69 protein-coding genes and 5 pseudogenes (1 of these 74 running past the window's edge) are annotated in these 55,493 nt (G+C 40.6%); 70 read left to right on the plus strand and 4 right to left on the minus strand.

The features are described 5' to 3' along the window. The 20 genes and pseudogenes from KHO06_RS07755 to KHO06_RS07910 all read left to right on the plus strand — a co-directional run. Window positions 1-1,160: the 3' portion of a P-loop NTPase fold protein gene (locus KHO06_RS07755; RefSeq protein WP_212582357.1), read on the plus strand. It extends 190 nt beyond the left edge of the window; the window shows 1,160 of its 1,350 coding nt (coding positions 191-1,350); the start codon falls outside the window, past its left edge; the stop codon is at window positions 1,158-1,160. Window positions 1,161-1,314: 154 nt separating this feature from the next. Next, window positions 1,315-1,839, plus strand: coding sequence for an AAA family ATPase (locus tag KHO06_RS07760; RefSeq protein WP_060531596.1), 525 nt, complete (start codon window positions 1,315-1,317; stop codon window positions 1,837-1,839). Window positions 1,840-2,721: 882 nt separating this feature from the next. Continuing rightward, entirely contained in the window at window positions 2,722-3,726 is a 1,005-nt protein-coding gene (locus tag KHO06_RS07770) for a hypothetical protein (protein WP_203535011.1), read from the plus strand. 210 nt (window positions 3,727-3,936) lie between these two features. After that, window positions 3,937-5,076 carry an IS91 family transposase gene (locus KHO06_RS07780; protein WP_212582358.1) on the plus strand — a complete coding sequence of 380 codons (1,140 nt, stop codon included), beginning with the start codon at window positions 3,937-3,939 and terminating at the stop codon, window positions 5,074-5,076. A gap of 338 nt (window positions 5,077-5,414) precedes the next feature. Beyond that, entirely contained in the window at window positions 5,415-5,885 is a 471-nt protein-coding gene (locus tag KHO06_RS07785) for a GNAT family N-acetyltransferase (protein ID WP_038888886.1), read from the plus strand. A gap of 153 nt (window positions 5,886-6,038) precedes the next feature. Beyond that, window positions 6,039-6,380, plus strand: a complete 342-nt coding sequence (locus KHO06_RS07795) for a hypothetical protein (RefSeq protein WP_009696098.1) — start codon at window positions 6,039-6,041, stop codon at window positions 6,378-6,380. Between the two features lie 166 nt (window positions 6,381-6,546). Beyond that, a complete protein-coding gene (locus KHO06_RS07805) occupies window positions 6,547-8,136 on the plus strand; it encodes a hypothetical protein (RefSeq protein WP_212582360.1) in 1,590 nt (529 codons plus the stop codon). Window positions 8,137-8,296: 160 nt separating this feature from the next. Continuing rightward, window positions 8,297-8,719 (plus strand): hypothetical protein, encoded by a 423-nt coding sequence (locus KHO06_RS07815; RefSeq protein WP_212582361.1) that lies wholly within the window; start codon window positions 8,297-8,299, stop codon window positions 8,717-8,719. A gap of 1,220 nt (window positions 8,720-9,939) precedes the next feature. Further along, window positions 9,940-10,326 carry a hypothetical protein gene (locus KHO06_RS07830; protein WP_212582362.1) on the plus strand — a complete coding sequence of 129 codons (387 nt, stop codon included), beginning with the start codon at window positions 9,940-9,942 and terminating at the stop codon, window positions 10,324-10,326. 103 nt (window positions 10,327-10,429) lie between these two features. Beyond that, complete coding sequence (locus tag KHO06_RS07840; protein ID WP_212582489.1) at window positions 10,430-10,924, plus strand: hypothetical protein; 495 nt, start codon at window positions 10,430-10,432, stop codon at window positions 10,922-10,924. Window positions 10,925-11,090: 166 nt separating this feature from the next. Further along, window positions 11,091-11,819, plus strand: a complete 729-nt coding sequence (locus KHO06_RS07845; protein ID WP_212582364.1) for a DUF5677 domain-containing protein — start codon at window positions 11,091-11,093, stop codon at window positions 11,817-11,819. Between the two features lie 135 nt (window positions 11,820-11,954). Then, complete coding sequence (locus KHO06_RS07855) at window positions 11,955-12,482, plus strand: CbrC family protein (RefSeq protein WP_045374755.1); 528 nt, start codon at window positions 11,955-11,957, stop codon at window positions 12,480-12,482. Between the two features lie 693 nt (window positions 12,483-13,175). Next, window positions 13,176-14,390 (plus strand): DUF3644 domain-containing protein, encoded by a 1,215-nt coding sequence (locus KHO06_RS07865; protein WP_212582366.1) that lies wholly within the window; start codon window positions 13,176-13,178, stop codon window positions 14,388-14,390. 219 nt (window positions 14,391-14,609) lie between these two features. Further along, complete coding sequence (locus KHO06_RS07870; protein WP_012600340.1) at window positions 14,610-14,942, plus strand: type II toxin-antitoxin system RelE/ParE family toxin; 333 nt, start codon at window positions 14,610-14,612, stop codon at window positions 14,940-14,942. After that, window positions 14,929-15,243 carry a DNA-binding transcriptional regulator gene (locus KHO06_RS07875; RefSeq protein WP_017049537.1) on the plus strand — a complete coding sequence of 105 codons (315 nt, stop codon included), beginning with the start codon at window positions 14,929-14,931 and terminating at the stop codon, window positions 15,241-15,243. Before KHO06_RS07870 ends, KHO06_RS07875 begins: the two co-directional genes overlap by 14 nt. Before the next feature lie 134 nt (window positions 15,244-15,377). Continuing rightward, complete coding sequence (locus tag KHO06_RS07885) at window positions 15,378-15,905, plus strand: hypothetical protein (protein ID WP_212582367.1); 528 nt, start codon at window positions 15,378-15,380, stop codon at window positions 15,903-15,905. 168 nt (window positions 15,906-16,073) lie between these two features. Then, window positions 16,074-16,475 (plus strand): hypothetical protein, encoded by a 402-nt coding sequence (locus KHO06_RS07890; protein ID WP_212582368.1) that lies wholly within the window; start codon window positions 16,074-16,076, stop codon window positions 16,473-16,475. A gap of 4 nt (window positions 16,476-16,479) precedes the next feature. Then, window positions 16,480-16,582, plus strand: a pseudogene (locus tag KHO06_RS07895) (DUF3265 domain-containing protein). 27 nt (window positions 16,583-16,609) lie between these two features. Then, window positions 16,610-17,422 carry a nucleotide-binding protein gene (locus KHO06_RS07900; protein ID WP_244858388.1) on the plus strand — a complete coding sequence of 271 codons (813 nt, stop codon included), beginning with the start codon at window positions 16,610-16,612 and terminating at the stop codon, window positions 17,420-17,422. 166 nt (window positions 17,423-17,588) lie between these two features. Next, a complete protein-coding gene (locus KHO06_RS07910) occupies window positions 17,589-18,008 on the plus strand; it encodes a hypothetical protein (protein ID WP_212582369.1) in 420 nt (139 codons plus the stop codon). A 1,283-nt stretch (window positions 18,009-19,291) separates the two neighbouring features. On the opposite strand, the gene KHO06_RS07920 is transcribed toward KHO06_RS07910, so the two are convergent. Beyond that, window positions 19,292-19,786 carry a hypothetical protein gene (locus KHO06_RS07920; protein WP_212582370.1) on the minus strand — a complete coding sequence of 165 codons (495 nt, stop codon included), beginning with the start codon at window positions 19,784-19,786 and terminating at the stop codon, window positions 19,292-19,294. Window positions 19,787-20,024: 238 nt separating this feature from the next. On the opposite strand from KHO06_RS07920, the gene KHO06_RS07930 reads away from it, so the two are divergent. The 12 genes and pseudogenes from KHO06_RS07930 (at window position 20,025) to KHO06_RS08005 (ending at window position 26,152) form a co-directional block, all read left to right on the plus strand. Further along, on the plus strand, window positions 20,025-20,441 hold the full coding sequence (locus KHO06_RS07930; RefSeq protein ID WP_212582371.1) for a hypothetical protein: 417 nt from the start codon (window positions 20,025-20,027) through the stop codon (window positions 20,439-20,441). Window positions 20,442-20,589: 148 nt separating this feature from the next. Then, window positions 20,590-21,021: an NUDIX domain-containing protein gene (locus KHO06_RS07940; protein WP_061058653.1), complete on the plus strand. Its 432-nt coding sequence runs from the start codon at window positions 20,590-20,592 to the stop codon at window positions 21,019-21,021. 190 nt (window positions 21,022-21,211) lie between these two features. Next, window positions 21,212-21,469 carry a type II toxin-antitoxin system Phd/YefM family antitoxin gene (locus KHO06_RS07945; protein WP_005448240.1) on the plus strand — a complete coding sequence of 86 codons (258 nt, stop codon included), beginning with the start codon at window positions 21,212-21,214 and terminating at the stop codon, window positions 21,467-21,469. Continuing rightward, entirely contained in the window at window positions 21,457-21,759 is a 303-nt protein-coding gene (locus KHO06_RS07950) for a type II toxin-antitoxin system RelE/ParE family toxin (protein ID WP_011080278.1), read from the plus strand. The genes KHO06_RS07945 and KHO06_RS07950 overlap by 13 nt, the downstream gene beginning before the upstream one ends. Before the next feature lie 161 nt (window positions 21,760-21,920). Then, window positions 21,921-22,349, plus strand: coding sequence for an ester cyclase (locus tag KHO06_RS07955; protein ID WP_212582373.1), 429 nt, complete (start codon window positions 21,921-21,923; stop codon window positions 22,347-22,349). A gap of 188 nt (window positions 22,350-22,537) precedes the next feature. Then, entirely contained in the window at window positions 22,538-22,795 is a 258-nt protein-coding gene (locus KHO06_RS07965) for a type II toxin-antitoxin system Phd/YefM family antitoxin (RefSeq protein WP_005448240.1), read from the plus strand. Next, window positions 22,783-23,085 (plus strand): type II toxin-antitoxin system RelE/ParE family toxin, encoded by a 303-nt coding sequence (locus KHO06_RS07970; RefSeq protein ID WP_212582374.1) that lies wholly within the window; start codon window positions 22,783-22,785, stop codon window positions 23,083-23,085. The genes KHO06_RS07965 and KHO06_RS07970 overlap by 13 nt, the downstream gene beginning before the upstream one ends. Window positions 23,086-23,247: 162 nt before the next feature. Next, entirely contained in the window at window positions 23,248-24,036 is a 789-nt protein-coding gene (locus KHO06_RS07980) for a trypsin-like peptidase domain-containing protein (RefSeq protein ID WP_212582375.1), read from the plus strand. A gap of 146 nt (window positions 24,037-24,182) precedes the next feature. Next, a complete protein-coding gene (locus KHO06_RS07990) occupies window positions 24,183-24,623 on the plus strand; it encodes a hypothetical protein (RefSeq protein WP_191686400.1) in 441 nt (146 codons plus the stop codon). Between the two features lie 4 nt (window positions 24,624-24,627). Then, window positions 24,628-24,730 (plus strand): annotated as a pseudogene (locus KHO06_RS07995) (DUF3265 domain-containing protein). Between the two features lie 35 nt (window positions 24,731-24,765). Beyond that, a complete protein-coding gene (locus KHO06_RS08000; RefSeq protein WP_212582376.1) occupies window positions 24,766-25,611 on the plus strand; it encodes a DUF2971 domain-containing protein in 846 nt (281 codons plus the stop codon). Between the two features lie 133 nt (window positions 25,612-25,744). After that, window positions 25,745-26,152: a GNAT family N-acetyltransferase gene (locus tag KHO06_RS08005; protein ID WP_212582377.1), complete on the plus strand. Its 408-nt coding sequence runs from the start codon at window positions 25,745-25,747 to the stop codon at window positions 26,150-26,152. A gap of 815 nt (window positions 26,153-26,967) precedes the next feature. Here KHO06_RS08005 and KHO06_RS26475 read toward each other — a convergent pair. Continuing rightward, complete coding sequence (locus tag KHO06_RS26475; protein WP_244858389.1) at window positions 26,968-27,270, minus strand: hypothetical protein; 303 nt, start codon at window positions 27,268-27,270, stop codon at window positions 26,968-26,970. A 952-nt stretch (window positions 27,271-28,222) separates the two neighbouring features. On the opposite strand from KHO06_RS26475, the gene KHO06_RS08030 reads away from it, so the two are divergent. The 9 genes from KHO06_RS08030 to KHO06_RS08085 all read left to right on the plus strand — a co-directional run bounded on the left by KHO06_RS08030 (window position 28,223) and on the right by KHO06_RS08085 (window position 34,728). Beyond that, complete coding sequence (locus KHO06_RS08030; RefSeq protein ID WP_212582379.1) at window positions 28,223-28,555, plus strand: hypothetical protein; 333 nt, start codon at window positions 28,223-28,225, stop codon at window positions 28,553-28,555. A 199-nt stretch (window positions 28,556-28,754) separates the two neighbouring features. Beyond that, a complete protein-coding gene (locus KHO06_RS08035) occupies window positions 28,755-29,390 on the plus strand; it encodes a hypothetical protein (RefSeq protein WP_212582380.1) in 636 nt (211 codons plus the stop codon). 1,128 nt (window positions 29,391-30,518) lie between these two features. Further along, entirely contained in the window at window positions 30,519-31,328 is an 810-nt protein-coding gene (locus KHO06_RS08045; protein WP_045325176.1) for a pentapeptide repeat-containing protein, read from the plus strand. Next, window positions 31,325-31,957, plus strand: coding sequence for a nucleotidyltransferase domain-containing protein (locus KHO06_RS08050; protein ID WP_244858390.1), 633 nt, complete (start codon window positions 31,325-31,327; stop codon window positions 31,955-31,957). The genes KHO06_RS08045 and KHO06_RS08050 overlap by 4 nt, the downstream gene beginning before the upstream one ends. After that, complete coding sequence (locus KHO06_RS08055; RefSeq protein ID WP_212582382.1) at window positions 31,954-32,265, plus strand: hypothetical protein; 312 nt, start codon at window positions 31,954-31,956, stop codon at window positions 32,263-32,265. The genes KHO06_RS08050 and KHO06_RS08055 overlap by 4 nt, the downstream gene beginning before the upstream one ends. Window positions 32,266-32,398: 133 nt before the next feature. Continuing rightward, window positions 32,399-32,944, plus strand: coding sequence for an HNH endonuclease (locus KHO06_RS08065; protein WP_244858391.1), 546 nt, complete (start codon window positions 32,399-32,401; stop codon window positions 32,942-32,944). Between the two features lie 204 nt (window positions 32,945-33,148). Continuing rightward, window positions 33,149-33,532 (plus strand): hypothetical protein, encoded by a 384-nt coding sequence (locus tag KHO06_RS08070; RefSeq protein WP_069492136.1) that lies wholly within the window; start codon window positions 33,149-33,151, stop codon window positions 33,530-33,532. An 8-nt stretch (window positions 33,533-33,540) separates the two neighbouring features. Next, entirely contained in the window at window positions 33,541-33,990 is a 450-nt protein-coding gene (locus KHO06_RS08075; protein WP_069492137.1) for a hypothetical protein, read from the plus strand. Window positions 33,991-34,203: 213 nt separating this feature from the next. Next, the gene (locus tag KHO06_RS08085; RefSeq protein WP_212582384.1) at window positions 34,204-34,728 is read left to right on the plus strand and encodes a hypothetical protein; all 525 of its coding nucleotides are present in this window, start codon (window positions 34,204-34,206) and stop codon (window positions 34,726-34,728) included. 221 nt (window positions 34,729-34,949) lie between these two features. Here KHO06_RS08085 and KHO06_RS08095 read toward each other — a convergent pair whose 3' ends face one another. Both KHO06_RS08095 and KHO06_RS08105 read right to left on the minus strand, forming a co-directional pair. Then, a complete protein-coding gene (locus KHO06_RS08095) occupies window positions 34,950-35,252 on the minus strand; it encodes a hypothetical protein (RefSeq protein WP_212582385.1) in 303 nt (100 codons plus the stop codon). Between the two features lie 323 nt (window positions 35,253-35,575). After that, the gene (locus tag KHO06_RS08105) at window positions 35,576-36,703 is read right to left on the minus strand and encodes a hypothetical protein (RefSeq protein WP_102387318.1); all 1,128 of its coding nucleotides are present in this window, start codon (window positions 36,701-36,703) and stop codon (window positions 35,576-35,578) included. 299 nt (window positions 36,704-37,002) lie between these two features. Between KHO06_RS08105 and def the strand changes: the two genes are divergently transcribed. The 29 genes and pseudogenes from def (at window position 37,003) to KHO06_RS08320 (ending at window position 55,399) form a co-directional block, all read left to right on the plus strand. Continuing rightward, a complete protein-coding gene (def, locus tag KHO06_RS08115; RefSeq protein ID WP_045480152.1) occupies window positions 37,003-37,506 on the plus strand; it encodes a peptide deformylase in 504 nt (167 codons plus the stop codon). Window positions 37,507-37,679: 173 nt separating this feature from the next. Then, window positions 37,680-38,000 (plus strand): hypothetical protein, encoded by a 321-nt coding sequence (locus KHO06_RS08125; protein WP_212582387.1) that lies wholly within the window; start codon window positions 37,680-37,682, stop codon window positions 37,998-38,000. A 161-nt stretch (window positions 38,001-38,161) separates the two neighbouring features. Next, the gene (locus tag KHO06_RS08130; protein ID WP_212582388.1) at window positions 38,162-38,743 is read left to right on the plus strand and encodes a hypothetical protein; all 582 of its coding nucleotides are present in this window, start codon (window positions 38,162-38,164) and stop codon (window positions 38,741-38,743) included. Then, a pseudogene (locus KHO06_RS08135) lies at window positions 38,731-38,860 on the plus strand (DUF3265 domain-containing protein). The gene KHO06_RS08130 and the pseudogene KHO06_RS08135 overlap by 13 nt, the downstream one beginning before the upstream one ends. A gap of 536 nt (window positions 38,861-39,396) precedes the next feature. Next, window positions 39,397-39,795: a GFA family protein gene (locus tag KHO06_RS08140; RefSeq protein WP_113643764.1), complete on the plus strand. Its 399-nt coding sequence runs from the start codon at window positions 39,397-39,399 to the stop codon at window positions 39,793-39,795. 636 nt (window positions 39,796-40,431) lie between these two features. Then, window positions 40,432-41,082: a hypothetical protein gene (locus KHO06_RS08155; protein ID WP_212582389.1), complete on the plus strand. Its 651-nt coding sequence runs from the start codon at window positions 40,432-40,434 to the stop codon at window positions 41,080-41,082. 149 nt (window positions 41,083-41,231) lie between these two features. Then, on the plus strand, window positions 41,232-41,954 hold the full coding sequence (locus tag KHO06_RS08165) for a hypothetical protein (RefSeq protein WP_244858392.1): 723 nt from the start codon (window positions 41,232-41,234) through the stop codon (window positions 41,952-41,954). Between the two features lie 199 nt (window positions 41,955-42,153). Beyond that, window positions 42,154-42,927, plus strand: a complete 774-nt coding sequence (locus KHO06_RS08175) for an NERD domain-containing protein (protein ID WP_212582392.1) — start codon at window positions 42,154-42,156, stop codon at window positions 42,925-42,927. A 193-nt stretch (window positions 42,928-43,120) separates the two neighbouring features. Next, window positions 43,121-43,681, plus strand: a complete 561-nt coding sequence (locus tag KHO06_RS08185; RefSeq protein WP_212582393.1) for a hypothetical protein — start codon at window positions 43,121-43,123, stop codon at window positions 43,679-43,681. 155 nt (window positions 43,682-43,836) lie between these two features. Further along, window positions 43,837-44,292, plus strand: a pseudogene (locus KHO06_RS08195) (GNAT family N-acetyltransferase). Between the two features lie 125 nt (window positions 44,293-44,417). Continuing rightward, window positions 44,418-44,915 carry a DNA topology modulation protein gene (locus KHO06_RS08200; protein ID WP_203346227.1) on the plus strand — a complete coding sequence of 166 codons (498 nt, stop codon included), beginning with the start codon at window positions 44,418-44,420 and terminating at the stop codon, window positions 44,913-44,915. Continuing rightward, a pseudogene (locus tag KHO06_RS08205) lies at window positions 44,878-45,022 on the plus strand (DUF3265 domain-containing protein). Before KHO06_RS08200 ends, KHO06_RS08205 begins: the two are co-directional and overlap by 38 nt. Window positions 45,023-45,234: 212 nt before the next feature. After that, complete coding sequence (locus KHO06_RS08210; RefSeq protein WP_045070025.1) at window positions 45,235-45,465, plus strand: DUF2188 domain-containing protein; 231 nt, start codon at window positions 45,235-45,237, stop codon at window positions 45,463-45,465. 165 nt (window positions 45,466-45,630) lie between these two features. Further along, window positions 45,631-45,858 carry a hypothetical protein gene (locus KHO06_RS08215; RefSeq protein WP_045494146.1) on the plus strand — a complete coding sequence of 76 codons (228 nt, stop codon included), beginning with the start codon at window positions 45,631-45,633 and terminating at the stop codon, window positions 45,856-45,858. Window positions 45,859-46,004: 146 nt separating this feature from the next. Continuing rightward, on the plus strand, window positions 46,005-46,727 hold the full coding sequence (locus KHO06_RS08220; RefSeq protein ID WP_212582394.1) for a DUF5677 domain-containing protein: 723 nt from the start codon (window positions 46,005-46,007) through the stop codon (window positions 46,725-46,727). A 151-nt stretch (window positions 46,728-46,878) separates the two neighbouring features. Further along, entirely contained in the window at window positions 46,879-47,307 is a 429-nt protein-coding gene (locus KHO06_RS08230) for a GNAT family N-acetyltransferase (protein ID WP_212582395.1), read from the plus strand. Window positions 47,308-47,435: 128 nt separating this feature from the next. After that, window positions 47,436-47,912 (plus strand): GNAT family N-acetyltransferase, encoded by a 477-nt coding sequence (locus KHO06_RS08235; protein WP_054757529.1) that lies wholly within the window; start codon window positions 47,436-47,438, stop codon window positions 47,910-47,912. Window positions 47,913-48,100: 188 nt separating this feature from the next. After that, on the plus strand, window positions 48,101-48,409 hold the full coding sequence (locus KHO06_RS08245; protein WP_004413754.1) for a transposase: 309 nt from the start codon (window positions 48,101-48,103) through the stop codon (window positions 48,407-48,409). Continuing rightward, a complete protein-coding gene (locus KHO06_RS08250; protein WP_053307556.1) occupies window positions 48,406-49,257 on the plus strand; it encodes an IS3 family transposase in 852 nt (283 codons plus the stop codon). The genes KHO06_RS08245 and KHO06_RS08250 overlap by 4 nt, the downstream gene beginning before the upstream one ends. 80 nt (window positions 49,258-49,337) lie before the next feature. Then, complete coding sequence (locus KHO06_RS08255) at window positions 49,338-49,538, plus strand: hypothetical protein (RefSeq protein ID WP_054757562.1); 201 nt, start codon at window positions 49,338-49,340, stop codon at window positions 49,536-49,538. After that, window positions 49,531-49,731, plus strand: coding sequence for a hypothetical protein (locus tag KHO06_RS08260; protein ID WP_025543657.1), 201 nt, complete (start codon window positions 49,531-49,533; stop codon window positions 49,729-49,731). The genes KHO06_RS08255 and KHO06_RS08260 overlap by 8 nt, the downstream gene beginning before the upstream one ends. A 191-nt stretch (window positions 49,732-49,922) precedes the next feature. Next, window positions 49,923-50,423, plus strand: a complete 501-nt coding sequence (locus KHO06_RS08265) for an opioid growth factor receptor-related protein (RefSeq protein ID WP_212582397.1) — start codon at window positions 49,923-49,925, stop codon at window positions 50,421-50,423. A 300-nt stretch (window positions 50,424-50,723) separates the two neighbouring features. Beyond that, complete coding sequence (locus KHO06_RS08275) at window positions 50,724-51,359, plus strand: hypothetical protein (RefSeq protein WP_212582398.1); 636 nt, start codon at window positions 50,724-50,726, stop codon at window positions 51,357-51,359. 453 nt (window positions 51,360-51,812) lie between these two features. Beyond that, window positions 51,813-52,301, plus strand: coding sequence for a hypothetical protein (locus tag KHO06_RS08285; protein WP_244858394.1), 489 nt, complete (start codon window positions 51,813-51,815; stop codon window positions 52,299-52,301). 253 nt (window positions 52,302-52,554) lie between these two features. Next, on the plus strand, window positions 52,555-53,295 hold the full coding sequence (locus KHO06_RS08295) for an HNH endonuclease (RefSeq protein WP_212582400.1): 741 nt from the start codon (window positions 52,555-52,557) through the stop codon (window positions 53,293-53,295). A 234-nt stretch (window positions 53,296-53,529) separates the two neighbouring features. Further along, window positions 53,530-53,967: a DUF5675 family protein gene (locus KHO06_RS08300; RefSeq protein WP_045374767.1), complete on the plus strand. Its 438-nt coding sequence runs from the start codon at window positions 53,530-53,532 to the stop codon at window positions 53,965-53,967. 3 nt (window positions 53,968-53,970) lie between these two features. After that, the gene (locus KHO06_RS08305; protein ID WP_052437393.1) at window positions 53,971-54,465 is read left to right on the plus strand and encodes a hypothetical protein; all 495 of its coding nucleotides are present in this window, start codon (window positions 53,971-53,973) and stop codon (window positions 54,463-54,465) included. Between the two features lie 173 nt (window positions 54,466-54,638). Then, complete coding sequence (locus KHO06_RS08315) at window positions 54,639-54,902, plus strand: hypothetical protein (RefSeq protein WP_043883647.1); 264 nt, start codon at window positions 54,639-54,641, stop codon at window positions 54,900-54,902. A 143-nt stretch (window positions 54,903-55,045) separates the two neighbouring features. Continuing rightward, the gene (locus KHO06_RS08320) at window positions 55,046-55,399 is read left to right on the plus strand and encodes a VOC family protein (RefSeq protein ID WP_077262479.1); all 354 of its coding nucleotides are present in this window, start codon (window positions 55,046-55,048) and stop codon (window positions 55,397-55,399) included. Window positions 55,400-55,493: the final 94 nt, after the last annotated feature.

Below are 55,493 nucleotides of genomic sequence, written 5' to 3' on the forward strand. Positions count from 1 at the left end.
GTCTTTCAGACAACTTAATCCCAATCTACTTTGATGCATTTGCAAATGATTATATGGATGATGCATTCTTGTCCATCGGTGCAACTATTCACGATGAGCTAAAAAGAAAATATAGTGGCTCTGGTCCTGCAGCTTACCGTCAATCGGAACAGATTAAACATCTTAAGTCTGCTACCAAAGAACTCGCAACTGAATTGGCAAAACTAAGTGTTGATATAGCTGTAAAAACAGCCACTTCAGGCGTGGTGAGCCAAAATTCGCTCGTAAAGTTTATTCAAAAGGTAATTAAACGTACTACTTTTGATACTCTTGAAGTTGATGTCGACAAAAAGTTCAAAGCATATTCAGACGCTAAGAGCACGGTAGAGGCTTATAAGCAGGCATTAGAGGGTATTAGCAACAATGATGAGAAAATTGTATTTTTCATCGATGAACTCGACCGTTGTCGTCCTGATTTTGCAGTTAAAGTATTAGAAAAAATAAAGCATCTATTCGACGCAAAGAACATAATATTTGTATTGTCTTATAATAAATCTCAATTATCTAGAATAATTTCAAGTGTTTATGGCGTCGATATGGACGGTTCTGTTAAATACTTGGAGAAATTTATTCATATAGAAACAGTACTACCAGTTTTAGCTGAAGATAATCAGGGAGAGTCATTGGGTATCCTTTTCGACTCTTTCATTTCAGAGTTTTCAATCAGCTTAATTGAACGTAATATCGACGAAAAATCATTGAAAGATATGTTCGTTAATCTATGTGGTGTTTCCAAGCTCAATCTAAATGCTAGAGAAATTGAGAGAGCTTTCAGTTATGTGAGTTTTTGCATGGCATCGCTCCCTAAAAATGTTGGTGATAACTTAGTAGACTATTTTATCCCTGCATCTCTAATGAGAGTAAAGTCTCAATCTCTGTATGATCAAGTTAAGTTTGGTCGCTTTGTGCAGTCTTCTGGTGAGTATTCATGGGTATTTGAGTTTTTCCTTTCATACTATGAAACTACGCTAGAGAAAACAGCCAGTAATGTTTTTGTTGTGGAACAATTTAAACAAGCTTGTTCTGTGATTGAAATGTTTAGGTTTCCTAGTGAATCTGAAGTATTGGATTTTCCACACGACTCATCGACTGCAGATCGTATACTTCGGAACAAAATATAACAAAGCGTTTAAGACAGATTCGCAACGCTCGGCATTTTTGGTTTGCTTTGATTTTAGTGTTTACGGCACAATAGTTTAGGTTCGGTGGTTAGCGTTGCTCACTACTTAACGCAGCGTTATGTTTCCGAGTTCATCAAATAGAAAGGATTCTTAAATGTCATATCAATTAATCGTGCTTGACGGTCCATCATGTGTGGGCAAAACACAGTTAGCGAAAGAACTACAAAAGCAACTATCTCACGAGGTTTGGTTGAATTTCTCAATCGATACAGTAGTTTATACGTTACCTCAGACAATCCTAGATGGTTGTAATTATGATAATAAGTGGGATACATTTGACCGTAATGCACTATTGGCGGGTACATTTTCGTGCGTACAAAGTTTAGTGAACTGCGGCAATAAGGTGATTTTTGATAATGTCGTCTCGACAGAACGTCGAGCAAATGAATTGTTAGGCTACCTAAATGAGTTTCGTGTTTTCTATGTAGGTTTAACTGCAGAGTGGAAGTGTTTAGAGCAGCGTGTGAATGCGCGCGAAGATCGAACATTGGCTGAAGTAAAGCATGGATATGAAACTACACCTAAACATCTTCCTTACGACATTCTAGTAGATACCACGCAATGTGATCCTGAATCACTTGCTAGAGAAGTTATCAAGGCAATGACACTCAAAGTTTAAAGTATGATCACATGTGGAAAATGAAACATAACAAATTGTTCAAGAGTGATTCGGCACGCGTGGCATTTTTACCATGCGTCAGGTTTAGCGGTTAAGGTGGTATGCGGAGGCCTTGGTATTGCGTGCCTCACACCTTAACAAGGCGTTAGTCGCCAGAAAAAGCTAGTAATCAAAATCATGTTTCTAAGCTCAGAATTTGGCGGATGATCGTTTGATACGCAGACGCGTCGTCGATGGTCAAAACTCTGTTTCAACTGTTTCAAGTCCCAAGTTTTGTAAATGTCCTAGCGGTTGTTTTGTTCTTTGGTGCTGGCAGTGCAGGGCAGTCGAGAGTCTGTTTTTGGTTGCAACTCTGCTCGGTGAGTTTGCTGGTTTAAAAGCTTATTTACTTGCTGAAAGGACGTTTTCTCTGGTGTTGTAAATTCCACGTGGTTTCAGTGGCTTTGTTGAAAGTCCGCACTGTGAGATTCGTTTTCCAAAAGCGCTTCTGGGCGTTGTCAGTCCGCTTTCTGCGGCGTTGTTTGTTCCAAGTGGTTTCATTGAATAGCCGCTTTGAGACTACGCCTGACTTAAATGCATCAAAGCACATAAAGTTTGTTGTTCGCAAAGTTTAGTTTGGCTTAAAATTGTCGCTCGGTGCCTCGCGACTAACAAACTGCTCAAGAGGGATTCGCAACGCGTGGCATTTTTACTATGCGTTGGTTTAAGTGATTAAGGTGGTATGCGGCGGCTTGGGTATTGCGTTGCTCACCCCTTAGCAGGGCGTTATGTGCCTTTCATATCGATCATAAATTCTCGAATCTTTGTCCATTATCATTGTTATATAAAATAAAATGTATATAAATGTCGTGCATATAAATTACATGGTGCTAGGAAAAATGCATGAGTGAACAATCTGTAATCACGATTCAAAGTGAAGAACAATTATTTGAGGTCCTTAAGGGTATCGACGAAGATATTCTTAATATAGAAGGAGCCAAACTACACTTTGATGGTTGGCCAACATTTAGATTGCGAGTTGTCGGTGAGGGTTACGATGCTACCATTACACCAGCTCTAATGAAGGGTTTCCTGGAATTACAAAGTGCCATTTATCGAAGCTATGCTATGGCTCGGTACAATACCCCTAAAGCAACAAAGCTTAATCAGTATGAGCGAGACCTTCTAACAATTAGAATCAAAGTTGAACAAGGCAGTTCATTATTTGGTATTGATTTCCAAGAAATTTTGGAGAACTTAGCTGGGGAATTAGTTGGAAAAATGGACGCAAAAACAATAGCTATTACAGTACTTGGATTCGCTGCCTTGTACTTCGCTGATTCAAGTTATAAAAGTTATCTTGACAGTCGTGTACAAACACGAATTCAAGAAGTACAAAGTGAAGAAAAGCGAGCGATGCTTGAGCAAATGAAGTTTGCTCAAGAGCAAGAGACAGAACGAGCGAAAATTATGGCTTCGATCGTTTCTCAGCAACCAAGGTTGCAGACTATTTCTCACTTTAGCAATGATGCTAAAGCTGAGCTTATAAAGCGCAGTGGCGATGCAACGTCTGTTGAGGTTCAGGGTGTTGTTATTGACGGAGAAAGTGCTACTGAATTAATGAAAAATGCGCGTAAAAAGTCTAACGCTATCCTGCTAGACGGCCAATATCGCATTCTATTTGTGGATTCTTCAAATCCAGAGTCATTCAAAGTTAAATTGAGAAGTCTCGACTCAAAAGATGAGTTTGTAGCTGTTGTTGAAGATACTACATTGGACCGCAAATTCTTAGTTGCGCTTCAGCAAGGCGAATGGTCTCGTGCACCAGTTAAGCTTCATATTGATGCAAGGGAAGCAAATGGTGAAATACGCCAAGCAAAAGTGACTTATGCAGAGATGCCAAAGTAAACGGCACATAACAATCTGTTTAAGAGTGATTCGCAACGCTTGGCATTTTTGCTATGCGTTGCGTTTTGTGTTTAGGGTGGTATGCGGCAGCATCGGTATTGCGTTGCTCACACCTTAACAGGGCGTTAAATTTGCCGAGCGAGCTCGGAGACACAGAATGCCTTACTTTTTTCACCCTTCCTTTCGGTCATTTTCTTGTATTGTTGGTGTATGCCAACACTACAAAGAGTGATGCATCAGCATTTCTCGGAATATCAGCAGACCCATAAACTCCCACTCTATCAACTTAAGGGTGTGAGTAGCCTATTGAAGTGCCGTACAGAAGCGATGGGTGGTCATGCGCTTTATTGTGAAGAAGGACATTTAAACGGCTACTGGTACAACAGTTGTGGTCATCGAAGTTGCCCGCAATGTGGAGCACTCAAGAAGGAACGTTGGCAGCGTAAAGTTGAGGGAATGTTGTTAGACATTCCCCATCATCACTGGGTTTTCACGCTTCCCCATGCTTTACATGACATCTGGTTTTACAACAGAGAAGCGTGTCAGAAGTTGCTGTTCGCAAGTGTACGCAAGACATTGCAAGTTTTGAGTGCTGATAAGCAGTATTTAGGGGCAACGCTTGGAGCGATATTGTCGCTTCACACTTGGGCGAGGAATTTAACGTTTCACCCTCACATTCATTGCTTGGTGACACACGGAGGTTTATCGAAAGATGGTTGGGTTGAACCGAAGCGGAAGATACAGTTTCCGGCGAAAGTGATGATGGAGTTGTTCCGAGGTAAGTATTTAGCGGGGATTAAGAAGTTACTTAATCTTGGGGAATTGGTTCGACCGGAGGGAATGAGTAAAGCCCAGTTATTGAGTTTGCTCAATCGCTGGGGCAGGCAGGCCTGGGTGGTCCATTGCACAAAGCGATATGAGCATGGGTCAGGGGTAGCGAAATACTTAGCGCGTTACCTACGGGGCGGCGCAATAAAGAACAGTCAGATATTAAAGTGCAACAACCGAGTAGTTAAGTACCGATATTGGTCTCATGAGCGTCAAAAGCAGGAGAGTCTCACTTTGTCATCGGAACAGTTCGTTGGTCGGTTGTTGCAACACATTGCGTTACCGTATAAATCTCAGTATCAGTTTATGGGGCTTTATCACAACCGGAGTCGAGAATCGCTGACACGAGCGAGAGTTTGCCATGGTCAGGGTGAGGTGGATTTGAAAAGTGAGTTCACTTGGCGTGATTTTTTATCGCAACAAGAGAAAGTGTCTTGTTGTAGTGAGTGTGGTGGCGCGTTGAGTAGGCTGAGGAAATTGAGTCGATGGGAGCTTGATTTTAAAAAATCTGAAATCAGATAGCGCAATCTTTGCAGGCGGTGGAGTAAGTTGTCGTGGGTGATGGTTGTTATTGGTAGTTTTGGTTTTAATGTTGAGTGATGAAATAGTCGATATAGCGCATGCGTAAGTGGATGAAATGGAGTGGATTAATGAATAGAATGGCCAAAGTATGGAGTGTCGCTCGGCCAATTTAACAGCGTTTGTTGGCTTCGGAGAGTCGGCAATTTAACAAGGCGTTTAAGAGTGATTCGTAACGCTTGGGCTTTTAGGCTTGAGGCGGGTTTTAGTGCCAGCGTTACTCACACCTTAACTTAGCGTTATGTAGCCGCGAGAGGGCGGTAAGTTAAAAGGATTTATATATGTTAAATATTCGCCAAGCTTGCATTGAAGATATCAGTGTTATCAAGAAACTACAGTTTCAGCTTAATGAGTATCATCAAGCAAATTTACCTGACGACTTTTTATCACCGGAAGAAATTGAACAAAAAATAGACCTACACAAGATAATCGAAAGTGAAAGCTCAATTTTTCTAGTAGCCGAAATCAATGGGCAGTTAGTAGGTTTGGTTTTTGGTGAGCTATGGGTCCGTAAGTCTTGGACACTCAAACAGCGAAAAATCGCAAGCATTGAACAAATAGTAGTGGATTCATGTTTTAGAGACCAAGGCATTGGACTGGCGCTAATAGAGGCATTTGAGGAAAGGGCTATTTCTAACGGCGGGGAAGAGCTGTGGTTAGAAGTATACTCTTTCAATGAATCAGCTCTAGCTTTGTATCGCAAAGTTGGTATTGCGCCCAAAATCCAACTTGGACAGAAAGCGCTAGCCTGAAAGTCGGCTACATAACAAATTGTTCAAGAGTGATTCAGCACGCGTGGCATTTTTACTATGCGTTAGTTTTAGTGGTTAAGGTGCTATGCGGAGGCTTCGGTATTGCGTGCCTCACACCTTAACAAGGCGTTAGCAATCAGGGAGAAATTGGAGTTGAGTGGTTATCAATCGAATTTAGAAAGTCAGCTGAACATGCTCAATGAGACTTGGGATTCATTAATAAGTAACGGAGTCACCAACGAAACAGAGTTAGTTCTAGAATTTAGCTACTTATGTCCAAATAAAGCATCAGCCATTCAACTAAACGATGCTCTCGAAAACTATGAGTCACTGATCAGAAGTGAAGGGTTTATTAACCGCTCATGGTTTGTTGAAGGATATTCTCACCCGACAACGGTAACCAAAGACATCCTTGCTCAATGGTTAGACTTTATGGTTACAAAAGGTTGGGAGTTTCAATGTACCTTTGATGGTTTTGGGGCTTCGTTTAGTTAAATTGCTAACAAACTGTTTAAGAGTGATTCGCAACGCGTGGCATTTTTACTATACGTTAGTTTTAGTGTTTATGGTGGTATGCGGTAGCATCGTTATTGCGTTGCTCACACCTTAACAGGGCGTTAGGTTTCAATTCAAATTCAGTAACTTACATAGAACTAGAAATATGACTTACAGTGTAGCTTGGACAACAGAAACAGCAGCTTTTATCGTTACTGATAGTGCTGTGACAAATCCAATCGATCATCATGATGGAATGTCAAATGGAACGACTTCATTTTGTGAAAGACAAGGGAGGTTAGATAGCGGAAATTATGTATACGAGAGGGCATATAAGATTTTTTCAAAATCTAATGTTGCTTACTCGTTAGCTGGTGATGCAAATTTTGGAACTGAATTTATAAATGATGTTGCGTTTCGTATTGAACTGGGATTTGACGTAGTGTCTTCGATTAGAGGAGCTATAGATAATTACCCTGATTTTAAACTCAAACCCTCAATCGAAGTTACTATTGCATTTTATGATGAACATCCGCAATTAATAACAGTTAAAAATACAAGATCAACTTATATCGAATTTGAAAATGGCTTGGTCCTTACCGGCTCACCAACAGAAGAGTTAATCGATTATACAAATACTTTCTATAATGTCTTTATGGAAGACTACCTTAAGATCCCTTTGGGTTCCGTAAGTGATGAAGAGTTATTGGTAAAAATGATTGCATTGCTGCAAAGCTATGGTATCCATAATTACACAATCGAAAATGGTATTGGTGGTGCATATACAGGGTTAAGTGTCACAGATTCTGGTGTAGAGTACCAGCCCGATATCTGCTACTTAATTTCTGGAGAAAATCCAGCTTTTGATAGCCAAAAGATAGCTGCTGTTAATGCCAATGAACACTCGGTTTGCATAATAAATACAGATATTTCCGATATCGTTATATCAAATAAAAATTCTGATGTGACTGAATCGACTCAGACCTCATTTTTAGATAGCTGTCGGAATAAGTTCGATTTTGGAGAGTATAAATATTTCATATTTATGAATATATACTGTCACGTTGTTTGCATCGTAGATATGAATTTTAGTAGACATCATTTACTACTGAGTCTAGACGTTCGAGAAGATAAACCGGGTACTTTAGGTTTAATTGTAAGCAATGATCTACAAATGATGCTAAATGATGGCTATCAGGTTCCTACTAATATTCAAGATACGACGTTCCATTGTATTCCGTTTATTCCTGCCCCTGAGGGAAAAGTTAACTTGGTTGAAAAAGAGCTTACCAAGTTAAGAGTGGGAAAAATAAGTGCACCAGCTGTACCGAAGTATAAATTCATCTTAATGGAGTCTGGAAGTCAGGTTGATTGGTATTATGGAAATGAAGATTCAATCTTTCCATTCTTAAAATACAATAAAGATCGAGAGTTTATTAGAATCGTAAATGTCTCGACCGATATGGTCGCATTGGAGTTTGAGAATGGGGATGTTATATTTCCAGACCTTGCTTTCCATGTTGATGAAGTATTTGTCAATATCGTAGATAAAGAAAGAAAGGAAGATATCTACATTTTTGACTTCTATCCAAACAATGGTGATGATGAGTTTCTGTTTGTTCACGTACTTGCCACAAACATCGATGATGCTTTGAACAAGGCGAAACAATCAGTTCATAGTGAATATGGTTACGAACCCACTTTGATTTTTTCGGGTAAACAATTTTATCATCCGAAGTATTTTTTCAGTGAATAGGTATCTGAAACCTAACAATCTGTTTAAGAGTGATTCGCAACGCTTGGCATTTTTGCTATGCGTTGCGTTTAGTGTTTAAGGTGGTATGCGGAAGCTTAGGTATTGCGTTGCTCACACCTTAACAGGGCGTTAGAAGCCACTCAAACTTAGGTAACTTAAAATGGCAATGGAATTATTTGTAGTTTTGGCATTAGAGACCTTGCCAAACACTTCTCAAATGAATGAACTGGCAGAGAAAGTATCGATTCCGATAGTTTATGAAGCTGGTATCGATCTTCAAGATATTAAGGGGTATCTGCCAGCCAAAGTAGCGGGTAGAAAGTCAGGTTTGGAAATTCATACATCTGCATATGACAAAGCCTCAATCAAATTGTCTTCTTTTGACGCACAGCAATACCAACAACCGGTGGTAGTTACTCTGAGGTGGGGAGGTGATTTCTCTGAAATGACATCAGCTCTTTCAACAGCGTATCTATTATCTGAGGGCTATAGTGCTACGACTTTTGAGCCCCAAACAAATACGTATTTGAGCACTACGGAACTGAAAACAAGTGTTTTTTCAATGCTAGATACTCTGAAGTGATGGCTTCTAACAAATTGTTCAAGAGTGATTCGGCACGCGTGGCATTTTTACCATGCGTTAGGTTTAGTGTTTAAGGTGGTATGCGGAGGCTTAGGTATTGCGTGCCTCACACCTTAACAAGGCGTTATTTCCGCAACGGATCTCTCAGGCTGGATGTACGTGGTTGTAGCCTAAGAGTGAAAGTGGCGGGGTAATAGGGTGGAAAAGCGGCGAAAAGGGCGAATATTGGTCATTTCCATGCTAACCTTAAAGCGCTTTAAGCGCACCTTAATATGGCGCAGCAATTAAAGAGTGACGCTAAAGCGATTTAAGGTAGTGAGCTGCCAAATACTTCGGCTTCGATTTTTGCCTGCATACCGAAAATTTCTCGTCATATCAAAAGATTAGGCGTAAACATAGCCGACTTTAGTTGCGGAATAACAAGACGTTCAAGCCGATTCGAAACGCATTGGGGTTTTAGTGCCCAAATAGGCACGGATTTATCAGAGTTTATTTTAGGTTAGGGTGGATCTGCGTCTCTCACACCTTAACTGCGCGTTAGTCGCCAGAAAAAGCCAGCAGTCAAAATCATGTTTCTGAGCTAAAAATTTGGCAGCGGTTTGTTTGGTACACAGATTCATCTTCGACGGTCAAAGCTCTGTTTCATCGGTTCTAAATCAATGCATTGCTATTTTCCAAGCGGTTGTTTCGTTCTTTGGTGGTGATAGAGCGGGGCAATCGAAAATCTGTTTTTGGTTGCAACTCCGCTCGGTGAGTTTGTTGGTACAAAAGCCAATTTACTCGCTGAAATGACGTTTTCTCTGGTGTGGTAAGTTCCACGTGGTTTCATTGAGTAGCCGCTTTGAGACTGAGCCTGACTTAAATGCATCAAAGCACATAAAGTTTGTTGTTCGCAAAGTTTAGTTCGGCTTAAAATTGTCGCTCGGTGCCTCGCGACTAACAAACTGCTCAAGAGGGATTCGCAACGCGTGGCATTTTTACTGTGCGTTGAATTTAGTGATTAAGGTGGTTTGCGGCGGCTTCGGTATTGCGTTGCTCACCCCTTAGCAGGGCGTTAGCAATAGTAGAATACGCTCTTGTGAATGCAAGGAAGAGGAGTGCTCGGAAAGATTGCTGCTAGACTTATCCTATTGAATAAAATTTATTGGCCTCAGTGCCATGTTGTTAGTTATTCAAATTGGTTAAAGCGGCGATGAATTATTCTCTATAGGATTTTACTAATGCAAACGAATACAAACGTGTTTTTACCCAAATGGCTGTGGATTGTCGTGATCGTTCAAATATCTTTGGTGACTTTCTTTTCATTAGGCACAGCATTTGAACCATCAAGTTTTTTGCCGAATGTGGAAAAGTTGAACTATGTAACACAATTATACATAACACGTAACTTAACAGCTGTTGTTGGATTGGTCGTTGCTGTTTTATTGCGCTCGCGCATTGCGTTGTTAACAATGCTAATTGTACGTTTGACGACAGATTTGTCGGATATTACATCCGTATTTCTGTTTGATGTCGAAGTTATCAAATCGAGCGTACCCATGGTGGTTATTTTGTTAGTTTTACCCGCGTTGGCTTCTGTATATTGGTTAGCGGTTCACAAGAAATAGAGTTGATTTGGAATGCCTCAAAAATATTGCTAACAAAATGTTTAAGAGGGATTCGCAACGCGTGGCATTTTTTCTATGCGTTGATTTTGGTGATTAAGGTGGTTTGCAGCAACATCAGTATTGCGTTGCTCACCCCTTAACATGGCGTTATGTCACTAATCCAATTAAGAGTAAGGAGTTTCGTATCAAAACATCTATCATTTTTGCGCTGATATTGGGTCTAGTCCCCTACGTACATGCATCTGATAACGCAACAAAACTTGCATGTATGGCTGGTGCTTCAGCTGATGTAGATGGGGCTAACAGTTATCGGAGTGACGCTTCAGGGATTAGATTTTTATTAACTCTCTATAAAAATAATGGTGCTATCACTTCAATCGACCTCAAACATACAGGGGGTATGGAGGCTATGCCCAAGGTAGCATTTGATTGCATTGGTGATAGCGATATCTACTCTTGTTCAAATCTTAGTAGCACCATTTGGTATTACCCTGAAAAGAGTCATGGTGTCTATGCATCTCTTGGAATTCGCCCGATTTTCGAGGAGAAACGAGCAAACACAGGCGGTATATATAATTATTCCTGCTCAACATTCTAAAAATAGAGTTTCTTACCCATCGTGACATAACAAGGCGTTTAAGGCGGATTCACAACGCTTGGCGATTTCAGTTTCAGTCAGGGTTAAGTGTTTAAGGCACAATGGTTTAGGCTGGGTGGTTGGCGTTGTTCACCACTTAACGCAGCGTTATGTGATTAGGAGAATTATGAGCTCTGAAGTATTAAAAAAAGCAATAGAGTTTGCCAATGAACATGTAGTTCAATTGGAGATGCAAAATAACTATAAGTATCATGCATATTCGGTTGGGTTGTATTGTTCTTTGATCGAGTTATCTCAATCATTTGAAGTGCTTACAAGAGACTATGTTCATACAGGTGCTCTTGTGTTGTTTAGATCGTTTATGGAGCATTACGTAGACCTTAAAAACTTGCGGAACAGTGAAAGCTATGTTGATGTTCTTGACTTGGATAATGGAAGCTCTCATCTAAAGCAATTGAAGCAAGCGAAAGATGGAAACCCATACTTTTCGTCGCTGGTCTATCTTGCTGATAAGGAGATACCTCGAATCCAAGAGGAAAATAAAAAACTGGCTGAAAAGCTCGGTAAAAAGAAATATTCGGTTTTAGATAAGTTTCAACTGGCTGGCATGGAAAATGAGTACAAAGGTTTATATGCATACTTGTGTTCTGAAGCTCATAGTTCGTTAAGTAGCATCGTTAAACGACACTTTCGCAAAGACGACGCAAAGGATCATGTTGAGTTAGTAGTGCATGCATCTGAACCTTGTGAAAGCGACATATTCTATGTGGCAAATATGGCTTTATATCTTAGTCATGCGGGCAGTTTAGTGTGTGAAATCTTAGATAGCGATATTAAGTCTAAGTTTGACGAGCATACTCAGAGTATCCAAGACTCCGCAAGTAAAATCACATAACAAACTGTTCAAGAGTGATTCGCAACGCGTGGCATTTTTACTATGCGTTGAATTTAGTGATTAAGGTGGTATACGACGGCATCGGCATTGCGTTGCTCACACCTTAACAGGGCGTTAGCTTTACTCGGAGGTACAATGGAATTACCAACATTTAAGTATCATCCAGATCCAATAAAAACGGGAGCTATAGAAGTTACAGATGCAAATTGTGAATGTTGTGGTGTCAGTCGTGGCTACAGGGCAACTTCTACTATTTACTCTGAACATGACGTAGAAACTATTTGTCCTTGGTGCATTTCTGATGGCTCGGCGGCGGAGAAATTTGACGGAGAGTTTGCTGATCCACATCCATTGATGAAAGCTGGACTTGATAAGTCTGTGGTAAAGGAAGTTTGCGAGAGAACTCCAAGCTATATTTCATGGCAGCAAGAAGTGTGGCTATCGCACTGTGGCGATGCTTGTGAGTTTCATGGAGATGCAGAAAAGTCTGATCTATTACAGGTAAAAGGCGCTGAATTAGAGGTTTTACTAAACGATCAGCTAATAGGTAGTAATGAGTGGCATCAAATAGTCACTTACTATGAAAAAGGTGGAAATCCAGCAATCTACAAATTCAAGTGTAGATCATGTGGCATATTTACTTATTCGCTGGACTTTGCGTAAAGCTAACAAACTGTTTAAGAGTGATTCGCAACGCGTGGCATTTTTACTATGCGTTGCGTTTGGTGTTTAAGGTGGTATGCGGCGGCATTGGTATTGCGTTGCTCACACCTTAACAGGGCGTTAGTACGGGTTTGGCATTAAAGGTCATAAGCTTTGGTGTTTATCTGTTTTGGCGCTCGTGTTTACACCTTTCAGTTAGTGCCTTTCACGTTCTTTCCGGTGGCACTATATGCGAAGTGTTCGCTTTGATTTCACCGTTTACGGTTTCTAACCCTTAGCCTATTTCTTTGGCGCTTCTTCATTTTCGTGGTGGCTTTTGAGAGAACCTTGATTACTTTTGGTGTGGCTGTTGAAGTACGAGGAAAGAATCCTTTTCTAATTTGAAGTCAGTAAAAGCAGGGCAGTTCAGTGCGTTTTTCTTCTAGCCAACTCTCGTCTCTCAATGGCGGTAAAGTTTTGTAGCTGCCCGTCTCACTTCAGTGTTCAAAGCCTTTCATATCATGCCAGTTTTCAATATCTTGGAGCGCACAAATAGAAGTAGCGCATGTACTAACAAATTGCTTAAGAGTGATTCGTAACGCGTGGCATTTTTACTTTGCGGTGGCTTAGGGTGATTAAGGCGCTGTGCGGTAGCTTTTGTATTGCGTTACTCACACCTTAGCAAGGCGTTATATGCAGTCAGTAGGTAGGTTTATGTCAGAGAAAAAATGGTCACAAGTAGACAAGGCGTATACATTCTTCCTTGAGTGTTTTAAGTCTGGGCACGAGTTCACGTTAGATGAATTAGCTGAAAAGACAGGTTGGAGTGTATCTACAGTAAAAACGTATTTACGTAAAAAATGGGTCTCATTGCTGGAGCGAACGAACAATGGTTATAAGGTCACAGAAGTTATCACAACTTTTAACTCAACTACTTTTCGTCAACACCAAAGCCAAAAAGACGAGGTAGATAAGTACCTTCACCAGATCATGTTAGAAAAGGCTATCTCGGCGTGTATCTCAGCGATAGAAATATATAACAAACCTAATTTTCAGCATCGAGAAGAGACTTTCTCAATTCTAATGACAAATGCATGGGAACTTCTTCTAAAGTCTAAATTGGTAAAGGATGGTGCTGACAATCCTGAGTCCATTCATATTTTTAATAAGGGGCAAGCTGTAATATCCCCAAGCGGTAACCCAAAAACGATTTCATTGGGCGCAGCCCTGAATCGTTTACTAGCCAATGGTGCTATCCCAAAGGTGGTCGGAGATAACATTCGATTGTTAATGAATATCCGAGATGACTCGGTACATTTCGTCTGTGGTGACCTTGAGTTGAGCACTAGTATCCAAGAAATTGGCACAGCATCACTGAAAAACTTCATGACTCTTGCGATGAACTGGTTCCACCATGACTTTAGTCGGTACAACTTCTACCTCATGCCCGTATCATTTTTCCATCTTTCAGATGTTGCTAGCTTTAGCGTGGATAGTGAGGTTAAGTCAAATCTCTTGAAGTATCTGAAAGACATTGAGAAAGACCATGAGCACGACAAAGATGCGAACTATGCAATATCGTTGAAACTTCATACTAAGTTGGTAAAAACGACAAATGATGAAGCCTTACAAGTGCGCCTAACTAATGACCCTGATGCTCCGGAAATTGTTCTTTCCGAAGAAGATGCTCTGAAAAACTATCCACACGATTACTACGAGCTGCTGGAAATACTCAAGGCACGCTATACGAACTTTAAGCAAAATAAAGTCTTTCATGACCAAATGAGAACGTTAAAAACTGAAGGTGAGAGATACTGTAAACTGCGTCGATTAGATCCTGACAATCCTAAAAGTATTAGTAAAACTTTCTATCACAACAGGGTCATCGACCAGTTTGACCAGTGGTACGAAAGGGTTCGGGTGAAATAAGCATATAACAAGCAATTTAAGAGGGATTCACAACGCTTGGCATTTTTGCTTCTACTTCAAGTTTAGTGTTTATGGCACAATGTTTTAGGTTGGGTGGAGGCGTTGTTCACCCCTTAATTGGGCGTTATAGCTCAGGTCAGATTTACTGCTCCAAAAATTATAGCTACGTTAATCACGTATAGTTTTGCTATCTGTACGTTACTTGCGTATACTTTGCGTATGAAAAGTGTATTTGTCGAATCAACCATATTTGAAAAGTACCGTAATGAATATCTCAGCGATGATGAGTTTAGGCTTTTTCAAGCAGAGTTAATGTCTAACCCGAAGCAGGGTGACGTGATTCAAGGTACAGGTGGTTTGCGAAAGATTCGAGTTGCAAGTAAAGGTAAGGGCAAACGTGGTGGTTCTCGTGTTATCTATTACTTCCTCGATGAAAAGCGTCGTTTCTACTTGCTGACGATTTACGGCAAGAATGAAATGTCCGACTTAACCGCAGACCAAAAGAAACAACTAAAGGCTTTTATGGAGGCGTGGCGTAATGAGCAATCGTGATTTATTTGCAGAGTTAAGTTCAGCACTTGTTGAGGCTAAAGAGCATTCAGAGGGCAAGCTTACCCTTAAAACTCATCAAGTTAACGACATCAGTGAGTTAAATATCTCACCTGATGAAATCGTGAGTATTCGAGAGCAATTTAATATGTCTCGTGGTGTGTTTGCTCGTTTGTTGCACACATCATCTCGTACGTTAGAAAACTGGGAACAAGGGCGTAGCGCACCAAATGGGCAAGCAGTAACCCTTCTAAAGTTGGTTCAGCGTCACCCAGAAACTCTGTCGCACATCGCTGAGCTATAACAATCTGTTTAAGAGTGATTCGCAACGCGTGGCATTTTCACTATGCGTTGCGTTTAGTGTTTAAGGTGGTATGCGGCGGCTTCGGTATTGCGTTGCTCACACCTTAACAGGGCGTTATAGCGCAGGAGGAAATAATGCGTAAGACTATCAGTGTTACAGATAAAGAAGAGGTCGCAGCTCTAAAACGGCTGGTCATGGATTCAATCGATAAATCTGTGGAACAAATCCGCACTGAACGAGATGCATACGGGTTGTTTTCAAAAATGAAGTTTGGTGGTGTAGGGTTTGATCCGCTGGATTCTGATCGTGAGTTAAATGTAATTGAACAAATTAATCAATCATTTACTTACTTAGCGTCATTTAACGCAATGGAGGTCTTGTTTAAGTATCACTCTGAACTAGCTCCATATACTCTAAATTTAGGTACAGCGCCTGGCTCAGATATTGAGTCAAATTGTGGAACTTTAGCGGCTGAAGTTTTTGCGTCAGTTACACCAAGCAATAATCAAAAACTCAAAAAAGATATCGACAAGGTTGCAGCTACAGATGCCCAGCTAAAGTATGCATTTTTTATGTGTCCAAATTTTGAATATGGACGTCAGGCTAAGTTTGAGCGTGATGGTGTAATGGTATGGGCGCTTGAAGGTGCCAATGCGCTATAACAAGGCGTTTAAGACGGATTCCCAACGCTCGGCATTTTCGGTTTGATTCAGCTTTAGTGTTTACGGCACAATGGTTTAGGGTTGGTGGTCTGCGTTGCTCACCACTTAACGCGGCGTTAGCTGAACTAGCGGTAGTATTTGATTTATAAAGTAATTTTGGAGTGTAGTTTGAAAAGCATTGATGTATTTAACATCATCTCGTTTGAGATGTTTTATCGTTGTCTCGATAATTTTCCAGCACCAACGTTTATTTCTAGATCTGATGTGGCGAGTGAAGTCCATAACTATATCTCAGGTCTTTCGAATGCACCGAGCTTACAAGTATTAGATGAAAAAGTTTTTCACACAGGACTTTGGTTGCGGGATGAAGGTTACGTAACTGATAAAGGCAGTGCAGGGGAAGGATTCAGTTTCGTCCTGTCTGAAAGAGGGCTGGCTGCTCTAAATACAAAGCCTAGTTCCTTGAGTGGTGGTGAGTCCTTTGGGGATGAGATATCTAAAGGCTTGAGAGATATTTCGGTTGGTGTTGCTTCTGGGCTTATGATCGAATTTTTCAAACCGTTCAGCTAACAAACTGTTCAAGAGGGATTCGCAACGCGTGGCATTTTCACTATGCGTTGGTTTTAGTGTTTAAGGTGGTATGCGGCGGCATCGGTATTGCGTTGCTCACCCCTTAACAGGGCGTTAAATTTCAGGAGAGTATTGTGGATAAAGAGTTAATTATTGATAGATTGAATACATTCAAAGAACGATTAATTGGTGAAGTCTTAAGTGCTTATCAGACTAGAGGTCGCTCTTACGGAAATGATAGGTTTAGCACGTGGAGGCGGAAGTTTTCACAGTTTCTTGATGAGGTATTACCTGGAGAAAGTTCAACACTAAATGTAAAGTTGACTCACTATGCTTATGTGTCACGCCATGGCGAAAATGATGCTCAAAGATTTTGGCGTGAAGATGGTGAAAATATGGAGTCATACATTGATTCTCTTATTCTTGACATACAAAATGATGAATACGACCTTCAAGAATATGACACAGAACCTTCTATAGCAGTCGCCCCTGATGATAAACCTAAAAATAAAGTATTTATCGTCCATGGTCATAATGGTGAAGCAAAAGAAAGAACGGCAAGGTTTATCGAAAAACTAGGTTTTGAAGCAATAATACTCCATGAACAAGCTAGTAAAGGCATGACTATTATTGAAAAAATAGACAAATACTCCAATGAGGTGGGATTTGGAATAGTCCTGTATACACCAGATGATATGGGTAATGTTAAGTCAGAAGCTGAATCTGGTGAGTTGAAGTATAGAACGCGGCAAAACGTAGTTTTTGAACATGGCTTTTTAATTGGTAAGCTTGGACGTAAAAATGTAGCACCGTTAGTTGAGGGCGCTATTGAGCTACCGAACGATATTAGTGGTGTTGTCTATATCAGTGATAGTGACTGGCAGGCTGATATTGCAAAGGAAATGAAGTCTGCTGGCTACGATATAGATTTCAACAAACTCTTCTAAAATTGAAATTTAACAAACTGTTTAAGAGTGATTCGCAACGCGTGGCATTTTTACTATGCGTTGGCTTTAGTGTTTAAGGTGGTATGCGGCGGCATCGGTATTGCGTTGCTCACACCTTAACAGGGCGTTATGTATTATCCAAAAATTAGAGTATGGAGTTGGTTAAATGAATGAGCAGTTGGCATCTTTTGTTGGTGACGCGGTTTTAAATAATTGGTTGTCATTGATTTCATTGGCTGTCACCTTTTGTGCTGGTTTAGTCGCTCTAACTTGGTTTGTATCAAACCTCGTCCACAAGCATGAAATTCGTCTTCTAGAGCTTCAATTGGCTCATCAGAAAGACCAGTTTTCTCAGTTCGAGACGATCGTAAACCAGCGTGTTGATGCTTTGAAAGAGCAGGCGAGTCTTGTTGAAGATGCTATTGAGAATGATAATGGAAAGCATGACTTACCTAATGTAAATAAAGAAATCATGTTCTCAAAAGAACTGATAGTGTCCGAAGAAAAAGAATCAAGCATGTCAGCTTTCTTGAAAAATACCGAAGCATTGAGTGGGTTGCTTTCATCGATCATGCGCGTCATGTAATACATAACAATCTGTTTAAGAGTGATTCGCAACGCTTGGCATTTTTGCTATGCGTTGCGTTTAGTGTATAAGGTGGTATGCGGGAGCTTCGGTATTGCGTTGCTCACACCTTAACAGGGCGTTAGGCAAAGGACGGAAAAATTCTTTGTTCTAATCTTCTTACTCCCTTTGGCCTTCATTTTCCTTAGTCGGCAATTCAGCATTGTCGGCTTAAATTCTTGAACCTCTCCAACCGTAAAACATGCCAAATTTCGTGGGCTGCCTCATTGGGTTTCAGTGTCAGTCGGTGGTGAGCTTCACTGGCTCAAAGTGTGGAAAGGGCAAGTTAATGGAGGCTTTCGTTATTGCTGTCACTTCGCAGCTTTGAATTTCTCAGGTTCAAAAGCTACTTTTTCGCTGAAAGGCTGTGTTTCGTGAACGTTGAAAGTTAGGCTGTAACATAGTGGCTTTAGTAATTCTTGAATCACAAAAAGTCAGTGGGTGATTGGTTGCTTATCGCGTTTAAGGTATTCTGTTTTTAAACCAAGTTAGTGAGTACACAGAAAATTTGCCTAACAAACAATTCAAGCTGATTCGCAACGCTCGGCGCTTTCGGTTTCAAATTGTTTGGTGATTACGGTGAAGTGCTCAGGCCATGTGGCAGCGTTGCTCACAACTTAATTGGGCGTTATGTTTACTTGTATTTCAAAGGCTTAAAGGTCTTAGGCTCTAGTTCTTTGTCCCTCAGGCAATTCGTCCCTAGTAGACTCAGCAAATCAGTATTGTCGGCCTAAGTTCTTGAATCTTTCAGCCCGTAAAATATGCTAATGTTCGTGGGTTGCTTCATTGTCAGGTGCTGGCGGTCGGCTTTTGGTTTAACTGGCTCAAAGTCGCTTTTAGGTTCTTAGCCAATCAGCATTTCAGTTTGGCAGTTGCCTCGGCAATTCAATACTGTTTTGCGCTTTGGTTGGAAAGACAAGGCGCTTGTTGTTACTTGGCAGGGTTGCCTCATTGGGCAGGGAAGTGGACTTACTCGTTTTAGGTTGGTCGCTTTTGGTGGCCAAGTTGGTTCTTGCCTTGTGGTTTGCTTCAGAAAACTAGTTAGAAATAGCAGTTCTTTCTCAAGTAAATCATATGTTTGTGGTAAAACATAACAAGCAATTTAAGAGGGATTCACAACGCTTGGCACTTTTGCTTCTACTTCAAGTTTAGTGTCGATGGCACAATGCTTTAGGTTTGGGTGGAGGCGTTGTTCACCCCTTAATTGGGCGTTAGCTGACAAGCGTCCATGCTAGAGTAATCCGTTATTCGATTCCGTACTCAGCTTTTAACGACTTCACAATGAATTTTGCGTTATATGTAAATACATTCGCAGGTCGTTCCTTAAACATCACAATTGTGTTTGTATTGCTAGGTTTGGAAATTGCGTATGTTTGACCACCACTAAACGTAGTCGTAGCTGTACCAGTTGCAAAGTTACCAAAACTTGAAACGTTTGCGGTTGTATGACTTGTTTTTGGAGTTGTATAGGTACTATTTGTTGTGTAGCTATCACTATCAATAATGGTAAAAAACTCATAACCATTACTTACAGTAAGCTCTGCTGAACGTAGCATAGTGAAAGCTGCTGCTCTCTTTTTGCTTGTGTAGCCATTTCCTTCAAAACTTACTACAAAAACGTTTTCGTCGAGTTGTGTTTCTGAGTAGCCGCCAGTGAAACCTTGGTTTTGATATGCTGTAGCACAGCCGCCAAGAGAAAGTAGAATTGTTGCGCCAACAAGGAAGTTTTTTATGCTCATAATTTAGTATGGTTTGTTTTAAAGGGCGCGTAAGATACTGCTTTTGAGTGGGATTATATATTGAAAAAGTTTTATCCTCACGACAGGTGTGGCTTATCAGCTAACAAACTGTTCAAGAGGGATTCGCAACGCGTGGCATTTTCACTATGCGTTGGTTTTAGTGTTTAGGGTGGTATGCGGCGGCTTTGGTATTGCGTTGCTCACCCCTTAACAGGGCGTTATGCTCTTTGGAGGAAAAATGGATATCAAACTTGGCATTGCGATAGTTTCTTCTATTACTGCGATTATTCTGGCTATCTTGAATTATCGGTTAGGTCGACGAAGCAACAAAAGCTCAAAGAAAACTGAAGTCAGAGCTCAATCATACATCGATTTTTTGCGTGCTGTTGCTGAACTTGCTCAAATTCGAGATGAAAGCCAACGTAGTGAAAAGTTAGCGCAACTCGCAGATGCTAAGGCAAGGATTGCAGTATACGGTGACAAACTAGTAGTTAAAGCTCTTGCACAACATGATCGCTCTCATAAGGTGCTAAATAGTGAGGAATCTTTTAATTCCTTTATGTTGGTTGTTGCTGAGATGCGCAAAGATGCGTTGGCAAAGTCGCTTGATGCTGACCTAGATGATCTGAAACAAATCTTGTTTGGTACTAGTTGAGGCACAAGCATAACAAACTGTTTAAGAGTGATTCGCAACGCGTGGCATTTTCACTATGCGTTGGTTTTAGTGTTTAAGGTGGTATACGGCGGCTTCGGTATTGCGTTGCTCACCCCTTAACAGGGCGTTATATGCACGGGAGAGTTCAGTGGAAGAAAGAATCCGAAAAAGGGAAGTCAAAGTCTGCCCTGTAGTGCTCAGAAAATCAGGAAACTATCGTGAGTTACTGTTGTTTGAACACCCATTAGCTGAGGTTCAACTTGTTAAAGGAACACTAGAACCGTCCGATATTTCTATTGAAAGTGCTGCTTTGAGAGAGCTAGAAGAAGAATCTGGGTTATCTAGTGTATCAAGTGCTCACTATCTCGACTGCTGGGAAAGCGGTTTTCAAAATCAACTGTGGCATTTTGTGCTTTGCGAAATAGACCAAGAACTACCGAATAGCTGGAGTTTCTTTACTCAAGATGACGGTGGGCATGAGTTTAATTTCTTCTGGCATAAAGTAGGAAGTAAGCCCGATTTTAAGTGTCATAAAGTATTCTTTGATGCCATTAAGCAAGTCGAAATTCTGTGCATATAACAAACAATTTAAGAGGGATTCCCAACGCTTGGCATTTTTGGTTCTACTTCAAGTTTAGTGTTTATGGCACAATGCGTTAGGTTGGGTGGTAGCGTTGCTCACCCCTTAATTGGGCGTTAGCCGTCATGGAGCTTGCTATACTCAAAGTGATAGAATAGTATCACTTTAGTATTCCTCTGGAGCAGCTCTCATGAAAGTAGAACTAGTTACATCACTCAAACGCCAAGCAACAAAGATCCTTGCCGATCTCCACGACACTAAAGAACCTGTGTTAATTACCGAACATGGTAAGCCATCGGCATATCTGGTTGATGTTGATGATTACGAGTTTATGCAAAATCGCTTAGCTATTCTTGAGGGGATTGCACGAGGTGAACGTGCATTAGCTGACGGTAAAGTGGTGAGTCACGATGAAGCCAAGGACAAAATGTCAAAATGGCTGAAATAATCTGGACTGAGCCAGCGCTATCCGACCTCAATGATATCGCTGAATACATCGCACTTGAAAATATCGTAGCTGCAAAACAATTGGTTCAAGCGATCTTTTCTAAAGTCGAGCGCTTAGAGGCTTTCCCTGAATCGGGTCGCATTCCGCCTGAACTAGAACATCTAAGTTATCGTGAAGTTGTAGTTAATCCGTGCCGTATTTTCTATAAACAAGACGGCGACAAAGTATTTATTTTGTTTGTTATGCGTGCTGAGAGAGACTTGCGTAAGTTCCTATTGAGCAAGCAATAACCTTTGGGAATGAGCGGCTAACAAGCAATTTAAGAGGGATTCACAACGCTTGGCACTTTTGCTTCTACTTCAGATTTAGTGTTTATGGCACAATGCTTTAGGTTTGGGGGAGGCGTTGTTCACCCCTTAATTGGGCGTTAGCAGAATAGAAGGAATATTTGATGTCAGTGGAAGAAGTGGTTAGAGGTTTTATTGAACAAGTAAGGTCTGGCAAAAATCCAGACTTAGTTAACAAGTATCTAGCCCCAGTAGTTGTAGCGCATCAGATTGTTTCTGGAGTCTCAGAGGCAATTGAAAGAACACCTGAAAACTATCGTGAACATGTTGAAGAGTTTCTAGAGGCTTACGGTACTTTTGACCTCACAATAGAAGAATTTTTAGTTCAAGGTGAAAAGGTCTACGTCCGTTGGCGTCAAGACGGTCGCCATGAGGGCGTCATTTATGGTTATAAACCGACAGGTCTAGAACTTTCTACGGTAGGAAGCGCAGTGTACCGAGTCAGTGAAAACCAAATAGTGGAATATTGGATTCAACAAGAGAATCAAGGTCTACTAGGGCAGTTGGAAGCTAACCTTAAGAAATTCAGCTAACAATCTGTTTAAGAGTGATTCGCAACGCGTGGCATTTTTACTATGCGTTGCGTTTAGTGTCTAAGGTGGTATGCGGCGGCATCGGTATTGCGTTGCTCACACCTTAACAGGGCGTTAGCCGTCATGGAGCTTGCTATACTCAAAGTGATAGAATAGTATCACTTTAATATTCCTTTGGAGCAGCTCTCATGAAAGTAGAACTAGTTACATCACTCAAACGCCAAGCAACAAAGATCCTTGCCGATCTCCACGACACTAAAGAACCAGTGTTAATTACCGAACATGGTAAGCCATCGGCATATCTGGTTGATGTTGATGATTACGAGTTTATGCAAAATCGTTTGGCGATTCTCGAGGGGATTGCACGAGGTGAACGTGCATTAGCTGACGGTAAAGTGGTGAGTCACGATGAAGCCAAGGACAAAATGTCAAAATGGCTGAAATAATCTGGACTGAGCCAGCGCTATCTGACCTCAACGATATCGCTGAATACATCGCACTTGAAAATATCGTAGCTGCAAAACAATTGGTTCAAACGATCTTTTCTAAAGTCGAGCGCTTAGAGGCTTTCCCTGAATCGGGTCGCATTCCGCCTGAACTAGAACATCTAAGTTATCGTGAAGTTATAGTTAATCCGTGCCGCGTTTTCTATAAACAAGACGGCGACAAAGTATTTATTCTGTTTGTTATGCGTGCCGAGAGAGACTTGCGTAAGTTCCTGTTGAGCAGGCAATAACCGTTGGGAATGAGCGGCTAACAAACTGTTTAAGAGTGATTCGCAACGCGTGGCATTTTTACTATGCGTTGCGTTTAGTGTTTAAGGTGGTATGCGGCGGCATCGGTATTGCGTTGCTCACACCTTAACAGGGCGTTAGGCATTCAATAGTTTGGAGTACAAATGGAAGAGTCAACAATGATAAGCCCTTTGAGTATTTCGTCAGTATATATAGAGATGATGTATAACGAAGAAATAATAGGTAAGGGCACTGCGTTTTATTATAGAGAAGATGGGAAGCTATATTTAATTTCAAACTGGCATAATTTTTCAGGAAGAAATCCTGATACCGGCAAACCTATTCATAGTGCGTTGGCTATACCAAACCGAATTAAAGTTTATAGCCACAAAGTTGTTGATAATTCGGTTGAACAGCAAATTGATTTTCATAAATTAGAGAATGACGAAGGAGAAGCTCTATGGTTTGAGCATGGAAGTCTAGGCAGGAAAGTTGATGTAGGTGCTTTGCCTATTGAACTTAACTATGAAGTTATTGATATCAATGAGGCTATTGCGGAGATAGACCCTTACTCAAACTATCAAACTAAAATTGGTGAAAAGCTATTTGTATTAGGCTTTCCTTTTGGAATTTCAGTCAGCAATAATCTTCCTATATGGAAATCTGCAAGCGTAGCTAGCGAACCTGAAATAGACTGTGATTCATTACCATTATTCTACATAGACACAGCAACACGAGAAGGAATGTCAGGTTCACCTGTTGTTATGTATAAAGATCGTGCTGTAAGTCTGATCACTAAAGACAAAGGAAAGATCGACTCACATACTCAATTGGTGGGCGTCTACTCAGGTAGAATTGTTCCGAAAGATCTCATAGAAGTTCAACTAGGAAAAGTATGGAAAGTAAAGTGTATTCAAGATGTGATTCACGGGAATACGTATATTGATGCCTAACAAACTGTTTAAGAGTGATTCGCAACGCGTGGCATTTTTACTATGCGTTGTTTTTAGTGTTTAAGGTGGTATGCGGAAGCATCGGTATTGCGTTGCTCACACCTTAACAGGGCGTTATATGCTTTCGTCGTTCAAAGTAGAGGAAAATGATGGCAAGTGAAATTATTGAACTAGCGAAGAAAGTTCGGTCTATCTATGAAAAAGGCTCACAAGACCGTTTTTCACTATTTATGGGGTCGTTTCAGTTTCCTAAAAATAGCTGTGAGGGAGCCTCAAGAGTTTTTGCTCATATAGTGAAGAGCACTTATCCAAAGTGCGAAGTACAAGTTGTAGAAGGCTACGATTACCCAAACGATGAAAGGCATTATTGGACAGTAGTCGATGGATTGATTTACGATTTAACAAGTGATCAGTTTGATGGTTTTTCTGCTCCTCTTTTGGGAGTTAGCTATACGCCTCTTTCTGAGAAATTTAGTGATTTAGAGTTCTTTGGCAATGAGCAAATTTTTCAGAACTGGTTCCCTGGTGGTAGGTATGACAAGCTTCAAACTTTAGGTTACGTAGAGCACCATTTAGCACGCATATAACAAACTGTTCAAGAGGGATTCGCAACGCGTGGCATTTTTACTATGCGTTAGTTTTAGTGTTTAAGGCGGTATGCGGCAACTTCGGTATTGCGTTGCTCACCCCTTAACAGGGCGTTATATGCTCTTACGATTTGAGGTAAAAATGTTCAAATATCAAAGTTTTTCGCAATACAGTCTGGCGAACTTACTAAACGATCAGATTTTTATGAATCACTATGATGCGTTCAATGACCCGTTTGAGTGTTGGTGTGAAGTGATGACAGATTTTCCTCCTCTTTCAGACAAGAGCACTAGGCTCAGTAATATTTTAAGTGCCTGGGGTTTTAGCGAAATTGATGAGACAGTGGAAAAATACTATGATGACTATGTATCTTCTCTCAGCGATACTGGGTTTGACCCACAGAAACTAGCTGATGCGGCAAAAATAACTTGTTTTAGCAAACGTGCTGATAACTTGCTGATGTGGTCCCACTACGCTGATGGTTTGCGGGGGTTTTGTATCGAGTTTGACCCAAAATCCATTCTTGGTACAAATGAAAAGTTCGCTTCAATTTATGACGTAACCTACCAGAGTAAACCAGCAGTGATTGATACTGCACTCGAGTCGGTGTATTCAGATCAAGCGGATTACTATGCAAGTGTTGCAGACGTTACTTCTGACGATAAAGACGTACAATTCTACGATGATCTTCTTCATGAAAATATCGAGAAGTGTCAAGAGATCTATATGAAGATGCTAGCAACTAAGCCTCTGGAGTGGTCATACGAAGAAGAGCAAAGAGTTATCTACGTTTCCTCTGGAGGTGATGACTCGTTATTAAGCTATCCTTCATCTAGTATTAAACGGATCATCTTTGGTGAAAAAATGCCTAAGAGCCATATACAAACAATCGAGAATCTATTATCAGCTAAAGGGTTAAATCCGGAAATAGCGTTTGCAAAACGTTCCTCTAGAGATTTTAAAGTGCAAATTACACCACGCATATAACAAACAATTTAAGAGTGATTCCCCACGCTTGGCATTTTTAGCTTGGGTTTAGTTTAGTGTTTAAGGTGCTTAATTTAAGTATCGTGGTAGCGTGGCTCACACCTTAATTGGGCGTTAGGCATTAAGGAGAAATATGAAGCTAATTTACACGTTTACGGAAGAGCAAATAGCTGACGTGCATAATCTGTATCAACAAGCTTGGTGGGCAAAAGAGCGGACATTAGAGCAAACAGCCCGTTGTCTAAAAGGTTCTCAACTATGCATAGGCATTGTTGGTGGTGACAATAACCTTATTGGTTTTGCTCGTGTTATAACTGATTTCACCTTCAAAGCCTTGATCTTCGATGTTATTGTTTGTTCGTCGCAACGAAATAGTGGTTTGGGTGCAAAGCTCATATCAGCAATTCAATCGCACGAAAGCCTAAATCAAGTTCAGCATTTTGAGTTGTATTGTCTCCCAGAAATGAGAGCGTACTATAAAAAGTTTGGTTTCAGTGCCGAGGTTGGTGGAGTGCATCTCATGCGTCAGGCCAATGCCTAACAAACGCTTTAAGACGGATTCGCAACGCGTGGCATTTCTACTATGCGTTGATTTTAGTGATTTAGGTGGTGTGCGGAAGCATCGTATTGCGTTGCTCACCACTTAAGCGGGCGTTAGTTTGCAAGAGGAAAAACGCAGCTATATCGTAAGATCTAGCGGTAAAAGCTCAAAGTTGAAATTGTCGTATCGGCGTTCAATTTCAGTGTTAACTAGCGTGGTGAAAATTCAAAATTGGCATCGTTTCAACGGTTGATTTGTTCTTTGGTGCGGCGACTTTTGGTTTACCTGAGTCGAACTTTTTTGCTGAAACTCTGCTCGTTGAGTTTGTTGGTACAAAAGCCGATTTACTCGCTGAAATGGCGTTTTCTCTGGTGTGGTAAGTTCATGTGGTTTCAGTAGCTTTGTTGAAAGTCCGCATTGTGAGATTGGTTTTCCAAAAGCGCTTTTTGGTGTTGTGAGTTCGTTTTCTGCGGCGTTGTTTGTTTCACGTGGTTTCATTGAGTAGCCGCTTTGAGACTACGCCTGACTTAAGTGCATCAAAACATATAGGGTTTATTGTTTGCAAAGTTTAAAATAAAGTAAAATCAACGCTTTGGGTTTGCAAACTAACAAACTGCTCAAGAGGGATTCGCAACGCGTGGCATTTTTACTATGCGTTGGTTTAAGTGATTAAGGTGGTATGCGGCGGCTTTTGTATTGCGTTGCTCACCCCTTAGCAGGGCGTTAGTCGCCAGAAAAAGCTAGCAATCAAAATCATGTTTCTGAGCTCAAAATTTGGCAGCTGTTTGTTTGGTATACAGATTCATCGTCGATGGTTAAAACTCAGTTTTTGCTGTTCTAAGTCCAAAGTTTTGTAAGTGTCCTAGCGGTAGTTTTGTTCTTTGGTGCTGACAGAGCAGGGCTATCGAGAGTTTGTTTTTGGTTGCAACTCCGCACGGTGAGTTTGTTGGTTCAAAAGCAGATCTACTCGCTGAAAAGTCGTCTTCTCTGGTGTGGTAAGTTCTACGTGGTTTCAGTGACTTTGTTGAAAGTCCGCACTGTGAGATTAGCTTTCCAAAGGCGCTTTTTGGTGTTGTCAGTCCGTTTTCTGCGGCGCTGTTTTTTCTAAGTGGTTTCATTGAGTAGCCGCTTTGAAACTACGCCTGACTTAAATGCATCAAAGCACATAAAATTTGTTGTTTGCAAAATTTAGTTCGGCTTAAAATTGTCGCTCGGTGCCTCGCGACTAACAAACTGCTCAAGAGGGATTCGCAACGCGTGGCATTTTTGCTGTGCGTTGAATTTAGTGATTAAGGTGGTTTGCGGCGGCTTTTGTATTGCGTTGCTCACCCCTTAGCAGGGCGTTAGTTTGCAAGAGGAAAAACGCGCCTATATCGCAAGATCTAGTGGTAAAAGCTTAAAGTCGAAATTGTCATATTGGCACTTAATTTCAGTGTTAACTTGCGTGGTGTAAACTTAAAATTGGTATTGTTTCAACGGTTGATTTGTTCTTTGGTGCGGCGACTTTTGGGTTAACTGAGTTGAACTTTTTTGCTGTAACTCTGCTTGTTGAGTTTGTTGGTATAAAAGCCAATCTACTCGCTTAAGTGACGCTTTCTTTGGTGTGGCAAGTTCCACGTGGTTTCAGTGACTTTGTTGAAAGTCCGCATTGTGAGATTCGTTTTCTAAAAGCGCCTTTTGGTGTTGTAAGTTCGTTTTCTGCGACGTTGTTTGTTCCACGTGGTTTCATTGAGTAGCCGCTTTGAGACTACGCATGGCTTAAGTACATCACAATACTTAAATCTTATTGTTTGCAAAGTTTAAAATAACGTAAAATCAACGCTTTGGGTTTGCAAACTAACAAACTGCTCAAGAGGGATTCGCAACGCGTGGCATTTTCACTATGCGTTGATTTTAATGATTAAGGTGGTTTGCGGCGGCTTTTGTATTGCGTTGCTCACCCCTTAGCAGGGCGTTAGGCGATAAAGTTTACCGTAAAGCATCAATATTTTGTGCTAATAGCGTCAGTCTCCTATTCTAAATTGAGGCTCAAATTTTTGAGCTTTGAGTACACTGCAAGAGGAGAGAGCAATGACAGTTTCCCAAAAGGAACTCAATACTTTAAAAAGTATGAGCAACGTGATGACATTACATGAAAGGGGGCACTCACCTTCATATATACTCGAAACAATCCAAGTCGCATGTAAACGTCAAAAGAGGGAGTGCACTCTGAGTGAGATGGACGTGCTTAGTCTCACTAAGTTTGGAGATTTGAATCAAACTCATCCATGCCTTCCAAACGGAGATATGGAAATAATTAATGACGCTCATAATAATATTGCAGCTAATCAACCTAAACTGCCTACTAATCCGTCTTCAGAACCTGATGCAGGCATTGGAGATGACATGCTTCCTGATTCTTAGTATCTCAAGGGAGAACTAGTTCTCCCTTCCACATCATCCTTTGTAATTTCTCGCCTAACAAAGCGTTTAAGAGTGATTCTCAACGCTTGGCATTTTCGGTTTGTATTGGCTTTAGTGTTTGCGGCACAATGGTTTAGGTTAGGTGGTAGCGTTGCTCACACCTTAACGCGGCGTTATGCCTCAGAAAAATAGGGATATCATGAAACTTATAGATTTTGAAAATCAGCTAAAAGCTTATTTAGCTGATATAGAGAATCCTCGCCCATTCGTTTGCTCGGGTAGTCCTCTTGATAGTGAGTTGTTTATCGTAGGATTTAATGCCGCAACAGAAATGAAGGCTCAGTTTTGGGATTTTTGGAATCAGGACTCAGGTTTTGATAGAAAGGTGTGGTTTGATACCTATGTAAAAGAGCGGGCAGATAAACCGTTGAACGAAGGTAAGACTAGGCGTTTAAGAGTGAGTCGTACAAGGCGTTGTATTGACTTGATAACAGATGGTTTGTTTCCGATAAAGGCTCTTGAAACAAATTTATATATGTCGGCAACAACTCAAGCGAATGAGCTAGGTAAAGAGTTAATGGATCCATCAACATTCAACTTTCTACTGTCGACAATCAAACCTAAGTTCTTGCTTGTTCACGGAAAGGATGCAAAAGAGCATCTAGAAAGTTTAACGTTAACAAAGCTTGAGCAAAACCATGCCAACAAAGTAATTATTCAAGGCAATGATATTACAGTTTTTCCAGTTAGCCACTTATCCAGAGGTTGGTCTAACGAAAGTTGTAAAGCGTTGGGAGTAGAAGTAAAAAGGTTAATCGGTGTGTCAAAGGCATAACAAAGCATTTAAGAGTGATTCGCAACGCTTGGCAGTTTCGCTTCGCTCAAGTATAGCCAAGCGCCGCTCACACCTTAATGCGGCGTTATTTCCGCAACGGATCTCTCAGGCTGAATGTGTATGCTTGTAGCCTAGGTGTGAAAATGGCGGGGTAATAGGGTGTAAAAGCGGCGAAAATGGCGAATATTAGTCATTTCCATGCTAGCCTTAAAACGCTTTAAGCGCACCTTAATATGGCGCAGCAATTAAAGAGTGACGCTAAAGCGATTTAAGGTAGAGAGCTGACAAATACTTCGGCTTCGATTTTTTGCCTGCATACCGAAAATTCAACGTCATATCATATAATTAGGCGTCAACATTGACGACTTTAGTTGCGGAATAACAAACAGTTTAAGAGTGATTCGGTACGTGTAGCATTAGCGATTTCATTGACTCCGGAGTTGCGTACCTCACACCTTAACTGCGCGTTAGTCGCCAGAAAAAGCTAGCAATCAAAATCATGTTTCTGAGCTTAAAATTTAGCAGTTGTTTGCTTGGTACATCGATTAATCGTCGATCATCAGAGCTTAGTTCTAACTGTTTTAAGTCCAAAGTTTTATACCTGTCCTAGCGGTTGTTTTGTTCTTTGGTGCTTACAGAGTAAGGCAATCGAGAGTCTATTTTTGGTTGCAACTCCGCTCGGTGAGTTTGTTGGTTTAAAAGCTTATTTACTTGCTGAAATGACGTTTTCTCTGGTGTTGTAAGTTCCACGTGGTTTCAGTGACTTTGTTGAAAGTCCGCACTGTGAGATTGGCTTTCCAAAAGCGCTTTTTGGTGTTGTCAGTCCGTTTTCTTCGGCGTTGTTTGTTCCAAGTGGTTTCATTGACTAGCCGCTTTGAGACTACGCCTGACTTAAATGCATCAAAGCACATAAAGTTTGTTGTTCGCAAAGTTTAGTTCGGCTTAAAATTGTCGCTCGGTGCCTCGCGACTAACAAACTGCTCAAGAGGGATTCGCAACGCGTGGCATTTTTACTATGCGTTGAATTTAGTGATTAAGGTGGTATGCGGCGGCTTCGGTATTGCGTTGCTCACCCCTTAGCAGGGCGTTAGCCAGCATGATAAATCTATAAACGAGAGTTAATATTACATGTTAGATGATAGTCAAAGAAAAACTCTAACTGACAAGATGTTTAAGGAGGAAGAGGTTGGTAGTGGTTACTCTAACACTCTTTTTGTGCGCCTTGTCGGGCTGCGCATCGTTTTTACAAATGTAGATTTCAAGTATTGCATTTTTGACGCTGCGTACCTAAGAAACTGTACTTTTGAGTCTTGTGATTTTACGGGCTGCAGGTTCATAAATAGTAATCTAGTCGGTTCTGCTTTCAATGGGTGTAAGTTCGATTATGCAACTTTTGAAAAAACTCAAATTGATACAGATATTTTAGAAAGTGGTTGTCCCAGCTCTGAAAATCTAAAGTTGAAATTTGCGCGCTCTCTACGGACGAACTATCAGCAGCTTGGTGACGCTAAAGCTGCTAATAAAGCTATTAGTATCGAGTTAAAGGCTACAGAAGTTCATCTACACAAGGCTTGGAGCTCAAAAGAGTCGTATTATAGAAAGAAATATAAGGGATTTGTTAGGGCGTCTCTCTTTGTGGAATGGCTGGAGTTCAAACTATTAGATTTCATTTGGGGGAATGGTGAGAGCGCATACAAGCTGTTTAGGGCTGTATTTTTAGTTCTGCTATCAATAACAATGTACGACGTGATTCATTACGGTGACCCAAATATGGTTAGTAATTACTGGGCATCATTTATAAAGTCTCCTCAAATTTTATTTGGTATAAATGGGACATCTGAATATTCAGGTGCTTTCTTAGCTCTAGTATTTGCAACAAGACTGATCATGTTTGGCTTCTTTATGTCAATTATCATTAAACGTTTTAATAGGAGATGATTGTGCATATTTATGCTTTTGGTTCTATATGTAGAGGTGACATTGACATAGGCTCTGATGTTGACATGTTGATCATTGCAAATGGTCAATTAGATCACATAAACCCATCGGATTATTCAATTTATTCGTATGACCGAATCAAAGAACTCTGGGAGCAAGGTAATCCTTTTGCTTGGCACCTTCATTTGGAGTCGAAATTAGTATTCTCACAAGATAGCTCGAACTTCTTGAGTGAGTTGGGTTGCCCTAGCGCTTATTCTGATGGTGAGTCTGATTGTGTTAAGTTCTATGAAATATTCAAATCAGCATGTTACTCAATAAATGAGTCGGCGTTGTCCCGGGAGTTTGATTTATCGACAGTGTTTTTGGCAATGAGAAACTTTGCTTCATGTTACTCGTTGGCATATTTAGAACGTCCTGATTTTTCAAGACGCTCTAGCATAAACTTAGGTGCTTTAAGTGTCCCAATCGATAGAGAAGTATTCGATGTGCTAGAGTCTGCTAGAATTCTCTGCACACGAGGTGTTGGAAGCTCTCTTACAGAGCCTCAAGTGTTTGCAGCTATTGAAAGTCTTCCCCAAATAAAATGCTGGATGCAGTCATTGATAAAAAGAGTCGATAAAGTATGAGTGAGTTTAGAAATAGAATTGAATCTCAGCGAGAAGCTGTGAAGATTGTAAATAGTTTCCACTTATATGGAGAACCTCTATTCAGCTTGACAGAAAAATCGATCAACAGATGGGTTTCTATAAACCAAATAGACCCTAAGGCAGTGCATGTTAATCTAATTATTCAGACTTCTAAGAAGCTATTCTTCTTGGCTAATAAAAGTCAGGAGCAAGTTACGGAAGACTACAAGAAACTATCGAAAGATGTAGAAGATCTTTTAATTCAAATAAGTCGAGAAATGAGTGTTCTTCGACAAAATGCTGGCTAACAAACTGTTCAAGAGGGATTCGCAACGCGTGGCATTTTCACTATGCATTGGTTTTAGTGATTAAGGTGGTATGCGGCGGCATTGGTATTGCGTTGCTCACCCCTTAACAGGGCGTTATAAAGCAGGAAGAAGTATGGCAATTTACAATACAGCATCAGACTCAGCCAATACTGCTGTTAGGGCTTTCCTAACAAAAGTCGGGGAGCATTATTTAGGACATTCATTTAACACGGGTAGCGGTAAAGGTAAGGCTATTTGGCTTGAAATACGAGATGTCCATTTCGCATCATGCTGTGCTTACTGTGGTGAAAAACACGATAAATTACAAATTGAGCACGTATTTATGTTCAACAGAACGGAATATGGCCTACACCACCCAGGGAATACTGTCCCTTGCTGTAAATCATGCAATAAACGTGAGCGGAATCCTGACAAGTCATACTGTGATTGGGTAAGTCATCTAAAGCTTGTGTGTGAGAAGCGTGGAGAGACCGAAGTATTTCAATCTCGAAAACAGGCAATTTTAGACAACTTCAAACGATATGATTACCCGAACCTAAACGATAATGAAAAACATGCAGTTAGGGTTATCGCAGGTAGTTTGTACGAAAACATTAAAACAGAGTCTGAAAAGTCTTTAAATCTTTACAAGCAGTTAGACGAAGCCTTCGTGAAATAGCTTTATAACAAAGCATTTAAGAGTGATTCGCAACGCTTGGCAGTTTCGCTTCGCTCAAGTATAGCCAAGTGCCGCTCACACCTTAATGCGGCGTTAGCACTCACTCCACATGATGAGAAGTTTGATTCTAGTTATTTGGAATTTTGATGTGTTATAATCTTATGATTTTTAAGCATTATAAACATTCCCATAAGGTTAGGTATCTTGAAAACGGATCAAGAATTAAAAGAAGCTGGTTTCACACAGTCGGGGATTCAGCGATATCAATCAACAGTAAGCGATTTTGCTACTGTTCTTTATAAAAAGTCACTTAATTTTGGTGACGCGGCTAAAGCTGATGATATGCCCAGAGAGGTAACGCATGATCATGTAAGGTCTTCGGCAAATGTAATTAGCCATACATTCGGCGCAGAGAAAACTTCCAAATGGTGGATTGTATGTCAAGTTTCAGAATATGCCCTGACAGCACTTTCTGCATATGCTGCTGCCAACTTGTCTAAAAACTGGGGAACTCCCGTTTTTGTGGTAGCAGTTGTCTTGGCGGGAGTTCTAGTGGCAACCCGTATTTCCAATACAAAGTCGAAGTAGAGTAAAAAATGAAAGTTATATATACAGAATCTGGCTCTCAAGCACTAGAAAATTATCAATCATTGCGTAAACGTGAACTTGAAGAGTTTCTTCAAAAAGAAAAGTATGTATTTGGTGACGAATTTGTCGAAATTACCGCAACTGACATCAAGAATGCGGAAAAAGAAATCACCTACGTTAAATCAAGTAGAAGATCTTCTTTGCCGATGACCGCAACTTTACTAAAAGTGTATATGTTTCTTGGGCTGGTCATGGTCACTTATGGAGTGTTTTATGATCAAATCATGGAGTTTATTCATGGTGGTGCGACTGAGCAAATGGTGTTCATTTTTGGCGGTGTTGCCTTAAGTCTTATTTCTGGTCTTGCGCACTATTTTATCAAAATGCGAGATGAGCGACGGGCTACGCAAAAAGCTCTTGAAATCAAAGCTAAGAAATTTGAAATCTCTGAAGACTGAGTGCTAACAATCTGTTTAAGAGTGATTCGCAACGTTTGGCATTTTCGCTATGCGTTGCGTTTTGTGTTTAAGGTGGTATACAGAAGCATCGGTATAGCGTTGCTCACACCTTAACAGGGCGTTATAGCTCTAAGCGCAAATACGTGTTGTGGATCATTGTCGGCTATGCCATGTGTTGTACAATAAAGCTTTTTACAGGCTAGGGCCCCAATTATGAAAAAAGTAGCCTTACTATTGGCGTTATTCTCATTTAATACTTCAGCATCTTTCACGTTAGACTTAACTGATCCAAAAAATCTCGAAATAGCAGATATGTATCCATCCTATGAACTGCTCCGTAGTATCAGTTTTGCCGACACTAGTAGTGGTTCAGCATTGTTTGGTTTTAAGTCAGATAAGGCAAATGATAATTGGGATACTATTTTTGAAGCCAGAATTAGTACTAGTAAATCGGGACAGCAACGAATTTATATTACAACAGCAGTACCTTGTTCGGAACGCGAAACTAGTTATGAAAATGTCACGATTAAAACAAATGAACAAAATGTTAGGTACAATAAGTATTGTGATGGTAGCTATATTTATCTAACGCCTTTAAGTAAGGCCGGGGACAACTTCCTCGTCGAGCAGTTTAAAAAGAAAAATAGCGTGGCATTTGAGTTTTCTGACATTCGTGTAGTTTTTGATGCAGAAGGTTTCACTAAGGCTTGGAATAATTTTGGTGGTGACGCTCTATAGCTCAAAGAGCTATAACAAACTGTTTAAGAGTGATTCGCAACGCGTGGCATTTTTACTATGCGTTGCGTTTAGTGTTTAAGGTGGTATGCGGCGGCATCGGTATTGTGTTGCTCACACCTTAACAGGGCGTTAGTCGCCAGAAAAAGCTAGCAATCAAAATCATGTTTCTGAGCTTAAAATTTAGCAGCTGTTTGCTTGGTACACCGATTAATCGTAGATCATCAGAGCTTAGTTCTAGCTGTTTTAAGTCCAAAGTTTTGTACCTGTCCTAGCGGTTGTTTTGTTCTTTGGTGCTTATAGAGTTGGGCAATCGAGAGTCTATTTTTGGTTGCAACTCCGCTCGGTGAGTTTGTCGGTACAAAAGCCGATTTACTCGCTGAAATGACGTTTTCTCTGGTGTTGTAAATTCCACGTGGTTTCAGTGACTTTGTTGAAAGTCCGCACTGTGAGATTGGTTTTCCAAAAGCGCTTTTTGGTGTTGTTAGTCCATTTTCTGCGGCGTTGTTTGTTCCAAGTGGTTTCATTGACTAGCCGCTTTGAGACTACGCCTGACTTAAATGCATCGAGGCACATTAAGTTTGTTGTCCGCAAAGTTTAGTTCGGCTTAAAATTGTCGCTCGGTGCCTCGCGACTAACAAACTGCTCAAGAGGGATTCGCAACGCGTGGCATTTTCACTATGCGTTGAATTTAGTGATTAAGGTGGTTTGCGGCGGCTTCGGTATTGCGTTGCTCACCCCTTAGCAGGGCGTTATGTGGCAACAAGCTCATGTTGTCGCACCACAAGACATATAGTTTGAACTGAGGGAAATAAGCTCACTTTGGAGCTTATTTAAATGATATAGCTAGCTAATAGGGCATATAATATGGAATGTCATACTTAGCCTCGATATGACTGAAATCAACCCCCTTATTTTCTAAGTATGCCTTGGTTAGCTCTCTATTACCTTCTTCTCCGATAGGGTTCCAAGCATCCCACTTATTTTCAGGAAGTAAACAAGTAGAAAAATACTTGTCAGTGTCGCTTATTATCATTGCGTTTCTGGCAATGCCAAGCTCATGAAAAGTGTCTTCATCAAAATGCCCCCGAGTTTCTTTCGCCATTAGATTGATATACTCTTCAGTATCATCAGGGATAATCTCATCAAGTTCTTCAATAGTATTAATACCAAATCGTTCTAGTTCAGCAATACCAAGGCCTCGGCTGTCTACTTCGTAATGTAAACCAAGTTTTTCAATCGTGTCGCCAAACTTTGATTTAATAAATGATGTTAAAGCTGCTGAAGATAACTCTGTATTAAAGTTGCCATGGGTAACACTCGTGGAAATAGCATCAATTTCAGATGAAATCGCATTAAACTCTCTGTCTGCTAATTCTAGGACACCTGCAAGCAGTTTAAACCGTCGAGTTAGACCGCTATCTAGCTTTCCAGAGAATTTATAGTTTCTATCATGTTCAATTTCAGCCCATGCATGCTGCAAAATTGTCCTAATTTGAATCTCAAAGTACTTATCTTGGTATTGTCGAAACTCTGGCAAATTCAACCTGTCATCTTTTAGCTTGGCAATATAGTGAACCGACTTGTAACCAACTTTGTCTGTGCCAAGAGCTTCTGATTTGTTAGAACTATTTTCGGAATCAATGTCAAATAGGTTCTCAATCACCCGTGTTACCGCTTCCACTTCTTCTTCAACATAGGTAATTACTCTGATGCCCGCATAATCTTGAATGTCCGCAGGTTGTTTATATTTGTCTTCTGCTGCTTTTTTACGAGCGCTTTCTATGTCTTTGGCCCTAGATGTAATCATGTGGTAGCTGAGGTCATTTGCCTCAAACACTTCAATTAAAATTGACTCTACCTTATCGGATAGGCGCTTATATATTGGCCTGTTCTGAATGTACCAGTCTGTAAAGTCCTTAGTATTCATATTCTTACCATTTAGTTGAACTTGAAGCATTCTGACTAGAAAGTTCATACATTTCAATCCCTAAACGTACAATTTTAAGTGAGCCTACTTCTCTGCTAGGATGATGTTGGTTTATCCAAATTTGCATTTCGGTCATCACTATTTTTGGATAAGACTATGAACCTGATTTGCAGTCAACTGTGTCGTCCAGAACTGCCACATAACAAACTGTTTAAGAGTGATTCGCAACGCGTGGCATTTTCACTATGCGTTGCGTTTAGTGTTTAAGGTAGTATGCGGCGGCTTCAGTAATGCGTTGCTCACACCTTAACAGGGCGTTATGAGCTTCCAAGAATTAGAAGGAAAATATGGCAGTTTTAGAAATTCTAACGGCACCAGATCCAAGGCTTAAGGTCAAAGCGGAAAAGGTGCGAGATATTACGACGGTACAAACATTAATAGACGATATGTTGGAAACGCTGTATGCGACTGACAATGGTATTGGTTTGGCGTCGACTCAAGTTGGTCGTAAAGAGGCTGTTGTTATTATCGACCTTTCAGAAAGTCGAGATGAACCGCTAATTTTAGTTAACCCAGAAGTGATTAGTGGCTCGGATAAAGCATTGGGTCAAGAGGGTTGTTTATCAGTTCCTGATTACTATGCAGACGTAGAGCGTTTTACTTCAGTTGTTGTATCTGCTTTAGATCGCGAAGGTAAGCCAATTACCATCGAAAGTGATGAGTTTCTAGCCATCGTAATGCAGCACGAAATAGATCATTTGTCGGGTAATCTGTTTATTGACTATCTTTCGCCACTTAAGCGTCAAATGGCTATGAAAAAGGTTAAAAAGTACGTTAAAGCGCACTCTTAACCCCGCTCATAACAAACTGTTTAAGAGTGATTCGCAACGCGTGGCATTTTTACTATGCGTTGGTTTTAGTGTTTAAGGTGATATGCGGTAGCATCGGTATTGCGTTGCTCACACCTTAACAGGGCGTTATGTGGTGACACGTAATAGTGTCGATTTCAATTGAGGTAACTTAGATGACTGGTGAAAGTTTCTATCAACAATTGGGGCAAATATTGTTTGATATATCTCCAGAGAACTCGAAACAGATAATAATGAAAGCAGCTTTACCCGAAGTCGGTGATACGTGTTCATTTGAGTTTGATTATGTAGATGAAAGTGGGAATGTTCATTGGTTTACTGGTGGCGGTGCAGCCAATACAAAACTATTAAAGGTTCTAGTTCAATTGAGGGAAGAGCAGATAAAAAACGGTCAAACTTTATGGGAATCATGTACTTTTGTAATTGATGTTGAAGCAGAGTCATTTGACATGAACTTTGTTTATTCTGACAGTTGAGCTTCCGTCGTCAAACACCACATAACAAGCAATTTAAGAGGGATTCACAACGCTTGGCACTTTTGCTTCTACTTCAATTTTAGTGTCTATGGCACAATGCTTTAGGTTTGGGTGGAGGCGTTGTTCACCCCTTAATTGGGCGTTAGGCAAAAGGAATAAGTATGAAGTTGAAAACGAAACTAAATCTACTGATAGAACGAATTGGATTGTGTACTTTTCAATTGCATGTTTTGACGGTGATGCTTGGAGAATATTCTAAGCAAAGCAATGATTTGAATCCCTTAAATAGACTAATAAAAGAAGTAGAAGATACCGAAGCTGTTATTGATTGGTGTCATTCACACACTCCCTTACGCTTTAACCCAAAGAAGAATAAGTTTGTCTCAAGAGGTAATGGTAAATGGAGTATTGCTTCTGGATTAACAAGTAACTCAATCATCGGAAAAAGCGCATTAGAAAAATATAGGAAACAGTTTAATTTTATAGGTATTGGTGACTTAGAAAGAGTTTTTGATGACCTCGGGCGTGAAATTGCTAACTTAGATGCAAAGTACGAACTAGCTCAAGGCGCTATTACAGCAGCCGATATTGAACAAGTACCAGAAATGAGTGACCGAGAGAAAATAAAAGCGTATTTGGCTGCAAATCCTGCCCCAGATAGCATGGGTAAATTTGGAGTTCCACAAAGCAAATTCCGTTATGGTACGTACGGCATGCCAACACTAAATCAATGGTCGCGATGATTTTGCCTAACAAACTGTTCAAGAGGGATTCGCAACGCGTGGCATTTTCACTATGCGTTGGTTTTAGTGTTTAGGGTGGTATGCGGCAGCTTCGGTATTGCGTTGCTCACCCCTTAACAGGGCGTTAGGGCTCTTTTCACCAAATGGTACTTAACAACTTTTGTACAGTACCATTTGGGAGTCCCGTAGGAAATCTAGCTCTGGTTCAAAGACTTTAGTAGATCAACGCCTGAATTTAGGTAGGCAGTGGCGTTTTCGTTGTCGGAAAGAGTTAAAATACCACTAAAAATGATCAGCGTAGTGGAAATGAAGAGCGTGGTGATACGTGTTATAGGTAACATCATGGTGATATCTCCGTCTATGCCTATAGATATTGGTTCTATGATTGGTCTTCTTCTCGACCATGTATTGGCACAACTAACTAGAATCACCAGCTGGTAGCAGATCATCAACACGTTGAAACTATAAGCTAATATGGTTCTTGCTGTAGGTCAAGCCCTAACAAACTGTTCAAGAGGGATTCGCAACGCGTGGCATTTTCACTATGCGTTGGTTTAAGTGATTAAGGTGGTATGCGGCGGCTTCGGTATTGCGCTGCTCACCCCTTAACAGGGCGTTATGCCTCTCAGCGAAATTATAATTATGAGGATTCTATGGTTTTAGGTAGTTGTAACTGTAAGGCTGTACAGTTTAGGGTAACTGGCGACTTTAAGCGTATCGTAAATTGCCACTGTAAATTATGTCGAAAAATGAATGGTGCAGCGCTTTCAACTTATGTAGCAGTACTGAAGACAGACTTTAAGCTGATTACCGGTGACTTGTGCTTTTTTGATGTGACAGAGAATGCTCGTAAACACTTTTGTGGTAAATGCGGTACTCCGATATTTAACTCAAACCCAAAATACGCAGGTTTAAACATATTACACCTTGGTAGCCTAGATATGGAGTCGTTGGTTGACATAAAGCCAGATGCAAATATTTACGCTGAGTCAAAAGTTAGTTGGCTTGACAGCCTTTCAGGTTTGCCTACTTTCGAGAAAGCGATGGGCTAAAGGCATAACAAATTGTTCAAGAGTGATTCGGCACGCTTGGCATTTTTATTATGCGACAAGTTTAGTAGTTAAGGTGGTATGCGGAGGCTTCGGTATTGTTTGCCTCACACCTTAACAAGGCGTTAGAAAAAAAAGGGCAACATGAAGCTGCCCGAGGAACTAGAGGTTGTAAGCAATTGGATTGAGTTTTCTAATCATCGCTCTACAAAATCGCATTCTTTTGAACGCATAGTTTTGTTGCTGGATGGTTAGATTCCCAAGGCTATATACTTTTTGGCACCAATGGTCCAATTCAACCGCATATAAATTTCGCAGCACTCGTGCTGCCTTTTGTGTGTAGTCTTTCATTTGTAATATCCTTTTACATTTGACTTATAGTTCGTGCTTTCTTCAATGAAAGCGGGAGAATGGATGGTACACAAGTTTGTATGTATACGCATGATTTTTTTCTAACAATCTGTTTAAGAGTGATTCGCAACGCTTGGCATTTTTGCTATGCGTTGCGTTTTGTGTTTAAGGTGGTATGCAGAAGCATCAGTATTGCGTTGCTCACACCTTAACAGGGCGTTATGTTTCTAAGTGATTGAAATTTATTGTAAATGTGGTACCTTGTCATTTTTAAATTCTTGGATTTACATGTACACCAAACTGTATAAAACCTATACATCTTACAATAAAATCATCGGTAATATTACATACTACTTAGTTCTTGTCTCATCAATATTTTTTGGATTTTATATGCTAGGTGACGTTTTGGGTTCAAATGCGTTTCACATTGCAGAAAAGGCTCTTCTAGATAGTAAGATATTATCAACCATTTTTGATGCTCAGGCCTTAGTTTTTAATAAAATTCTTAACGCGATATCTTTTATAGTGTTGTCATGGGCTTTCTTATGCCTTCTTTATAGTACAAAAAAGGTCGAAGTTGAGCAGATTAATTTTCTTGTCCCATATGTAGAAAAGATTAAATATACGTTTATATATTACACTGGTGTTTTAAGTGCATTATTTGGTGGTGGCACTATTGATCAAGTAGTGAACGGTGGGATTACAACTGACAAAGTCGTGACTCTCTCGATGTGTTTAGCTATTTTTATAGTGTCAGTACTGATGAAGCATGGAAAAATTTTTACCTTCCATTTTAATTCGGACGATATTGATTATGAAAAAGCTCGAAAACAAGGGAAGATGGCTTTTTTCTTTGGTCTATTTTTTTATTTGTATACTACATTAATCGATGATTTGAAGATGTTGTACAATTTATACTCAATCACCAACTTGGGGTAGGCCCCAAAACATAACAATCTGTTTAAGAGTGATTCGCAACGCTTGGCATTTTTGCTATGCGTTGCGTTTTGTGTTTAAGGTGGCATGCTGGAGCTTCGGTATTGCGTTGCTCACACCTTAACAGGGCGTTAGCACTCAGGAGGTATTCATTGAAAAAGTGTCAGCTGTGCCTTTGTAAGTCTGAGTTATGTAATTCACATGCAATACCTGATTCAGTATTTAGATCTTTGTTTAAACAAGGGAATGGTCAGGCTATCGAACTTTCTTCTGGTGAGTTAATCCCCAATAGAAAGTCGCAGGACAGTTGGGCTACTGACCAGTTGTGTAGTGGATGTGAGGTAAAGTTAAACATTACCTATGATCAATATGGTTTGAACTTATTAAGAGGAAAGGTTGGAAAAGCTATTCGACATGAGGACGGCGTCCATTTTTCCGATATCGACTCTCTAAAATTTAAAAGCTTCGTGTTGTCTATTTTCTGGCGGGGTGCTGTTTCAGAACATGAAAACTATAAAACAATTCAAGTTGCCCCACGTTTTTTAGAGCTAATTCGATCTAGTTTGGTTAGGCAGGATAATGTTTCAAAGAATTCATGTACTGTCATTGTACAGAGATTGATTGATACAACAGATGGGGGTTTTGACGAAAGTCATCTCAGAAATTTTGTTGTTTCACCATTCCCTAGGAAATATGAAGTTAGAGGGCAATTTTATAGCTCCATCAGCATGATATTTTTAGGGTTTTACTTTGAGATTTTTTATAACCCTATACGTTTTCTGAAAAAGTATCTAAGTTTGCTTTGGGCAGTAGCTCGACAACCTATATTGCGCCTTATATTGAGGTCACTGAAATACCCGAGGTTCTTGATTTAATGGTTAACGGTCTTAGAAAAGAGCATAAAGGTTTAAGCAATGTGTGACTAAAAAAGAGTGCTAACAAACTGTTTAAGAGTGATTCGCAACGCGTGGCATTTTCACCATGCGTTGATTTTAGTGATTAAGGTGTTGTGCGGGAGCTTCGGTATTGCGTTGCTCACACCTTAACAGGGCGTTAGTTGAATAGGGAAAATCCGTGAATATTTTTGAAGCATTTCTTAATGTGCTTGCGCAAGTCTGGTATCTAGTGCCTTTATTGCTCATTGTTAGCGTTTTCAAAAGTAGGTGGCTAAAAGGTGTATTCGGTGAGTTTCTCGTGAACCGTCTTTTGTCCAAATTACCAGAGTCTGATTACACACTAATAAAAGACGTAACGTTGCCGACTAACAATGGTACAACTCAAGTCGACCATATTGTGGTTTCTAGATATGGCATCTTCGTCGTTGAAACTAAGAATATGAAAGGTTGGATATTTGGTTCAGCTCGCCAGAAACAGTGGACACAAAAGATTTACCGCCATTCCTCTAAATTTCAGAACCCACTGCATCAGAATTACAAGCACATAAAAGCTCTGGAAACCTTGCTAGGTTGCAGAGAAGAACACTTGCATTCGGTTATTGTTTTCATCGGCGACAGTACCTTTAAAACCGAAATGCCTCCAAACGTTACCTACGCTCGAGGAAGTATTCGATACATTCAGCAATTTAACGATGTAGTGTTCTCTGACAATGATTATGCTCGGTTAACAGAGTCTATAAACCAGATAAAGTTAAAGCGCGGAGTCATTACGGATTTAAAGCATCTTAAACATGTCAAAGAAGTTGTTGCATCCAAAGTTAGCTCAAATGAGTGCCCCCGTTGCGGCTCTGAAATGGTGTTGCGTGAAACCAAGCGTGGTGAAAATATAGGTAAACAGTTTTGGGGTTGTTCAACCTTTCCCAAGTGTAGGGCTGTGAAACAATTCAACTAACAAACTGTTTAAGAGTGATTCGCAACGCGTGGCATTTTTACTATGCGTTGGTTTTAGTGGTTAAGGTGGTATGCGGCGACTTCGGTATTGCGTTGCTCACACCTTAACAGGGCGTTAGAGCGCTTAATTGATAATATGTGCTTAGTTGTGTATTTTGTTCGTATTAAAACCTGATATATAACAAGGATAAGACATGAAGATGGTATTCGTTGATGCCGAAAACGTAGGTCTAAAAGAGCTAGAAAAACTCATAGCATCGGCAATCGATAAAGTATTTGTTTTCTCTAAGTCTGAAGCGATCAAACAATGCTGCGAAAAGAATCTTTTTTTATATCTGTCAGATTATCCAAATGGTCAAAACCAAGCTGATTTTTACATTGTTGCTTATCTATCTAAAATTCTAACTATGCTAGACAAAAAGCAGTTGGGAACAGTGAGCTTTGAACTATATAGCAACGATGAAAGTTTGATATCTGCCTACGAGTTTCAATGTTCCCAGATGGGGGCGTTTTTCCGAGTTGTTAGAACTAAAGAAGAAACTGTTGTGCCTATTAAGCAACAGAAAAAGCAGCTGTCACAAAGTCCCGAAGAAAAAATCTATCAAGCACTTAAGGTTCCAACAGCTTTAGACCCAAGCTTTCAAGAGACATTGGGGCTCTCGAGACAAGTCTTTACTCGGGCTGTCAACGTATTGTCTACAACTAACAAAATTCAACGGTCCACTGAAAACAAGAAAAAATGGGTTCGGTGCTAACATCGCTCTAACAAACTGTTTAAGAGTGATTCGCAACGCGTGACATTTTTACTATGCGTTGGTTTAAGTGATCAAGGTGGTATGCGGCGGCATCGGTATTGTGTTGCTCACACCTTAACAGGGCGTTAGCAGTCAGAAGTAATAAGGAACTATAGATGGAATTAAAGTATCGTTCAGCTGATTTTGAAGATTTGGAAAGTCTTGTTACTTTGCTTTCAAATGACCCGCTTGGTAGCAAAAGAGAAGACGCGTCTGTCCCGCTAAATAGTGCGTATATTGAAGCGTTCGATGCAATTGCACGAGATCCAAACAACGAATTACTTGTTGTTGAACTGGAAAACTCTTTAGTCGGGATGCTTCAAATTACTTTTATTCCTTACCTAACCCATATCGGTAGTTGGCGTTGTCTTATCGAAGGTGTTCGGATCCATAGTGACTATCGTGGACAAGGTTTCGGTGAGCAAATGTTCTCACATGCTATCGAACTGGCAAAAAGCAAAGGCTGTACAATTGTTCAGTTAACAAGTGATAAGTAGCGCCCTGATGCAATCAGGTTCTATGAAAAACTTGGATTCAAAGCAACACATGAAGGGTTTAAACTCGCGTTGTAAGTTGCTGCTAACAAAGCATTTAAGAGTGATTCGCAACGCTTGGCAGTTTCGCTTCGCTCAAGTATAGCCAAGCGTCGCTCACACCTTAATGCGGCGTTAACTGAATTGATGACGAGGTAAGTCCGATGAAAAGAATTGCGGTCATTGGTTCCGGCGGTTCGGGTAAATCCACATTTTCGGCACTATTAGGTACAGAGTTGAATTTGCCTGTTCATCATCTCGATCAGCTATATTGGAAACCAAATTGGGTGAAAACTCCAAAAGATGACTGGATCAAAATTCAAAAAGGTCTTTGTGAAAGCGAGTGTTGGATTATCGATGGTAATTATCAGAGCACCCTTGATATAAGATTTGAAGCTTGTGACACAGTAATATTCTTAGATGTAAACCGATATACCTGTATCTATCGAGCACTAAAGAGAACATTATTAAGTAGTAAGCGTCCAGATTTAGCTGAAGGTTGCGATGAAAGGTTTGATATCGAGTTCATCAAATTCTTATGGGACTATCCCCAAAAGTCGAAACCCCTAATAATGGACAAACTCAAGACGCTTACAAGAAATAAGCGTGTAATTATCGCAAAATCTGGAGAGCAAGCGCTCCGCCTTTGCAAATCCAGTTAACAAACTGTTCAAGAGGGATTCGCAACGCGTGGCATTTTTACTATGCGTTGGTTTTAGTGTTTAAGGCGGTATGCGGCTGCATCGGTATGGCGTTGCTCACCCCTTAACAGGGCGTTAGGTGCTCAAAGTAATCTGTAATAACCTTTGCTATCAATTACATTTAATTGTGATTCTTGTCAATCAATTGAAAAGTCTTTAATTTTTTCTATATCCACACCTTGAGTGTTGTTTTGTTGTCCCCATATATTCCGTGTCGAAATAAAAAAAAACACTACATATAGTGTCTTTTCGACAGCTTGTTAATGAATAAGGAGTCTCTATGACACGAAAAACAACACACGTAGTTCCTCATCCTGATGGTTGGGCAGTTAAGAGCGGTGGTGCTACTAAAGCTCATCGAGTAACAAAAACACAAGCTGAAGCGGAGAAGATTGCTCGTCAAGTCAGCATAAACAAAAAAGGTGAAATGTTAGTCCATGGAAAAAATGGACAAATCAGAAAGGCAAGTAGTCATGGCAACGATCCTTGTCCACCAAAGGACAAAGCGTAAAAAGGCTTTGAAAGCGGCAACTTTCAAAGCCCTATAAGGATCAATTAGACGGGACGGCAATCCCAATTGTAGACAACTACCCACTGATCATTTCGAATACTAAACAACTTTTATAACTTCCAAAAGTGTGTATTCGTACAGTGGGTCACTAAATGGTGATATTCAATGCAAAGATACTCAAATCGTGGTGGTAATTCTAATGTTCATTCTTTTGAACTAGCTACTGATTCAATTACGGTCAGGTTTAACGATGGAGCCTACTATTTATACACAAATACCAGTACTGGTGCTGCGCATGTAGAAAAAATGAAGCAATTAGCAACGGCTGGTCAAGGTTTGAATAGCTATATCGGTAGAGTGGTGAAAAGTAACTTCGCGCGTAAGTGGCGATGAGCACCTAACAAGCAATTCAAGCTGATTCGCAACGCTCGGCATTTTCGGTTCCAGTTGGTTTAGTGATTAAGGTGAAGTGTTCGGGTAAGGTGGTAACGTTGCTCACAACTTAATTGGGCGTTAAGCGTATTTGTGAGATCATTGATGTGAAGTATAAGATTATTGATAGTTACTGCTCTGAGTTGCAGAAAGTATACAGCACAACTCAAATTTCGTTGAAAGGGGAGGATGACTTTAGCTTTTTCCTCGTTTGTTACTTATTCAAGCTCAATCAACATATGGATTCTATTCGTAAGCTGTGCCCATCTCCAGACGTGCAGCTTGTCGCGCGAACAATGATTGAAACGCTTATCCAAATGCTGTGGGTTGCTCAGAGTCCTATTGAGCGTTCAGCGATGTGGCGTAATTACGTATTCATCGAAGATTGGAATACATTGCAGAATTTACTTAATCGAGGCGCATCTATTTCTCCTGCTGAACAAGCTGCAATAGAAAGAGCATACGAAGCGACAAGAACAGATTATTTAACCAAAAAGTCTCAAGTTCATCGTGAGTGGAAAAAAGGAACCAAAATCCATCAAATGGCTGACGATGTTCAGGCGGGAGATTTGTATTCGGTTCTGTATTCTGGGTTTTCTGACTGGGTTCATGGCGGTCCAGTTTCTTTAGCGCACCAAGTTGAATTCACTGATAACCTAGAGCTAGTTTTAGGTACTGGTGTTCCGCATTTCGTAAACGCAAGCTTTAGTGCCGCATTCCAATGTATGTACCAAGGTCTTCAGATCTGTACACAACATTTTTCTTTGTCAATAAATGAACAGCTTCAATGTATATATGATAAATATGTCAAAGAGTTGTCCGAAGAATAATACGCTTAACAAACTGTTTAAGAGTGATTCGCAACGCGTGGCATTTTCACTATGCATTGTGTTTAGTGTTTAAGGTGGTATGCGGTAGCTTCGGTATTGCGTTGCTCACACCTTAACAGGGCGTTATACGCTTTTGAGGAAATAACCCAATATGAACAAGGTAGTATTCAGAAATTGCGATGAGAATAGTCAGTATTGGGTTGCTCTAGAGAAGCTGTTTCAAACAGAATGGTCTGATTTTCTGTTCGTAGATACTTATAAACCACAATCTAATCTTCCACCGGTAATTGTCGCTCTCAGAGACAATCAAGTTATCGGCGGTCTTGCTTATTCGCGCTTTAAAGAGGCTCATGGCGAATCAGAAGTTATTTGGTTTAATGCTGTTTATGTTTCACCAGAGTGGCGCGGTCAAGGTATTGCTAGTGAACTGATTAACCGAGGTGTTAGCCAAGTATCAGCAGCAACTCAAAGTAGCCTGTATGCTTACACAAATGTACCATCGTTGTACGAGTCATTAGGTTGGTTAGCGGTTGATATTGAAAGTGAGCCAAATCATAAGGTTATGACAGTTTCGTTGTAGTGTCAGCACGCGTATAACAAAGCATTTAAGAGTGATTCGCAACGCTTGGCAGTTTCGCTTCGCTCAAGTATAGCCAAGCGCTGCTCACACCTTAATGCGGCGTTAGGTGCTTGAAGGAAAAGGTAAGTATGGAAATTGCTTTTCAGCAGATAAACATTGATGATTTCGAATTGTGCGTTGCTGCGAGAAAAGATGCATACTTTTGTAGTTTTGGGCATTACGATGGTTTCGACGATTTCATCAGTGGTTATCGTGAACGAGTATTAGACCGGTTAGCAACATCAGGATGGTTCTATATCCATATATTTGTGGATGGTCAGTTTGCAGGGCAGTTAGAGTTTCGTAGCTTTTCACCCGAGCCGGAGACTGGCTATGTGCATCTCATTTACTTAAAGCCGAATTTTCGTGGTTCAGGACTCGCTGCAAAATTGCAGGATTATATTGTAAGCACTTTGAGTAAAGCGGGTTGTTTGCGTGCAGTACTCTCAGTAAGCCGAACTAACCATCGAGCTCTCACATTCTATAAGCGCCATGGTTGGGAGTTCGTGCGCAAGAATCCCAAGCACGATGAAACAGACTTTTACCAACTTTGGCTACGCACCTAACAAACTGTTCAAGAGGGATTCGCAACGCGTGGCATTTTCACTATGCGTTGATTTTAGTGATTTAGGTGGTTTGCGGCGGGTTCGGTATTGCGTTGCTCACCCCTTAACAGGGCGTTATGCGCCCGAGTACCCCACGTTTAGTAGACACTTTACTAAGTTAGATCTAGGGTCTAATTGAGAGGTGATTTATGGCTAAACATCGTAATCCAGCGTACACCGAAGAGTTCCGCAAAGAAGCAGTCCGCTTGGCCAGTCTTCCTGGCCGAACAGCCGTTTCCGTTGCCAAGGAGCTGGGCATCAGTGCCCAGCAGATCCGAAACTGGAAGCGCCAGTTCACACGCCTATCTGATAAACAGTTTAACACCTTAGACGGTGTCGATTACTCGAAGAAAGAGTCCGAAGAGCTTCGGGCGCTAAGGCGCGAGAACAAGCGACTCAAAGATGAAATGGAATTTCTAAAAAAGGTCTCGGCGTACTTCGCGAAGCAGCAAGAGTGAAGTACGAGTTCATCGAAAGCTATGTCGGTGAGTATTCCATTAGCTTAATGTGCCGCACCTTAGAAGTGAGTCGGGGCGGCTATTATAAGTGGTGCCATCATACGCCGAGTGAGCGTTCAAAGCGGCGAGAGCGCTTTGAACAGCTCGTCATGTGTACCTTTGCCCAATATCGGGCACGTTACGGCTCAGTGCGAATAGCCGAAGAGCTCAACGAAGCAGGCTATGCCTGCTGCGTGAATTATGTGGCTGATATCATGAAGGAAAAAGGTATCAGGGCACGTAATGGTAAAGGGTTTAAATACAGCAAGGATGTGGCTGCTATGACGAATGTTGCCGACAATTTACTGCGAAGAGACTTTGAGTCTGAGACGCCAAATCAGAAGTGGGTTACGGACATCACGTATATCTGGGTGAAGAGCCGTTGGCTCTTCTTAGCGACAGTGATGGACTTGCATTCAAGGCGTATTGTGGGTTGGTCGTTAGGGACAACGATGACCGTCGAGCTCATCACCAATGCCCTAAAAATGGCGTTTGAGTCACGTAAGCCGCCTAAGGGCGTCATTATCCACTCGGACCGTGGTGTACAATACAGAGCATATAAATATCAAGACTTCATGCGCAAGCATGGAGGTGTACCGAGCATGAGTCGGCAGGGCAACTGTTGGGATAATGCGGTGATGGAGTCGTTCTACAGTCGACTGAAAGTCGAACTGATATACGCAGAAGACTACCAAACCCTCGAAGAAGCCCGAATGGGCATCTTCGAATACATCGAGGTATTTTACAATCGCAGAAGAAGACACTCAGCGTTGGGGCACGTCAGCCCAGTTGAGTACGAAAGTATGTAGTTATGTACTGTCTACTTTTTGTGGGGTACACCAATCCTCACGCATTCAATTTTGAAGTAGATAGATGATAGAGAGAGCAAATGACGTTAATAAGTTTTGCTGACATGGAAGATAAGTTCATAAAAGAAGTGTTAGAGCAGGAAGCTTCTTGGCACCCAGACGCAGAGTTAAGTACTTTTTCAATGGCTGCTGGGTATGCGATGGGACATGGTTATAAGCAAGGTAAGGCTTATATGTTTGCTATGGATTTAATGGACAAAGGTTTAGTATTCGATGACTAAAGAACAAGATTTGGTAAGTAAAGAGAAGTTTTTAGCATTAAAGAAGTCGTTTATTGAAAATGTAGAAAGCAAAAGTGGCGGATTTGAGCCTCATGACAATTATTGCTGGAGGTCGGTGATAACAGGTTACGCACTAGCGAATGGTTTTTCACATGATGAGGCGTATCAATTTGCGCGCGAAATGTCTCTCTAAAAAAGGTTCTGAAAGCCAATTAAGAACGGATATAACAAATTGTTCAAGAGGGATTCGCAACGCGTGGCATTTTTACTTTGCGGTGGCTTATGGTGATTAAGGCGCTATGCGGTAGCTTTTGTATTGCGTTACTCACACCTTAGCAAGGCGTTAGTGCGCACAGATGAAAATTATAATTAGCAGGATTTAAAATGAGTGAAATTGCTCGTTTCATATCTGGTAAAGCTCCAGATAAATTTGGTCGCAATGTAGAGCAGTTGTTAGCATACAATCACTTCTGGCTAGAGCATGATCATAAGTATATCCAAGTTCTTTTCCCGATAGATGAGGGCACTAAGTTCAATCAACATGCTCCTTTGGTAACTCAAGCAGATCGAGATGCTTTTGCAAATTCAGAAGAATTGCGTGTTGCTCACTTAAAAGCTCTCGACCTCTTACTTGAGTTTTGGGGATTACAGCGAGATGGGTATGAAATTTCTTCATTACAGGCATTAAGTCCTGCTAACTATGTCTGGCTTAAAAGTCATGACCACAACCAACTTCGTCTGACCCGAGCAATTCGTAGTTTGTATTTACTCGGTAATGAACAGATAGCAACTAACATGTGTGACTTTCTAGTGGCAGCAGCAAGAGAAACAGGCTTGGTTTCAGATAAAACGGTCGAGTATTGGCGTAACGCGCTTAAAGGTTGAGGGGGCGCTGAAAAAGCGCACTAACAAACTGTTTAAGAGGGATTCGCAACGCGTGGCATTTTCACTATGCGTTGATTTTAGTGATTAAGGTGGTGTGCGGTGGCTTCGGTATTGCGTTGCTCACACCTTAACAGGGCGTTAGCTCGATATATCAACACCTTCTAGTTAAGGTTCTAGTAAGTAATTACTGATCCAGTAAATTGCAGTCTCTCGTGAAGTCATACGAAAAAAAGCTAAGTGGATTTGTGTCGTGACTTTTTAGATCGTATCAATCCGGATATATGCTAAGTAGGAGTTTTTATGAGAGTTCAACAGTCAAAGATTGGGGCTGACCCAGTAAAATATTATGCGAGTTTAATTGGAATGGAAAAGCATGAGTCTCGCTTGAAAAAGCAAGCCAATGCAATTCCGATCATGACCGGAATTGTCCTCTACAGACAGCTCCCAAAAAATAAGCAATCGCAAATATTAAAGCAAATACTAGGCATGAGTGATAACCAGTTAAAAGCCTCATTGTACGGATTAGTTTCGCAGGTTGTAGCTAATCCATATTGGTTCTCGTGGTCTCTTTCTGACAGTGAGCTTAGGGAGTTCTTTGATACGAATAAAGGGGTGACTGACGCGCTGAAAGTCGTAGGGCTAGATATAACAATTCCGTTGACAGTGGCTGGTGTTGCAGCATTTTTATACTCCGCAAATGAAAAAGGGGTCATTGGAGCTTCACAAAAAGTCTCTGAGCAACTCAAAAAAACGGTTACCTCGTCGCCAGTGGCGCAAGTTGGCATGAAAATGGGACTAACAAAACAAGCAGCATCACGAGCATCGGCAATTCTGGTTGTTATGGTTACTGTTATTGCATACCAAACGAGTTCAAATGCAAAAGATGCTCAAAAAGAGTTGTTACGCAGAGGTTTGCTAAAAGCGGATGATTTATAATGCTAATCATATTTCTAATACTTGCCTTTTCATTGGCGACAATCCATTTCTCTCACGTGCTTTTCTCGTTGTGCCTATTATCTCCAAGTCAGTTACCTAAAGGTGTAACATTACTACGTTCACTAGCTCTTTGCATAATGGCAGCTTGTGCGCAGTATTATACGCTTTCATTGATCTTAGGTTCTAACTTACCTGCGGTATCAGGGTTAGTTTTAGTAATAACAAATACTTTCTTCTTTATAGGTTTTTACTCTGCTTACAAAGCTAAGTACACCAAAGAAAGTTAGTGCGTGAATATATATCAAGCTAACAAACAGTTTAAGAGTGATTCGCAACGCGTGGTATTTTTACCATGCGTTGATGCTAGTGATTAAGGTGATGTGCGGCAGCATCGGTATTGCGTTGCTCACACCTTAACAGGGCGTTATGCGTTTTATCGACTAGAGGATTATCGTGTTTGAGAAATTAATTGTTGTCATTTTAGGCGGTTTGGTCGGTTTTCTTTTAACTATCCTCAAAGAATCTGTTGCTGCGAAAAAGTCAAAAGTGGCAGAAACGTACTATCTTGCAATTATTGTCACGAGTAGTATCGAGCAGTTTATAGTTGGTTGCCGTGAGGTCGTCACTGATAATGGCACCGAAGATCAGAATGGATACACTTACTATCATTCGCAAACCCCAAGTTTTACTCCGTTAGAACTTGAGGTTGATTGGAAAATACTGCCTCAAGATTTACTCTACGATTTGTTAAACCTACCTCAAATGGTTCACGAAGCTAACTCATATATTTCAGCTGTAAGTGATTACACTGCTACACCTCCTGATTTTGCGGAATTTTATGAGGCGAGAGCAATGAAATATGCTGCTTTAGGTTTATTAGCCATTCAAATGTCTGAGAAACTTAGAGACCTAGGTGGCTTGCCGAAGCGTAAAGTAGAATAGTGGGGTGATCGTCAGACATTCTTGCTGGCTCTTCATGAGAGCGAAGAAAGCGAAATTATGCGAAAAGAGTTCCAGCAGAAAATGCTAGATTCTTTGAAGCCTCAGGCACACGCATAACAAACTGTTTAAGAGTGATTCGCAACGCGTGGCATTTTTACTATGCGTTAGGTTTAGTGGTTAAGGTGGTATGCGGTGGCTTCGGTATTGCGTTGCTCACACCTTAACAGGGCGTTAGGGCTTAAAGGAGAACTCAGTGGAATTATCAGAACAAGCTCAGTCATTATTAGAGGTGGTTGTAGGTAGATTAAAAACGGCTAGACCCCGTATTCCTCGCTCCTATATTGGTTATTCAGAGTGCCATACAGCATTGGGTCTGAATCAACAGGGGGACACTTTTGGAATTAGCTTACAAAGGCAGGGACTGAATGAACTTGCTGACTGGACGAAGTATAACAACCTTCCGGCAATAACAGGTCTAATCGTTGATCAAATAACAATGTTTCCAGGAGATGGTTACTTTGAGTTATTTGGAAAAGAGCCTTATAGCTCGGTGGAGTGGTGGCACAAGGAAATAGAAAAATCAAAAGTATTTGATTGGTCAATTTACCTGCGTAAGGAATACGTTCCTCAACAAGGTGAAGTTGGTTATGGTGTACCTGATACAGTTGAGTCGCTTGTAACTCGTATTATTAGAAATACGAAACTATCAAGAGAAGTAAAACAGCATCATGGTTTTGAGTGTCAGCTTTGTGGAACTAGCTTAGAGATGCCCAATGGGAAATGGTATGCCGAGGCTCACCATATTAAACCTTTAGGCGGTGGACATGATGGTCCTGATTGCATTCAGAACATGATTTGCGTCTGCCCAAATCATCATGTTCTGTTGGATTACGGGACTATACGTCTCGACTACGATGAGCTAAAACACAACGATAATCATAAGATTGCACAAGAATATATTGATTATCACAATACGCAGATATTTAAGCCCTAACAAACTGTTTAAGAGTGATTCGCAACGCTTGGCAGTTTCGCTTCGCTCAAGTATAGCCAAGCGCCGCTCACACCTTAATGCGGCGTTAGCTTTATCAATCCAATCGTTAAATGTAAGAGTTAGAATTGTCAAGTACAATGTTGCTTTGATACTTGCCGAAAAAGGGACTCTTGGAGGCATGTAATTGAGTTATTTCAGCTAGTATTTCCTCAATTTAATGTGAGGATAAAATAAATGACTGGCAAAAAAATCAAAGCAATATTAAATCTCAGACGTATAAAACAGTATGGAGAGACAACGTTAGGAAAACTAACTATTGAAGGTATCGACAAGAGTTGGTTTGTTCTCGAACCAGGAGGTCCTGACTCTATAGTTGAGGGTTCGGACAAAAGAATTTCGGCTGGTACATACAAAGTGGAACCATTTAGTGGTACCAAATATAAAAATGTGTACGAATTAAAAAATGTTCCAGGACGGACTTATGTTTTGATTCACGCAGGCAATTATCACAAAAATACGGAAGGCTGTCTAATGCCTGGTAAAAGTTGGGGAGTGTTAAAAGATTCTCATTATTATGTAAGCAATAGTAAAGTGGCGTTAAAAGAAATTTTTTTAGAGATTGGTAAGTATAAAGAAATTGAGATTAGAGTAACAAATCAACTGGAGAAATGATTCATGTTAAAAAATATTGTGATTTTAATTTTTCTAATGTTTTCAAGTTCGGTTATCGCATCTACCCCACGTACAGAGCTCAACCTTCTCTGGATGAAAAATAATTATTTTGTAATTCAAGAACACTTGGAAAGTGATGAATCGAAAATAGTTGTCCCTACAATAAATACTCTGGGTGAAATATGGGTTCACAGGGATGGTGCTGTTTCTGGAGAGGTGTCCCTTTTGTTGTTAGTTGCCTTGACTCATCATACCTATATTACGCTAGCAGTGCTTTCATCAGAGCCCGATTCGTTTTCAAAATGGTTAAATGAATTACAAGGAATAGTTTTTACGGATTTCAATGGAGGAGAAGTTGAACAATTATCTCATGCTAAAGAAGATCTTGTTCGTGCTTTGAGTTTATATATGAACTCAAATCCGCAAGTAGCGCTAGCTCCTTATGGCGAGAGCTTACTTGAACGACTTGAGGGAATTTCAATCCGAAGCGTAGATTAATATGTCTGCTAAAAATTGAGTTGTAGTGTTTCGAACAGAAAGCTAACAAAGCATTTAAGAGTGATTCGCAACGCGTGGCATTTTTACTATGCGTTGATTTTAGTGATTAAGGTAGTATGCGGCGGCACCTCATTGTGTAGTTCACCCCTTAGCAGGGCGTTATAAGGTATTTGATGATAGAGCTTACAGATAAGGTTATTGGTCCCAAATACAAAATTCTTAATCCAATTCTTGAATTGCTCCTGGAAACCGGGAATGAAGTCTTTACTGACTATACGTGGAGCGCTAATCCTACTGGTTATCTTTGTATTTTAAAAAAGCCAATAGACTTTGATTTAATTGAAAGCCGATTTGTATTGCCAAAAAGCATCCACTTAAACAAGCGATGTGGTGAAGTTGATTATGGGTTAGGCACAGTAATCATTTGTTGTGCGTAACCTTATAACAAATTATTCAAGAGTGATTCACAACGCTTGGCGCTTTCACTTCAAGCCAGTTTAGTGTTTATGGCACAATGGTTTAGCTTAGGTGTTAGCGTTGTTCACACCTTAATTTGGCGTTATGTGGTTGGAGAAAAATTATGAATCCATCAGCGGTTCTTGTTCATGTCCCAGATGTAGCGAAAGGGCTTGAATGGTACAAGAAAGCTTTCCCCGAAGCTGTTCCGGTTTACCATCCTGACTTAGACTTCACAGCGCTTGATCTAAATGGTTTCTCACTAGAAATAGTCCAAGCAGACAAAAAGGTTGGTGCTGGTAAAAGTGGTACGGTTGTTTACTGGTCAGTAGATAATTTACGTGTTGCTCTGGCTCACTTTGAAGAACTCGGTGCGTGTCTTTATCGAGGACCAATGGAAATTGAAGATGGGCTTTCAATGTGCCAAGTTGGGGACCCATTTGGAAACTTAATAGGGCTGCGTGGGAAAAACACTTAGTAACAAGTTGGAAAATGCGCCACTTTCTACAGATGCGCATGAATATACTCTGTTGGTGTCTTGTGTAAACACATGGAGATAACTAAACCCCAGA

The organism is Vibrio sp. B1FIG11 (assembly GCF_905175335.1).
Lineage (GTDB): Bacteria > Pseudomonadota > Gammaproteobacteria > Enterobacterales > Vibrionaceae > Vibrio > Vibrio campbellii.

Coding starts and splice junctions, on each gene's coding strand:
- KHO06_RS08275 (WP_212582398.1), top strand. CDS start 50,724: ATGAGAGTTCAACAGTCAAAGATTGGGGCTGACCCAGTAAAATATTAT.
- KHO06_RS07955 (WP_212582373.1), top strand. CDS start 21,921: ATGTCAGTGGAAGAAGTGGTTAGAGGTTTTATTGAACAAGTAAGGTCT.
- KHO06_RS08155 (WP_212582389.1), top strand. CDS start 40,432: ATGTACACCAAACTGTATAAAACCTATACATCTTACAATAAAATCATC.
- KHO06_RS07990 (WP_191686400.1), top strand. CDS start 24,183: ATGATGGCAAGTGAAATTATTGAACTAGCGAAGAAAGTTCGGTCTATC.
- KHO06_RS07980 (WP_212582375.1), top strand. CDS start 23,248: ATGGAAGAGTCAACAATGATAAGCCCTTTGAGTATTTCGTCAGTATAT.
- KHO06_RS08255 (WP_054757562.1), top strand. CDS start 49,338: ATGACGTTAATAAGTTTTGCTGACATGGAAGATAAGTTCATAAAAGAA.
- KHO06_RS08050 (WP_244858390.1), top strand. CDS start 31,325: ATGATTGTGCATATTTATGCTTTTGGTTCTATATGTAGAGGTGACATT.
- KHO06_RS26475 (WP_244858389.1), bottom strand. CDS start 27,270: ATGAAACCACTTAGAAAAAACAGCGCCGCAGAAAACGGACTGACAACA.
- KHO06_RS08035 (WP_212582380.1), top strand. CDS start 28,755: ATGAAACTTATAGATTTTGAAAATCAGCTAAAAGCTTATTTAGCTGAT.
- KHO06_RS08045 (WP_045325176.1), top strand. CDS start 30,519: ATGTTAGATGATAGTCAAAGAAAAACTCTAACTGACAAGATGTTTAAG.
- KHO06_RS07950 (WP_011080278.1), top strand. CDS start 21,457: ATGGCTGAAATAATCTGGACTGAGCCAGCGCTATCCGACCTCAATGAT.
- KHO06_RS07855 (WP_045374755.1), top strand. CDS start 11,955: ATGGAATTACCAACATTTAAGTATCATCCAGATCCAATAAAAACGGGA.
- KHO06_RS07910 (WP_212582369.1), top strand. CDS start 17,589: ATGAATGAGCAGTTGGCATCTTTTGTTGGTGACGCGGTTTTAAATAAT.
- KHO06_RS07920 (WP_212582370.1), bottom strand. CDS start 19,786: ATGAGCATAAAAAACTTCCTTGTTGGCGCAACAATTCTACTTTCTCTT.
- KHO06_RS07875 (WP_017049537.1), top strand. CDS start 14,929: ATGAGCAATCGTGATTTATTTGCAGAGTTAAGTTCAGCACTTGTTGAG.
- KHO06_RS07965 (WP_005448240.1), top strand. CDS start 22,538: ATGAAAGTAGAACTAGTTACATCACTCAAACGCCAAGCAACAAAGATC.
- KHO06_RS08215 (WP_045494146.1), top strand. CDS start 45,631: ATGCAAAGATACTCAAATCGTGGTGGTAATTCTAATGTTCATTCTTTT.
- KHO06_RS07805 (WP_212582360.1), top strand. CDS start 6,547: ATGACTTACAGTGTAGCTTGGACAACAGAAACAGCAGCTTTTATCGTT.
- KHO06_RS08095 (WP_212582385.1), bottom strand. CDS start 35,252: ATGAAACCACTTGGAACAAACAACGCCGCAGAAAATGGACTAACAACA.
- KHO06_RS07770 (WP_203535011.1), top strand. CDS start 2,722: ATGAGTGAACAATCTGTAATCACGATTCAAAGTGAAGAACAATTATTT.
- KHO06_RS08235 (WP_054757529.1), top strand. CDS start 47,436: ATGGAAATTGCTTTTCAGCAGATAAACATTGATGATTTCGAATTGTGC.
- KHO06_RS07830 (WP_212582362.1), top strand. CDS start 9,940: ATGCAAACGAATACAAACGTGTTTTTACCCAAATGGCTGTGGATTGTC.
- KHO06_RS08265 (WP_212582397.1), top strand. CDS start 49,923: ATGAGTGAAATTGCTCGTTTCATATCTGGTAAAGCTCCAGATAAATTT.
- KHO06_RS08200 (WP_203346227.1), top strand. CDS start 44,418: ATGAAAAGAATTGCGGTCATTGGTTCCGGCGGTTCGGGTAAATCCACA.
- KHO06_RS07930 (WP_212582371.1), top strand. CDS start 20,025: ATGGATATCAAACTTGGCATTGCGATAGTTTCTTCTATTACTGCGATT.
- KHO06_RS08125 (WP_212582387.1), top strand. CDS start 37,680: ATGACTGGTGAAAGTTTCTATCAACAATTGGGGCAAATATTGTTTGAT.
- KHO06_RS08140 (WP_113643764.1), top strand. CDS start 39,397: ATGGTTTTAGGTAGTTGTAACTGTAAGGCTGTACAGTTTAGGGTAACT.
- KHO06_RS07780 (WP_212582358.1), top strand. CDS start 3,937: ATGCCAACACTACAAAGAGTGATGCATCAGCATTTCTCGGAATATCAG.
- KHO06_RS08230 (WP_212582395.1), top strand. CDS start 46,879: ATGAACAAGGTAGTATTCAGAAATTGCGATGAGAATAGTCAGTATTGG.
- KHO06_RS08105 (WP_102387318.1), bottom strand. CDS start 36,703: ATGAACTTTCTAGTCAGAATGCTTCAAGTTCAACTAAATGGTAAGAAT.
- KHO06_RS07945 (WP_005448240.1), top strand. CDS start 21,212: ATGAAAGTAGAACTAGTTACATCACTCAAACGCCAAGCAACAAAGATC.
- KHO06_RS07815 (WP_212582361.1), top strand. CDS start 8,297: ATGGCAATGGAATTATTTGTAGTTTTGGCATTAGAGACCTTGCCAAAC.
- KHO06_RS08130 (WP_212582388.1), top strand. CDS start 38,162: ATGAAGTTGAAAACGAAACTAAATCTACTGATAGAACGAATTGGATTG.
- KHO06_RS07865 (WP_212582366.1), top strand. CDS start 13,176: ATGTCAGAGAAAAAATGGTCACAAGTAGACAAGGCGTATACATTCTTC.
- KHO06_RS08210 (WP_045070025.1), top strand. CDS start 45,235: ATGACACGAAAAACAACACACGTAGTTCCTCATCCTGATGGTTGGGCA.
- KHO06_RS07870 (WP_012600340.1), top strand. CDS start 14,610: ATGAAAAGTGTATTTGTCGAATCAACCATATTTGAAAAGTACCGTAAT.
- KHO06_RS08300 (WP_045374767.1), top strand. CDS start 53,530: ATGACTGGCAAAAAAATCAAAGCAATATTAAATCTCAGACGTATAAAA.
- KHO06_RS08245 (WP_004413754.1), top strand. CDS start 48,101: ATGGCTAAACATCGTAATCCAGCGTACACCGAAGAGTTCCGCAAAGAA.
- KHO06_RS08315 (WP_043883647.1), top strand. CDS start 54,639: ATGATAGAGCTTACAGATAAGGTTATTGGTCCCAAATACAAAATTCTT.
- KHO06_RS08185 (WP_212582393.1), top strand. CDS start 43,121: ATGAAGATGGTATTCGTTGATGCCGAAAACGTAGGTCTAAAAGAGCTA.
- KHO06_RS07845 (WP_212582364.1), top strand. CDS start 11,091: ATGAGCTCTGAAGTATTAAAAAAAGCAATAGAGTTTGCCAATGAACAT.
- KHO06_RS08320 (WP_077262479.1), top strand. CDS start 55,046: ATGAATCCATCAGCGGTTCTTGTTCATGTCCCAGATGTAGCGAAAGGG.
- KHO06_RS08065 (WP_244858391.1), top strand. CDS start 32,399: ATGGCAATTTACAATACAGCATCAGACTCAGCCAATACTGCTGTTAGG.
- KHO06_RS08055 (WP_212582382.1), top strand. CDS start 31,954: ATGAGTGAGTTTAGAAATAGAATTGAATCTCAGCGAGAAGCTGTGAAG.
- KHO06_RS07785 (WP_038888886.1), top strand. CDS start 5,415: ATGTTAAATATTCGCCAAGCTTGCATTGAAGATATCAGTGTTATCAAG.
- KHO06_RS07760 (WP_060531596.1), top strand. CDS start 1,315: ATGTCATATCAATTAATCGTGCTTGACGGTCCATCATGTGTGGGCAAA.
- KHO06_RS08085 (WP_212582384.1), top strand. CDS start 34,204: ATGAAAAAAGTAGCCTTACTATTGGCGTTATTCTCATTTAATACTTCA.
- KHO06_RS08000 (WP_212582376.1), top strand. CDS start 24,766: ATGTTCAAATATCAAAGTTTTTCGCAATACAGTCTGGCGAACTTACTA.
- KHO06_RS07970 (WP_212582374.1), top strand. CDS start 22,783: ATGGCTGAAATAATCTGGACTGAGCCAGCGCTATCTGACCTCAACGAT.
- KHO06_RS08030 (WP_212582379.1), top strand. CDS start 28,223: ATGACAGTTTCCCAAAAGGAACTCAATACTTTAAAAAGTATGAGCAAC.
- KHO06_RS08305 (WP_052437393.1), top strand. CDS start 53,971: ATGTTAAAAAATATTGTGATTTTAATTTTTCTAATGTTTTCAAGTTCG.
- KHO06_RS08075 (WP_069492137.1), top strand. CDS start 33,541: ATGAAAGTTATATATACAGAATCTGGCTCTCAAGCACTAGAAAATTAT.
- KHO06_RS08005 (WP_212582377.1), top strand. CDS start 25,745: ATGAAGCTAATTTACACGTTTACGGAAGAGCAAATAGCTGACGTGCAT.
- def (WP_045480152.1), top strand. CDS start 37,003: ATGGCAGTTTTAGAAATTCTAACGGCACCAGATCCAAGGCTTAAGGTC.
- KHO06_RS07885 (WP_212582367.1), top strand. CDS start 15,378: ATGCGTAAGACTATCAGTGTTACAGATAAAGAAGAGGTCGCAGCTCTA.
- KHO06_RS08260 (WP_025543657.1), top strand. CDS start 49,531: ATGACTAAAGAACAAGATTTGGTAAGTAAAGAGAAGTTTTTAGCATTA.